This window comes from Amycolatopsis sp. NPDC104819 (assembly GCF_055583145.1).
On the sequence record NZ_JBVJON010000023.1, the window covers coordinates 1 to 49807 of the forward strand.

Annotated in this window: 43 protein-coding genes and 1 pseudogene; 21 read left to right on the forward strand and 23 right to left on the reverse strand. The window is 71.6% G+C overall.

Going from position 1 to position 49807, the window contains the following annotated elements:
- The first annotated feature begins 292 nt into the window (after window positions 1-292).
- Window positions 293-721 carry a hypothetical protein gene (locus ACZ63E_RS43690; protein WP_465342222.1) on the forward strand — a complete coding sequence of 143 codons (429 nt, stop codon included), beginning with the start codon at window positions 293-295 and terminating at the stop codon, window positions 719-721.
- Here the strand turns inward: ACZ63E_RS43690 and ACZ63E_RS43695 are convergent.
- From ACZ63E_RS43695 to ACZ63E_RS43705, 3 genes are all read right to left on the reverse strand, one after another.
- Window positions 718-1191 (reverse strand): Rv2732c family membrane protein, encoded by a 474-nt coding sequence (locus ACZ63E_RS43695; protein WP_465342223.1) that lies wholly within the window; start codon window positions 1189-1191, stop codon window positions 718-720. The two genes, ACZ63E_RS43690 and ACZ63E_RS43695, sit on opposite strands and share 4 nt — an antisense overlap.
- Window positions 1188-2681 (reverse strand): tRNA (N6-isopentenyl adenosine(37)-C2)-methylthiotransferase MiaB, encoded by a 1494-nt coding sequence (gene miaB, locus ACZ63E_RS43700; protein ID WP_465342224.1) that lies wholly within the window; start codon window positions 2679-2681, stop codon window positions 1188-1190. Before miaB ends, ACZ63E_RS43695 begins: the two co-directional genes overlap by 4 nt.
- Window positions 2682-2891: 210 nt before the next feature.
- Complete coding sequence (locus tag ACZ63E_RS43705) at window positions 2892-4196, reverse strand: helix-turn-helix domain-containing protein (RefSeq protein ID WP_465342225.1); 1305 nt, start codon at window positions 4194-4196, stop codon at window positions 2892-2894.
- A 334-nt stretch (window positions 4197-4530) separates the two neighbouring features.
- Here ACZ63E_RS43705 and ACZ63E_RS43710 point away from each other — a divergent pair, with 334 nt between their 5' ends.
- The gene (locus ACZ63E_RS43710) at window positions 4531-5214 is read left to right on the forward strand and encodes a DUF4097 family beta strand repeat-containing protein (RefSeq protein ID WP_465342226.1); all 684 of its coding nucleotides are present in this window, start codon (window positions 4531-4533) and stop codon (window positions 5212-5214) included.
- Here the strand turns inward: ACZ63E_RS43710 and ACZ63E_RS43715 are convergent.
- A complete protein-coding gene (locus ACZ63E_RS43715; RefSeq protein ID WP_465342227.1) occupies window positions 5192-7936 on the reverse strand; it encodes a transcriptional regulator in 2745 nt (914 codons plus the stop codon). The genes ACZ63E_RS43710 and ACZ63E_RS43715 overlap by 23 nt on opposite strands.
- A gap of 81 nt (window positions 7937-8017) precedes the next feature.
- On the opposite strand from ACZ63E_RS43715, the gene ACZ63E_RS43720 reads away from it, so the two are divergent.
- Complete coding sequence (locus ACZ63E_RS43720) at window positions 8018-8944, forward strand: TAXI family TRAP transporter solute-binding subunit (protein WP_465342228.1); 927 nt, start codon at window positions 8018-8020, stop codon at window positions 8942-8944.
- Here the strand turns inward: ACZ63E_RS43720 and ACZ63E_RS43725 are convergent.
- Together ACZ63E_RS43725 and ACZ63E_RS43730 are read right to left on the reverse strand one after the other, a co-directional pair.
- A complete protein-coding gene (locus ACZ63E_RS43725; RefSeq protein ID WP_465342229.1) occupies window positions 8941-10332 on the reverse strand; it encodes a sensor histidine kinase in 1392 nt (463 codons plus the stop codon). The genes ACZ63E_RS43720 and ACZ63E_RS43725 overlap by 4 nt on opposite strands.
- Window positions 10333-10336: 4 nt before the next feature.
- A complete protein-coding gene (locus tag ACZ63E_RS43730) occupies window positions 10337-11011 on the reverse strand; it encodes a response regulator transcription factor (RefSeq protein ID WP_465342230.1) in 675 nt (224 codons plus the stop codon).
- A gap of 228 nt (window positions 11012-11239) precedes the next feature.
- Here ACZ63E_RS43730 and ACZ63E_RS43735 point away from each other — a divergent pair, with 228 nt between their 5' ends.
- The 5 genes from ACZ63E_RS43735 to ACZ63E_RS43755 all read left to right on the forward strand — a co-directional run bounded on the left by ACZ63E_RS43735 (window position 11240) and on the right by ACZ63E_RS43755 (window position 15355).
- Window positions 11240-11968, forward strand: coding sequence for an amino acid ABC transporter ATP-binding protein (locus ACZ63E_RS43735; RefSeq protein WP_465308270.1), 729 nt, complete (start codon window positions 11240-11242; stop codon window positions 11966-11968).
- 56 nt (window positions 11969-12024) lie between these two features.
- Window positions 12025-12951, forward strand: coding sequence for a glutamate ABC transporter substrate-binding protein (locus tag ACZ63E_RS43740; protein WP_465342231.1), 927 nt, complete (start codon window positions 12025-12027; stop codon window positions 12949-12951).
- Window positions 12952-13034: 83 nt separating this feature from the next.
- On the forward strand, window positions 13035-13682 hold the full coding sequence (locus ACZ63E_RS43745; protein WP_465342232.1) for an amino acid ABC transporter permease: 648 nt from the start codon (window positions 13035-13037) through the stop codon (window positions 13680-13682).
- Window positions 13679-14542 carry an amino acid ABC transporter permease gene (locus ACZ63E_RS43750; RefSeq protein ID WP_465342233.1) on the forward strand — a complete coding sequence of 288 codons (864 nt, stop codon included), beginning with the start codon at window positions 13679-13681 and terminating at the stop codon, window positions 14540-14542. The genes ACZ63E_RS43745 and ACZ63E_RS43750 overlap by 4 nt, the downstream gene beginning before the upstream one ends.
- Window positions 14543-14617: 75 nt before the next feature.
- Window positions 14618-15355, forward strand: a complete 738-nt coding sequence (locus tag ACZ63E_RS43755; protein ID WP_465342234.1) for an SDR family NAD(P)-dependent oxidoreductase — start codon at window positions 14618-14620, stop codon at window positions 15353-15355.
- Here ACZ63E_RS43755 and ACZ63E_RS43760 read toward each other — a convergent pair.
- Complete coding sequence (locus ACZ63E_RS43760) at window positions 15309-15998, reverse strand: YoaK family protein (RefSeq protein ID WP_465342235.1); 690 nt, start codon at window positions 15996-15998, stop codon at window positions 15309-15311. The two genes, ACZ63E_RS43755 and ACZ63E_RS43760, sit on opposite strands and share 47 nt — an antisense overlap.
- A 303-nt stretch (window positions 15999-16301) precedes the next feature.
- Here ACZ63E_RS43760 and ACZ63E_RS43765 point away from each other — a divergent pair, with 303 nt between their 5' ends.
- Window positions 16302-17153, forward strand: a complete 852-nt coding sequence (locus ACZ63E_RS43765) for a helix-turn-helix domain-containing protein (RefSeq protein ID WP_465342236.1) — start codon at window positions 16302-16304, stop codon at window positions 17151-17153.
- Here the strand turns inward: ACZ63E_RS43765 and ACZ63E_RS43770 are convergent.
- The 7 genes from ACZ63E_RS43770 to ACZ63E_RS43800 form a co-directional block, all read right to left on the reverse strand.
- Window positions 17140-17967, reverse strand: a complete 828-nt coding sequence (locus ACZ63E_RS43770) for an amidohydrolase family protein (protein WP_465342290.1) — start codon at window positions 17965-17967, stop codon at window positions 17140-17142. The genes ACZ63E_RS43765 and ACZ63E_RS43770 overlap by 14 nt on opposite strands.
- Before the next feature lie 232 nt (window positions 17968-18199).
- Window positions 18200-18724, reverse strand: coding sequence for a GNAT family N-acetyltransferase (locus tag ACZ63E_RS43775; RefSeq protein ID WP_465342237.1), 525 nt, complete (start codon window positions 18722-18724; stop codon window positions 18200-18202).
- 12 nt (window positions 18725-18736) lie between these two features.
- Complete coding sequence (locus ACZ63E_RS43780; RefSeq protein WP_465342238.1) at window positions 18737-19327, reverse strand: hypothetical protein; 591 nt, start codon at window positions 19325-19327, stop codon at window positions 18737-18739.
- Window positions 19324-20076 (reverse strand): succinate dehydrogenase/fumarate reductase iron-sulfur subunit, encoded by a 753-nt coding sequence (locus ACZ63E_RS43785; RefSeq protein ID WP_465307861.1) that lies wholly within the window; start codon window positions 20074-20076, stop codon window positions 19324-19326. Before ACZ63E_RS43785 ends, ACZ63E_RS43780 begins: the two co-directional genes overlap by 4 nt.
- 73 nt (window positions 20077-20149) lie before the next feature.
- On the reverse strand, window positions 20150-22066 hold the full coding sequence (locus tag ACZ63E_RS43790) for a fumarate reductase/succinate dehydrogenase flavoprotein subunit (RefSeq protein ID WP_465342239.1): 1917 nt from the start codon (window positions 22064-22066) through the stop codon (window positions 20150-20152).
- Between the two features lie 52 nt (window positions 22067-22118).
- Window positions 22119-22943 (reverse strand): hypothetical protein, encoded by an 825-nt coding sequence (locus ACZ63E_RS43795; protein ID WP_465307865.1) that lies wholly within the window; start codon window positions 22941-22943, stop codon window positions 22119-22121.
- Window positions 22940-23227 carry a hypothetical protein gene (locus ACZ63E_RS43800; protein ID WP_465342240.1) on the reverse strand — a complete coding sequence of 96 codons (288 nt, stop codon included), beginning with the start codon at window positions 23225-23227 and terminating at the stop codon, window positions 22940-22942. Before ACZ63E_RS43800 ends, ACZ63E_RS43795 begins: the two co-directional genes overlap by 4 nt.
- Window positions 23228-23481: 254 nt before the next feature.
- Here ACZ63E_RS43800 and edd point away from each other — a divergent pair, with 254 nt between their 5' ends.
- The 4 genes from edd (at window position 23482) to ACZ63E_RS43820 (ending at window position 29439) form a co-directional block, all read left to right on the forward strand.
- Entirely contained in the window at window positions 23482-25362 is a 1881-nt protein-coding gene (gene edd / locus ACZ63E_RS43805; protein WP_465342241.1) for a phosphogluconate dehydratase, read from the forward strand.
- Window positions 25359-25964: a bifunctional 4-hydroxy-2-oxoglutarate aldolase/2-dehydro-3-deoxy-phosphogluconate aldolase gene (gene eda, locus ACZ63E_RS43810; RefSeq protein ID WP_465342242.1), complete on the forward strand. Its 606-nt coding sequence runs from the start codon at window positions 25359-25361 to the stop codon at window positions 25962-25964. The genes edd and eda overlap by 4 nt, the downstream gene beginning before the upstream one ends.
- A 213-nt stretch (window positions 25965-26177) precedes the next feature.
- Window positions 26178-28154 (forward strand): PEP/pyruvate-binding domain-containing protein, encoded by a 1977-nt coding sequence (locus ACZ63E_RS43815; protein ID WP_465342243.1) that lies wholly within the window; start codon window positions 26178-26180, stop codon window positions 28152-28154.
- Between the two features lie 22 nt (window positions 28155-28176).
- Window positions 28177-29439 (forward strand): MFS transporter, encoded by a 1263-nt coding sequence (locus ACZ63E_RS43820; protein WP_465342244.1) that lies wholly within the window; start codon window positions 28177-28179, stop codon window positions 29437-29439.
- Window positions 29440-29452: 13 nt separating this feature from the next.
- Here ACZ63E_RS43820 and ACZ63E_RS43825 read toward each other — a convergent pair whose 3' ends face one another.
- From ACZ63E_RS43825 to ACZ63E_RS43840, 4 genes are all read right to left on the reverse strand, one after another.
- Window positions 29453-29998 (reverse strand): regulatory protein RecX, encoded by a 546-nt coding sequence (locus ACZ63E_RS43825; protein WP_465342245.1) that lies wholly within the window; start codon window positions 29996-29998, stop codon window positions 29453-29455.
- Window positions 29999-30185: 187 nt separating this feature from the next.
- On the reverse strand, window positions 30186-31232 hold the full coding sequence (gene recA / locus ACZ63E_RS43830; protein WP_465342246.1) for a recombinase RecA: 1047 nt from the start codon (window positions 31230-31232) through the stop codon (window positions 30186-30188).
- Between the two features lie 239 nt (window positions 31233-31471).
- Complete coding sequence (locus tag ACZ63E_RS43835) at window positions 31472-31666, reverse strand: DUF3046 domain-containing protein (protein ID WP_465307881.1); 195 nt, start codon at window positions 31664-31666, stop codon at window positions 31472-31474.
- 49 nt (window positions 31667-31715) lie between these two features.
- The gene (locus tag ACZ63E_RS43840) at window positions 31716-33560 is read right to left on the reverse strand and encodes an Hsp70 family protein (RefSeq protein ID WP_465342247.1); all 1845 of its coding nucleotides are present in this window, start codon (window positions 33558-33560) and stop codon (window positions 31716-31718) included.
- A 183-nt stretch (window positions 33561-33743) separates the two neighbouring features.
- Between ACZ63E_RS43840 and ACZ63E_RS43845 the strand changes: the two genes are divergently transcribed.
- From ACZ63E_RS43845 to def, 6 genes are all read left to right on the forward strand, one after another.
- Window positions 33744-35021, forward strand: a complete 1278-nt coding sequence (locus ACZ63E_RS43845) for a four-carbon acid sugar kinase family protein (protein WP_465342248.1) — start codon at window positions 33744-33746, stop codon at window positions 35019-35021.
- Window positions 35022-35052: 31 nt separating this feature from the next.
- Window positions 35053-36081, forward strand: a complete 1029-nt coding sequence (gene pdxA / locus ACZ63E_RS43850; protein ID WP_465342249.1) for a 4-hydroxythreonine-4-phosphate dehydrogenase PdxA — start codon at window positions 35053-35055, stop codon at window positions 36079-36081.
- A complete protein-coding gene (locus ACZ63E_RS43855) occupies window positions 36078-37418 on the forward strand; it encodes an MFS transporter (RefSeq protein ID WP_465342250.1) in 1341 nt (446 codons plus the stop codon). Before pdxA ends, ACZ63E_RS43855 begins: the two co-directional genes overlap by 4 nt.
- On the forward strand, window positions 37390-38190 hold the full coding sequence (locus ACZ63E_RS43860) for a DeoR/GlpR family DNA-binding transcription regulator (protein ID WP_465342251.1): 801 nt from the start codon (window positions 37390-37392) through the stop codon (window positions 38188-38190). The genes ACZ63E_RS43855 and ACZ63E_RS43860 overlap by 29 nt, the downstream gene beginning before the upstream one ends.
- Window positions 38168-42832, forward strand: a complete 4665-nt coding sequence (locus ACZ63E_RS43865) for a DEAD/DEAH box helicase (protein WP_465342252.1) — start codon at window positions 38168-38170, stop codon at window positions 42830-42832. Before ACZ63E_RS43860 ends, ACZ63E_RS43865 begins: the two co-directional genes overlap by 23 nt.
- A gap of 436 nt (window positions 42833-43268) precedes the next feature.
- Window positions 43269-43769 (forward strand): peptide deformylase, encoded by a 501-nt coding sequence (gene def / locus ACZ63E_RS43870; protein ID WP_465307895.1) that lies wholly within the window; start codon window positions 43269-43271, stop codon window positions 43767-43769.
- Window positions 43770-43775: 6 nt separating this feature from the next.
- On the opposite strand, the gene ACZ63E_RS43875 is transcribed toward def, so the two are convergent.
- From ACZ63E_RS43875 to ACZ63E_RS43895, 5 genes are all read right to left on the reverse strand, one after another.
- The gene (locus ACZ63E_RS43875) at window positions 43776-44837 is read right to left on the reverse strand and encodes a GNAT family N-acetyltransferase (RefSeq protein ID WP_465342291.1); all 1062 of its coding nucleotides are present in this window, start codon (window positions 44835-44837) and stop codon (window positions 43776-43778) included.
- A gap of 74 nt (window positions 44838-44911) precedes the next feature.
- Window positions 44912-45748: an alpha/beta fold hydrolase gene (locus ACZ63E_RS43880; protein ID WP_465342253.1), complete on the reverse strand. Its 837-nt coding sequence runs from the start codon at window positions 45746-45748 to the stop codon at window positions 44912-44914.
- 14 nt (window positions 45749-45762) lie between these two features.
- Window positions 45763-46494, reverse strand: coding sequence for a VOC family protein (locus ACZ63E_RS43885; protein ID WP_465342254.1), 732 nt, complete (start codon window positions 46492-46494; stop codon window positions 45763-45765).
- Window positions 46495-46553: 59 nt separating this feature from the next.
- Window positions 46554-47321, reverse strand: a complete 768-nt coding sequence (locus ACZ63E_RS43890) for a maleylpyruvate isomerase family mycothiol-dependent enzyme (protein WP_465342255.1) — start codon at window positions 47319-47321, stop codon at window positions 46554-46556.
- Window positions 47311-47697, reverse strand: a complete 387-nt coding sequence (locus ACZ63E_RS43895) for an SAV_6107 family HEPN domain-containing protein (RefSeq protein WP_465342256.1) — start codon at window positions 47695-47697, stop codon at window positions 47311-47313. Before ACZ63E_RS43895 ends, ACZ63E_RS43890 begins: the two co-directional genes overlap by 11 nt.
- 928 nt (window positions 47698-48625) lie before the next feature.
- On the opposite strand from ACZ63E_RS43895, the gene ACZ63E_RS43900 reads away from it, so the two are divergent.
- Both ACZ63E_RS43900 and ACZ63E_RS43905 read left to right on the forward strand, forming a co-directional pair.
- Window positions 48626-49138, forward strand: coding sequence for a YbaK/EbsC family protein (locus ACZ63E_RS43900; protein WP_465307905.1), 513 nt, complete (start codon window positions 48626-48628; stop codon window positions 49136-49138).
- Window positions 49135-49683, forward strand: a pseudogene (locus tag ACZ63E_RS43905) (GNAT family N-acetyltransferase); the annotation flags it as partial. The gene ACZ63E_RS43900 and the pseudogene ACZ63E_RS43905, both read left to right, overlap by 4 nt.
- Between the last annotated feature and the right edge of the window lie 124 nt (window positions 49684-49807).

A 49807-nucleotide genomic window follows, 5' to 3' on the forward strand; every position in this document is an offset into this window, starting at 1 on the left:
AGACTGCGCGGACAACGGAGCTCCCGCCGAACGTTGATCTTGGTCGACGATGTTCTAGCGGAAGCTCCGTTGCCTTATGTCACCGGGTTGACATCGCACCCACAGCCTTAACTGCCCGGCCTTGCTCATTCATCTCGTCCGACGACAGGAGAGTGTCATTCACAACGAGTGACGCGCGGTCGCCACCTGTCGGGCAAGCGGACGGTTAACGCGTCACCCGAAGCGGTGTGACGCGCTGCACGGCCAGGTGGCTTCCGGCGCTTTCCCGCGCCTCCGGTGCTGCACTTCGATCATGAGCAAGCCATCGAACCTCGTGTCCGCGCTGGTCATCGCCTGCACCGTCGCGCTCGCCGCTCCCGCCGTCGCGCTGGCGGCCGCCGGGCCGGCTCCGGGCGTCGTCGACGGGAAGAAGCACAAGGCCAAGCTCGAAGCCAAGGCCGAGAAGAACCGCGTCAAGGTCGGCGAAGAGACGAAGATCAAGGGCTCGTTCGCCGACCTGGGCGGGCAGGAGAGCGTCTCCGGTGGTGAGCCGGTGGTCGTCCAGCAGCTCAAGGCCGGGGTCTGGGTCGACCTGACCACCGGCACCTGCAAGCCGAACGGCGTGTTCAAGTTCAGCGTGAGCTTCAAGGTCCGGGCGAACGTCACGCTCCGGGTCTTCCACCCGGAAACCGAGCTCTACGTCGGTGTCGTCTCGGGCCTGATCGGGATCGTCGTGATCTAGTCCCGCGAGAACGCGGTCCGCATCCACGACACCGCGAGGCAGATCATCGCGATCCAGGCGATGATCAGGCCGTACCCCGGTCCCCCGCCCGCGGCGCCGCTGGCGTGCGACGACTGCTGCGACCAGATCGCGAGCAGCCCGTCCACCGAGGCGAACCAGCCGCCGGCGGCGCAGACCCAGGCCAGCCACCAGCGCCGCGTCACCAGGGCCAGCGCCGAGGCGAGGATGCCGACACCGGTCGACGTCGCCGCGAACAGCTGCGGGATGCCGCCGCCTTCGCCGGCCAGCACCTGCCAGCCCGCGTGCTCGCCGACCCACGGCAGGAGCAGGCAGATCAGCAGCACGAACGAGAACACGGCGATGGTGAACCCGCGCCGGCCCAGCTCCACCGTGCGCGACGCCTGGTGGCCCACCTCGTCGATTTCGGCGGCCAGCTCGGCCAGGTCACCGTTGCCCTGGGGCTCGGTCACAGCGCACACCCACTCACCGGTTCGGGCTGGGCGGCCGGGGCACCGAAGCCCGGCAGTCCCAGCGTGACGCCGCTCGTCTTCGGCCGCAGGCCGGCCTCCGCGTTGTCGCCGGCCCGCGTCCGCCGGTGCGACAGCAGGTCGCCGTCGGCCACCAGGTGGTGCGGCGCGCCGTACGTCACGACCGTCTCGACGACGTCGCCGGGACGCACCGCGCGGTCGACCAGCGGGCCGGCCGGCGTGAAGTGCACCAGACGGCCGTCGCGGGCACGGCCGCTCATCCGGTGCGTCTCGGCGTCCTTGCGGCCCTCGCCCGCGGCGACGAGCAGCTCCACCCGGCGTCCGACGATCTTCTTGTTCTCTTCCCAGGAGATCGTGTTCTGCAGCTCGGCCAGCCGGTCGTAGCGCTCCTGCACGACCGCCTTGGGCACCTGGTCCGGCATCGTCGCGGCCGGCGTGCCGGGGCGGATCGAGTACTGGAAGGTGAACGCGCTGGCGAAGCGGGCCTGCTCGACGACGTCGAGGGTCGCCTGGAAGTCCTCCTCGGTCTCGCCGGGGAAGCCGACGATGATGTCGGTGGTGATCGCCGCGTCCGGCATCGCCGCGCGGACCTCGTCGAGGATCTTCAGGAAGCGCGCGGAGCGGTACGACCGCTTCATCTCGCGCAGGATCCGGTCGGACCCGGACTGCAGCGGCATGTGCAGCTGGTGGCAGACGTTCGGGGTCGCGGCCATGGCGTCGATGACGTCGGAGGTGAAGGCGGCCGGGTGCGGCGAGGTGAAGCGCACGCGCTCGAGGCCGTCGACGCCGCCGGTGGCGCGCAGCAGCTTCCCGAACGCCAGCCGGTCGCCGAACTCGACGCCGTAGGAGTTCACGTTCTGGCCGAGCAGCGTGACTTCGAGCACGCCCTCGGCGACGAGCGCTTCGACCTCGGCGAGGATCTCGCCCGGCCGCCGGTCGCGCTCCTTGCCGCGCAGGGCGGGCACGATGCAGAAGGTGCAGGTGTTGTTGCACCCGACCGAAACGGACACCCAGCTCGCATAGGACGACTCGCGGCGCGCGGGCAACGTCGAGGGGAAGGTCTCGAGCGACTCGAGGATCTCGACCTCGGCCTCGGAGTTGTGCCGCGCACGCTCCAGCAGCGCCGGCAGCGACCCGATGTTGTGCGTCCCGAAGACGACGTCCACCCAGGGAGCGCGCTTGACGATGTCCCCGCGGTCCTTCTGCGCCAGACACCCCCCGACGGCGATCTGCATCCCGGGGTTCGCGACCTTGTCCGGCCGCAGGTGCCCGAGGGTGCCGTAGAGCTTGTTGTCCGCGTTCTCCCGCACGGCGCAGGTGTTGAACACGATGAGGTCGGGCTTCCCGCCCTCGACGGCGGGCACGTACCCGGCCGCTTCGAGCTGCCCGGCGAGGCGCTCGGAGTCGTGCACGTTCATCTGGCAACCGAAGGTGCGGATCTGGTACGCCCTGGGTGCCTGTGTCTCGGTCATCGCTCTTCAGGGTAGCCCCGCGCCCACCAGCGGCTCCGCGTCCCTCCCGGTCCGGGCACCCGGCGGCGGGTGGCAACTCGGCTCCGTCCTCGACCGGGCCTCCTGATCGCCGGTGCAGATGTCGCCATCCAGACGGAACCCGAGGCGCCCTTTCACCAAGATCATCCGGCCGGAGATCGCCCTCGTATCCGACCACCGTGGCCAGAACACCTAGGCGTCCGGGACCCTCGCGACCGTCAACGCGGAGCCCAGCTCGGGCAGCAGTTCACGCGCCGCCGGGTGGTTGTGCCACCGGGCCAGTATCCGCGAGAGCTGGCGGAGGTCGATCCGCACAGTGGCGGAATCCACGTGCGCCGCGTCGGCGAGTACCCCGCGGGTGAGCGAGCAAGCGTGCTCGATTTCGCCGCTGCCGGCGTGCGCCAGCACGCGACGTGCCCCGAACCGCGCACGGGCTCTCCGCGCGTGCGCGGCGACCCTGGGCAACTCCCGGTCGAGGATCTCCGCGGCGTCGGCAGGACGACCGAGATCGTAGAGCGACCAGCCTTCGGCCAATGCGACTTCGTCGACGACGCTGGCGGAACCGAGCACCGGTCGCGACACCGTGGGCGTGCCTTCGGTCAACAGCGCCCTGGCGCGTTCCAGCGCGCGCAGGCAGTCGTCGGGGGCACCAGCCAATGCGTGACCCTGTGCTTCGCACCGGGCGGCGAGTCCGAGGATCCGGTGCCCCGCCGACGGATCGGCCTGCGCACGCACGGCCAGTTCGACCATGGTGAGGGGATCCTGTCGGTACAAGGCCAGTTCCGCCTGCCGCACCAGTGCGTAGCTGCCCAGGTGGCGATCTCCGCCGGACGCCGCGAAGTCGACGGCCGTCGCAGTCCACCACGCGGCGGCCCGGTCGTCGCCGGCCTCTTGGCTCATCCAGCCCGCGTACTCCGCAGCCCGCGAAGCGTGGACGCGCAACTCGTCGCGCACTTCCGGCGCCACCGCGCCGCTCGCGAGGGAACGCGCCGTGTGCACGTGGGCGACGACCTGCGGAAGCACGATGCCCGGGCGGCTCGTGGTGCCGAGCCTGCGGTACTGGTCGGACGCGGCCTGCAAGCCCGCGATCGTCATGGGATCGGCCACCGACCGGGCGTCACCGGTCAGCGCGTGCCCCACCGCGATACCGAGTCCGGTCAGGATCTGCCGGCGCGGGAGGCGGTGGAAGCCGGACACCCCGTCGGGATCCATCACCAGCACCCACACTTCGCCGTCGCCGTCTTCTTCCCCCGTTCGGGCTTCGGATCGGGGTTCCGGCACCTCCGGCTTCGCGGGCGCGACCATCGCGGCGAGGGTGTCTCCGGTCTCGAGCACGCTGTCACACCGCTTCGCGATGTCTGCTGTCGGCGCACTCAAGCCGTTTTCGATCTTGCTCAGGTAGCTCCTGCTGTAGTTGATCTTGAGGGCCAGATTCTCGAGCGAAAACCCGCGGCTCTGGCGCAGCTTCCGCACATTTTCGCCGAACGACCCCACCATGTCCGCCTCCCCGTTCCACGAGGTTCACCCCTGCGGGAAGTACAGCACCGGCGCACGGCGAAAGCAACGAACCGGACGTAGTCCGGATCTTCGCCGGAAACTCCCGAAAGAGTCGAATCGCCGGCCGTTCCGTCAAGCCGGGTGCCGGTCGGATTTCCCTTCCTCCGAACAGGAAGCCGCCGCCCTGCTGGTGTCCTGACGGGAGGCTCTTCTGTTGCTCGTCCGCCCCCTGTCAGCAGTCGTGTCAGGAGCGTGGCCGCCCGGTGTCAGCGGGCCCGGCGAATGTGGTCCTCACAGCCCCCACCGAGGGGGCCGGAAACCACAGGAGAACACGATGCAGAACTTCGCCACCCCCGCCCCGATCACCGCCTTCCTCACCATCCCCGCCGGGCGCGTGCGGCTCGTCGCCGGTGAGCGGGACGACACCAGCGTCGACGTTCGGCCCGCCGATGCCGGGAAGAGCCGGGATGTCAAGGCCGCCGAGCAGACCAGCGTCAGCTTTGCCGACGGTGTCCTGCGGATCGAGGCTCCGGAGGCCAAGCACCAGTACTTCGGTCCGTCCGGGGCCCTCGACGTCACCGTCGAACTGCCCGCCGGCTCGCGGGTCGAGGCCAAGGCCGGCAGCGCCGAGCTCGACGGCACCGGCCCGCTGGGGGACGTCGTCTTCGACGGCGCCTACCGCTGGATCAAGCTGGAGCAGGCCGCGAGTGTCCAGCTCACCGCCACCGACGGGGACGTCGAGGTCGGCCGGCTGGGCGGGTCCGCCCGGATCAGCACCGCCCGGGGCGACATCCGCGTCAGCGAGGCCGGGCCGGGCACCGTGGAGCTGAGCTCGCAGTCCGGGGACATCTCCGTCGGCGCCGCCGCCGGGGTGTCCGCCTCGCTGGACGCCGGCACCTCCTACGGCCGGATCAGCAACAGCCTGACCCGCACCGGCGCCGCCGAGCTGCGCATCCACGCCACCACCGCGCGCGGCGACATCGAGGCGCGCAGCCTCACCGCTCGGGCGGCGGGATGACCCGCAGGTCCCACACCGTCCGGAACGCGCTGATCGTCAGCCAGGCGAGCCGGGCGTTGACCGGGAACAGCTGGCGCGCCGACGCCAGCGCGTCGAACGACCCGTCGCCGGCCACCCCGCCGCGCTCGATGTCCGCCTCGTCGAGCGCGGGGCCGAACACCTCCAAGACGGTGCCCAGGTAGTAGAGGTACCCGAGCGTCTCGACCTGGAGCCGCCGGAGGGGTTCGTCCTCGCCTTCGACGGGTGGGGTGGCCGCCGCTTCGACCAGCGCGGCCGGGTCGGCGGCGGCGTGCGCGTCGACGTGCCGGACCAGGTCGCCGACCAGGACGTCGTCGTAGCCGCCGCGGGCGACGATCGTGCGCAGGCCGGCGCGTTTGTCCGCGAGGTCCTCGGCGACCACGCGGCGGGCGACGCCGGCCAGCGCGCCGCCGCCGGAGATCACCTGGCGGGCGACGCGGATCAGCTCGCGCGGCAGCCCGCCGGACAGGCAGTGGCACAGGCAGACGAACGGGTCGGGCAGGCCCAGGACCCGCCGGGACAGCACCTGCCGAGCATCGTCGAGCTTCAGGTACTCCACGCGGAAGATGACGTCGAAGGCGCTGTCGAAGGCGTCGCGCACCGGCAGCCCGCGCCGCTCGAACGCGGCCAGCGCGTCCTCCGAAACCGAGACGAGGAACAGGAAACCCGGCACGTCGAGGTTGAACAGCGCCTTGACCTCGTTGACGAAGTCCTGGGCCGCGTCCGGGGCGACGATCTTGTCCAGCTCGTCGAGGATGATCACCACCGACGGCGTCGCGATGCCCTCGAGCGGGGCGACCGCCCGGATCGTGGCGCGGAGGAACTCGCCGAAGCCGTGCACGATCTGCGGGTAGCTCCGCGGCTGCCGGGTCACCTCGTGCGTCCTGGTCACGCCGATGTCGGCGCCCGCCGGCACGCCGGCCTTCCCGGACCAGCCCGAGGTGTGCTTCTGCTGGAATTCGATGTCGCCGATCGCCCACTCGGCGCGGGCACGCAGGGCTTGCAGGTCTCCCGGTGGCACCACGGGCGCCGGCTCGACCCGGGTGGGCACCACCGCCGGACGCCGCCGCGCGGCGACGGCGAGCAGGCCGGCCGCGCCGAGCAGGCAGACCAGCGGCCACCAGATCGCCGCGAACCAGGTGGCCGGGTCGAACCGCGCGCCGCGCGTCGCGAGCGAACCGAGGACCCCGGCGGCCACCGCCACGACGACCACTGCGGCGAACGGCCACAGCCGCCGCCAGCGGGCCCGGCGCTCGGCCCACCGGCCGGGCCGCGGGTCCGCGTTGTCGCGCCGCTTCTTGCAGAACTCGATCACCGCCGCGCAGGTGCGGGCGTAGAGGTGCAGAACGAATTCGCGCGCGTCGTACCGGACCGGGACGCTTTCGAGGAGGGCGATGTGCGCGCGGCCGGCGGGGCTGAGCCGACCCGCCCGGTAGGCCTCGAGCAGGGTGGTCTTGCCCGCTCCGCGCGGCCCGGCCATCCCGACGGCGCCGCCGCCGATCCCCGCCATCAGCGCCATCAGCCGGTCTGCCGACGCCAGCGACGTCACCACCCGGTCGCCGGCGCGCATCTGCCCGAGCGCCCGGGGGTCGAGGGCGCCGAGCGTGGTGCTGAACGACGGCTGCACCAGCTCGTTGACGTGCAGCGTGACCTGCTGCTCGACCGTCGCCCGCGCGGCGGCTTCCCACTCGGCTTCGGCCGCGGCAACGCTTTTCCGCAGCTCCGCCTGCCGCTGCGTCCACCCCGAACTGCCCCGGCGTTCGGGATCGCCGGACATCGACGCCGGCAGCAGCGCGCCGGGACTGACCAGAACGGGCCCGGTCAGGAGCAGGACGAGCACCGCGAGCACGTCCGCGAGGACGAACACCGCCCACTCGGGCAGCGGCAGGGGGACGGTCATGACCGTGAACGCCACGCCCGCCGCCAGGAGGGCGCCGATCAGCGCGCGGTGCCCGGCGACCCGCGGCAGCCTCAGGCCCGGTTCCTCTTCCTTGGCGGCGTCCATGGCCGTCAGGTAGGAGCCCAAGGCGAAGATGAAGGCGACGCACCCCGCGACCACCCACACCACGACGGCCAGGAACGTCCCCATCGCCTCCCGAGCCGACGACCAATTGCGCCACAGCACCAGCAGGTACGTCGTGGCGAAGGCGGTGACGAGCGGCCACGGACCACCACCGAGCGCCGGCTTGCCGCCGAACCGGGTGCCGAGCCGGGCGACCAGCCGGCGAGTCAGCACCAGGGAGAGGGCCGAAGTCACGAAGAGCGCCAGGAGGATCCCGGCCCAGCCGCTCCTGGTCACGGGCAGCCGGCCGAGCTGCCAGAACAGCAGCGGGAAGAGCATGCCCAGCCAGAGGACGAACCCGAGCAGGGCGTGCCCGGCCCGGTCGTCCGGGTTCGGCAACCGGGTCGCGCGCGGCCGCGGCGCGTCGAACCCGGCGAGCTTTTCCTGAGCTTCGCGAAGCCCGGTGATCTGCGGGTTGGTCTCCTGGAGCACGAAGTCGCCGCCGGCCACCACGAGCTTGAGAACGTCTTCGCGCACCGTCTCGCGGTCCGGCTCGGGCACCCGCTCCAGGCGTTCGGCCTTGGGGTCGTCGAGCGCTTGCTCGGCCAACTGCGGAAGCTTCTTGCGCAGCTCGCCGAGCAGTGCGTCCTCCTCGCCGGACTCGGTGCGGACGTCGGTCGGCGATGCGGGCGGCGCGGTCACGGAGCGGGATCCTAGCGGCGACAGCCGGTGGCCGACCCGGCTTCGGCCCCGATCGGCGCGGGGATCTGGCACGATCAGGCGATGGTCAGGACCCGGCGGACCCGTGGACTCGTGCTGGCGGCCGCCCTGCTGCTGGTCCTCTCCGCCTGCACCGCCGGCTTCGGCGACCTCCGGCTGCGGATCGCCGCGGGCAACCCCGGCGGGGTCTACGACAAGCTCGCGCAGACGCTGGCCACCACCTGGCAGGCGGGCCTGGACATCGGGCGGCCGCAGGTGCTGCAGACCCAGGGCTCGCCCGACAACGTCGACAAGGTGCTGGCCGGGGCGGCCGAAGTCGCCTTCGTCGCCGCCGACGTCGCCTCCGACCGGTACAAGACCGATCCGCGGCTGGCCGCGCTGGCCCGGATCCACGACGACTACCTGCACATCGTCGTGCGGACCGACTCCCCCATCCGGACCGTCGAGCAGCTGAAGGGCAAGCGGATCGCGATCGGCTCGCCGTCCTCGGGTGTCGAGTACATCGCCGACCGGCTGCTGCGGGTCACCGGGCTCCAGGGATCGGTCACGACGTCGACGCGCGGCCTTCCCGACTCCGTCCGGGCGCTGCTGAACGGCGACGTCGACGCGTTCTTCTGGTCCGGGGGCCTGCCGACGCCGTTCCTGGCCGACTACAACGACTCGAAGTCGCTGCGCCTGCTCGACATCGCCGACGTGATGCCGAAGATGCAGGAGCTCAACCAGGTGTACGGCACCGCGTCCATCCCGGCCAGCACCTACAACCAGGCCGGCCCGGTGACCACGCTGCTGGTGCCGAACGTCCTGGTGGTGCCGAAGTCGATGTCCGACGACGTCGCCGAGGCGCTGGTCCGCGGCCTGTTCGACGCCCGCCAGCAGCTCGCCGCGGCCAACCCGGCGGCACTGTCGATCGACGTGCACCCCGGCATCGAGACCCAGCCGATCCCGCTGCACCCGGGCGCGCTGCGCTACTACCGCGGGCAGAAGACCTAGGCGGCCGGGAAGGTCATCGTGATCCGCAGGCCGCCGCCCTCGGGCAGGTCGAGCGCCAGCTCGCCGTCCGAATGCGCGGTCAGCTCGCTGACGATCGCCAGGCCCAGCCCCGAACCGGGCACGTTCTGGTGGGCCGGGCTGCGCCAGAAGCGGTCGAGCGCGCGGTCGAGCTCGTCGGGCGGCAGGCCGGGGCCGTGGTCGCGGACCGACAGCCGCACCTTCTCCGCTTCGTGCTCGACGGCGATCCGGATCTCGGTGCCGGCCGCGGTGAACTTCAGCGCGTTGTCGAGCAGCGCGTCCAGGATCGTCTCGGCCCCGCGCGGCGGCATCCGGACGCGGGCGCCGTCGCCGGCGGTGTCGACGACCAGCCGCACGTCACGGGCTTCGCCGACCACCGTCCAGTCGGCGACGCGCTCGGCGACGGCCTCGTCCAGCACCACCGGGTCCAGCTCGCCGCCGGACGCCTCGGCGCGGGCCATCGAGAGCAGGCCGTCGAGGATCTGGTGCAGCCTCCCGGCGTCGACGCGCGCGGCGTCGAGGTCGGCGGCGGACTGCTCGTCCACGACGTGGCCGTCGAGGTTGCCGAGCCGGATCTTCAACGCGGTCAGCGGGTTGCGCAGCTGGTGGGAGGCGTCGGCGACGAACGCGCGCTGCGCGGCCAGCGCGCCGGACACGCTCTCGGCCATCCGGTCGAAGGAGCGCCCCAGCTGCCGCAGCTCCGGCGGCCCGCCGCTCTCCCCCACCGGCTCGGCCTCCCGCCCGCTGACCACGGACGCCACGAGGGCGCCGGTCGCGTCGTCGAGCCGGTGCACCGGCCGCAGGATCCACCGGACCACCGGGATGGCCACGGCCAGCGCCAGCACGAACGCGAGGATCCCGCCCGCGGCGAGCAGCAGCCACCACCACAGCACGTCGGCGCGTTCGGTGCCGGTGTCCGACACGCTCAGCACGGCCCCGCGCACCTCGCCGTCGGCGAGCACCGGCTCGGCCAGCACCAGCGGCGTCGCGTCCCACGGCATCAGCACGCCGGCGGGCTGCGACCGGCGGCCGGCCAGCGCCTCGTGGACCGGGTCGCTGAACCGCTCCGCCTTGAGGTCGACGGCGTCCGCGCCCGCGGAGCCGGTGACCGGCTTGCCGTCCTGGTCGACGACGATCACCTCGACGCCGTAGACCTCGGTGTAGCGGGTCAGGTCGGGTTCGAGCAGCCACGGCTTGTTGTCCAGCAGCGGCCGCTGCGCCAGCGACGCGAACCGGGCGGTGTCGGTCAGCCGGTCGAGGAACAGGTCCTGCTGCGCGCCGGCCGCGATCGAGATGGCCAGCGGGATGCCGAGGCCGAACACGAGCAACGCGACCAGCGTCAGCACGATGCCCTGCAGGCGGACGCGCACGCCGTCAGCTCCGGGCGGCCTGGCCGCCGAGCCGGTAGCCGACCCCGCGGACCGTCTCGATCAGCGCCGGGCGGCCCAGCTTCGTCCGCAGCGTCGCGACGTGAACGTCCAGCGAGCGGCTCTCCGCCGGGCCGCGGTGGCCCCACACCTCGGTGAGCACGTGCTCGCGCGAGCACACCGCGCCGCGCGCGCCCGCGACCAGCGCGAGCACCTGGAACTCCTTGCGGGACAACGCGACCGCCTGGCCGTCGACGAGCACCTCGTGCCGGGAGAGGTCGACGCTGACGTCGCCCGCCCGGATCACCACCGGCTCGGCCGTGGGGTGCTCGCCGCGGCGGCGGCGGACCGCTTCGACCCGCGCGAGCAGCTCCTCGACGTCATAAGGCTTGACGAGGTAGTCGTCGGCGCCCGCGCGCAGGCCCTGGATCCGGTCGTCGACCTCGCCGCGCGCCGACACGACGATGATCGCGACGTCGCTGACCGCGCGGATCTGGCGGCAGAGCGTGACGCCGTCGATGTCCGGCAGGCCGAGGTCGAGCAGGATGACGTCGACCTCGTGGACCCGGTCGAGCACGCCGGCGCCGGTGGCCAGCCGCGCGATCGCCAGGCCGCGGCGGGTCAGGGCCGGGATCAGCGCGCCCGCGACCCGGTCGTCGTCCTCCACCAGCAGCACCCGCACCGTGCACCCTCCCTGGTGACCTGGTTCACCCCCGGCCGGTATCGACGAACTCTAGGACCTCACCGCGGCGGCCGCCGAATCGGACATCGATACTCAGTTGAAACCCTAAGTATTGGTCAAGCCGCCTTGCGAGCCGGTAAAGCAACGGTAGGTTCTCGCCATCGCGGGTGACCCACGCCGCATTCGAACGACCCTGGAGGCCAGATGACCGCGGAGGTGGCGGCGCCGATGATCAAGGCGGCCGCCGTGAACAAGTACTTCGGCGACCTGCACGTGCTCAGGGAGATCACGCTCGAGGTGCCCCGCGGCCAGGTCGTGGTGGTGCTGGGCCCGTCCGGGTCGGGCAAGTCGACCCTCTGCCGCGCGATCAACCGGCTCGAGCCGATCAACTCCGGCGAGATCGCGGTCGACGGCGTCCCGCTGCCCGCCGAGGGCAAGGCCCTCGCGGCCCTGCGCGCCGACGTCGGCATGGTGTTCCAGTCGTTCAACCTGTTCGCGCACAAGACGATCGTCGAGAACGTCATGCTCGCGCCGGTGAAGGTCCGCAAGACCGCGCAGGCCGAGGCCCGTAAGACCGCGATGGAGCTGCTGGAGCGCGTCGGCATCGCCAACCAGGCCGACAAGTACCCGGCGCAGCTCTCGGGCGGCCAGCAGCAGCGCGTCGCCATCGCGCGGGCGCTGGCGATGCGGCCCAAGGTGATGCTGTTCGACGAGCCGACCTCGGCCCTGGACCCGGAGATGGTCCAGGAGGTCCTCGACGTCATGACCGGCCTGGCCAAGGACGGCATGACGATGCTCGTCGTCACGCACGAGATGGGCTTCGCCCGCCGGGCCGCCGATCGGGTGATCTTCATGGCCGACGGCGAGATCGTCGAGGACACGACGCCCGAAGAGTTCTTCACCGCGCCGAAGAGCGAGCGCGCGAAGGACTTCCTCGGCAAGATCTTGACCCACTGAGAAACGTTCCGCGACGCCGTTCGCGTCGCGGGTGACGACACACAGGAGAGATTCACATGAGGATCCGCACCCTCGCGGTGGGACTGCTCGTAGGTGGTCTGACGCTGACCACCATGACCGCCTGCGGCAAGGAAGGCACCCCGGCCTCGCCGGGCGCGGGTGACCAGAGCGGCTCGAACGCCGCCGCGCTGCCGACCTACCCGGTCGCGACCGGCGTCGACCTGGCCGGCTCCCCGGTGTTCGCGAAGATGAAGTCGGCCGGCGCGCTGACCGTCGGCGCGAAGGACGACCAGCCGGGCCTGGGCCAGAAGGACCCGACGACCGGCAAGTTCGGCGGCTTCGACATCGAGATCGCGAAGCTCGTCTCGGCCGGCCTCGGCTTCGACCCGGAGAAGATCACCTTCCGCACGGTCGACTCGGGCGCCCGCGAGCAGACGATCGCGAACGGCGACGTGAACTACTACGTCGGCACCTACTCGATCACCGACAAGCGCAAGGCGCTCGTCTCCTTCGCCGGGCCGTACTTCGTCGCCGGCCAGGACCTCCTGGTGCGCGCGGACGACAGCTCGATCACCGGCAAGGACACCCTCAAGGGCAAGAAGGTCTGCTCGGTGACCGGCTCGACGCCGATCCAGAAGGTCCGCTCGGAGAACCTGACCGAGCCGGGCAACATCGTCGAGTTCCAGAAGTACTCGCAGTGCGTCGAGAAGCTGCTGTCGAAGGACGTCGACGCCGTCACGACCGACGACGCGATCCTCAAGGGCTACGCGGCCCAGGACAAGGACAACCTGAAGGTCGTCGGCCAGACGTTCTCGACCGAGAAGTACGGCATCGGCCTCAACAAGGACGACAAGGTCCTGCGCGACAAGGTCAACGAGATCCTGCAGAAGGCGCTGGACGACGGCACCTGGCAGAAGATCTACGACGCGACGCTCGGCAAGTCCGGTTCGCCGGCGAAGAAGCCGACCCTCGAGAAGTACTGACGTGACACGAGGCCGGTGGATCGGGTGCGCCCGGTCCACCGGCCTCATCACATCCACCTGACCACGGACGCGGGGAAGGCTCCATGGACGTCCTCTTCACCAACCTGGACCTGTTCGGTCCGTTCTTCCTCCGCACGATCGAACTGTTCGTGCTCTCCGCCATCGGCAGCCTGATCCTGGGCACCATCCTCGCGATGCTGCGGGTGAGCCCGGTGCCCGTCTTCCGCGCCGTCGGCACGGCGTACGTGACGATCGCCCGGAACACGCCGCTCACGCTGGTCTTCGCGTTCTTCGTGTTCGCGTACCCGCTGCTCGACATCGTCAAGCTCGACTACTTCCCGGCCGCGGTGACGGCGCTGACCGTGTACACCTCGGCGTTCATCTGCGAGGTCGTGCGCTCGGGCATCAACACGGTGCCGGTCGGGCAGGCCGAGGCGGGCCGGGCGCTGGGGCTGAACTTCGGCCAGATCCTCGGCCAGGTCGTGCTGCCGCAGGCGCTTCGTTCGGTCGTGCCGCCGCTGATCAGCACCCTGATCGCGCTGCTGAAGAACACCACGATCGCCGCCGGTTTCTCCGTCGCGGAGGCCGGCGCGATCCGCTCGTACCTGTCCGAACGCGGTGAGAACCAGCTGGTCGGCCTGCTGTGGGTGGCCCTCGGCTTCATCATCCTGGTCGCCGTGCTGTCGTTCGTCCAACGCAGCCTGGAGAAGCGCTGGAGCGTGGCCCGATGAGCAACGTACTGTTCGACGTCCCCGGTCCGAAGGCGCGGCTGCGCTACCGGACCTACGCGGTCGTCGGCGTCATCGTGGTCGTCGCGTTCGTCGGCTACATCGGGTGGCGCTTCTACGACAGCGGCCAGTTCACGGCCCGCAAGTGGGAGTGGCTGCAGTACGCGCAGGTCCAGAGCGACCTGGCCAACGCGGTGCTCGCGACGGTGGAGGCGTTCGCCGCCGCGACGGTGCTGGCGCTGATCTTCGGCGCGGTCTTCGCGGCCGGACGGCTGTCGGACCACGCCTGGATCCGGGGGATCTGCGGGTTCGTCGTGGAGTTCTTCCGCGCCATCCCGGCGCTGATCCTGATGTTCTTCTTCTACTTCGGATTGCCGACGCTCGGCGTGCCGATCACGCCGTTCCTCGGTGTGGTGTTCGGCCTGACGCTGTACAACGGCTCGGTGCTCGCGGAGGTCTTCCGCGCGGGCATCCAGTCGCTGCCGAAGGGCCAGAGCGAGGCCGCGTACGCGCTGGGCATGCGCAAGACGCAGGTCATGTTCCTGGTGCTGCTGCCGCAGGCGATCCGGGCGATGCTGCCGACGATCATCAGCCAGCTCGTCGTGCTGCTGAAGGACACCGCGCTCGGGTTCATCATCACGTACCAGGAGCTGCTGTACTACGCGCGCTACATCGGCTCGCAGGGCGCGTTCGGCCGGCCGATCGTGCCGTCGACGATCGTGGCCACCGGTATCTACATCGTGATGTGCCTGCTGCTGACGGCGCTGGCGACGTACCTGGAGCGGCGCAACCGCCGCAACAAGAAGGTCGTGGGCGCCGCACCCCCGGCCACGGGCGAGGCGGCTCTCGTCTCCGCCGCCTGAGTCACCCGTTCGAGGCCCCCGGGATCCGTCCCGGGGGCCTTGTCCTGTCCCGGGGTCTCCCCTAGCGTCGGGCGCATGGGTGTCGCACTGGTGACCGGAAGCTCACGAGGGCTGGGCCGCACGATCGCCCGGCGGCTGGCCCGCGACGGGTTCGCGGTGGCGGTGAACGCGCTGCACGACGACCCCGACCTCGAGACCGCCGCCCAGGAGGTCCTCGCCGAGGGCGGCAAGGCCGCGGCGTTCGCCGCCGACGTCACCGACCGGCACCAGGTGGGCGAGCTGGTCGACGGGGTGACGGCGCTGCTGGGCCCGATCAGCGTCCTGGTCGTCAACGCGACGGGCCCGCAGCCGGACGTCTTCCTGTCCGAAGTGGACTGGCCGGACCACCTGGGGCACCTGGACTTCTTCGTGCGGTCCCCGGTGCTGCTGGGCCACGCGGTGCTCCCGGGCATGCGCGCCCGCGGCTACGGCCGGATCGTCCACATCGACTCGGAGGTGGCGGACCGCCCGCCGGTCGGCCGCTCGGCCTACGCGACGGCGAAGGCGGCCCAGGTCGGCCTGGCCCGCTCGTGGGCCCGCGAACTGGCCCCGGACGGCATCACGGTCAACTCGGTGGCGCCGGGGTTCGTCCCGGTGGAGCGCCACGCGGAGGTCCCGGAAGCCGAGCGCGAGGCCTACCGCGCGGGCGTGCCGGTGGGCCGCCTGGGCACCCCGGAGGACGTGGCGGCGGCGGTGAGCTTCTTCGTGTCGCAGGAGGCGGGCTTCATCACGGGCCAGCGTCTGCTGGTGGACGGCGGGCGCGCCCTCGGCTGAGCTGCAGCACCACCAGCACACCGAGGATGAGCACCAAGGCCAGCGTCAAGGCCGTCCACATCGCGACGTGCAGCTGCAGCAACCCACCGGCGAAGGCGCCGGCCAGCATCGCGCCCACGGCGGCGACCTTCCGCACCGGATGCGCCCCCTGACCACCCGCCGCCTTCGAGTCGGCCGCGAAGCCGGTCAACGTCATCGTCAGCACCGTCGTCGTCAGGTCAGGCGCGCCGATCCGGCGGACCGCGGCGTTCTGCAGGCCCATCGCGACGCCCAGCACGACGATCAGCAGCTCGCTGCCCAACCGGGTGCCGCTGCCGAGTGTCGCCGACAGCACGACGGCCACCGCCACCAGCGCCGCTTGGACCGCCGTCGCCTGGCGAAGCGTGTCGTACTCGTCTTCGGTGCGGGCCAGGCGCCCGCCCGCGAGCGCGCCGGCGAGGAAGGCCAGCACCGCCGTCAGCGACGCGAGCACCGACAACGTCGTCTCGCCCGCCGCCGCGAACCCGAGGAACACGACGTTGCCGGTCATGTTCGCGACGAACACCCGCCCCAGCCCGAGGAAGCTGACGGCGTCGACCACCCCGGTCACCACGGTCAGCGTCAGCAGCAGCGCGGCGAGGTTCCGCGCCTTCGTCTCAGCCATGGACGAAGTCAACCACCCGGCGGGCCGGTTCGCGTCCCGTCTTCGAGGGTCGCGACGACCGGCGGCTCAGTTCCATTCCGGAGACGAACTTCACCGAACGATTCATTTCCTTACCCGCCACCGCCAAAGAAACTCGCCTATCAACCACTCTCTCACGCGCGAAGCGCGCTTCACCATGCGAAGCTGCTTCGCAGCGCTTCGCGAGCGGAATCCGTTGTCACACAGGCGGAACACTGACCTCCTTGCGGTGAATCCCTGCGCGGCACGGGGCGTTTTGTCGGGGGTCCCCTCTAGCGTGCGGGCATGACCGAAAAGAGCACCGTGCGGACCCGGGAAATGGCCGTCGAACTCAAGGGGCAGCGGGAACTGAAGCGGATGAGCCTGCGCGAGGTGGCCCGGCGCGCGGACTGGTCCGCGTCGAAGGTGTCGGCCTGGGAGAACGGCCGGCGCATCTCCCCGGTCGACGCCGCGATCTACCTCGCCCACTGCGGCACGAAGGCCGCCGAGCGCGCGCGGCTCCTCGAACTGACCAAACCCCCGGGTGACCTGTACTGGGTACGGCCGTACTTCGACCCGCTCGTCGACCCGGCGAAGTCCCTGATCGTCCAGGAAAACCTCGCCACCAAGGTGATTTCGAACAGTCCCGCGGCCCTGCCCGGCATGCTCCAGACCGAGGACTACGTCCGCTCGCTCCACGAGCTGTCCGGGCAGTACCCGACCGACCGGCTGAAGCTGCTGGCCCAGGAGCGGATCGACCGCCAACGGCTGCTGCAGCGCCGAAACCCGCCCCAGTGCGTCTACTTCCTCTACGAACACACGTTGAGATCGATCCTGCGCGACCCGGCGCTGATGCACGAACAGCTCCAGTATCTGGTGCTGGCGACCAACCTGCCCCACTGCACGATCCGGGTCGTCCCCGCGTCGGCGCCGCCGTACCACCTCATCGGCAGCCGCTTCACGATCCTGGAGTTCGCCGAACACCCGTCGGTGGCCTACGAGGAAACCTTCTCCGCCGGGCTGTTCATCGACGAGCGGGCGGCGGTCGAAGCGTTCTACGGGTTCGGCACCCGGCTGGAGCAGGCCGCGCTGTCCGAACGGGAGTCGCGGGAGTTCCTCGTCCGTCTGACCGAGGAGTTCGACCTCATGAAGACGTGACAACCCGGATCCCGTCGTGCCAGACCGCCCGGATCCGGCCGGGCAGGTCCGACACGTCCAGGTCGGTGCCGTCGAGCAGCACGAGATCCGCGCGCAGGCCCGGCTCGACGCGGCCGCGGTCGTCGTCGAGGCGAAGCAGGCGCGCCGCTTCGGAGGTGGCTGCCTTCAGGGCGGCCGCGTCGCCGAGCACCGCGGCCAGCAGCCGCAGCTCGGTCGTCAAGTCGACATGGGGACGCGGGGCCAGGTCCGAGCCCGCGGCGATCCGGACCCCCGCCTCCACCGCGAGCCGGAGCGAGCGCTGGTGTGTGTCGGCGAACTCGCTGTCGTGCAGGGGCGACAGTGTCGGCACGTACCCGGCGTCGGCCAGCGCGGCGACAGCTGTGTCGTCGAGGAACGTGCCGTGCTCGACGCTGCGCCCCCCGGCGCGGGCGGCCGACACCACCGCCTCCGCCGTGTGCGCGTGCGCGTCACGGCCGCAGCGGCGGGCTTCGTCGACCAACGCCGTGACCTCGTCGTCGGTCGGGCGGACGTCCACGCCCTCGCGGATCGCCCGCATCGCGCCGCTCGCGCCGACCTTGATCCAGTCGGCGCCCGCGCGCACCATCCGGCGGACGGCCGCGCGGGCGGCGCCCGGCCCGTCGAACAGCGGGTCCGGCAGCGACGGGTCGCCGTAGTTGTCGACGGCGCCCGCGGTCGCGTCCCAGGTGTCACCGAGCCCGCCGGTCGGTCCGAGCTGACGCAGGCTGACCAGCAGGTCCGGCCCGGTGATCCAGCCTTCGTGCAGCGCGTGCTTACTCTGCCAATCTTCGCCAATCCGGCCACGGTCACGGCCGAATGGCTTTTGTAGCTATGGTCACCTCTCGCTCGAGGGTCGGCCTACCTCTGGCCGGATTGGCAAAGCAGGCGTCGGCGCCCCAGGCGTCCCGGACGGTGGTGATCCCGCGGGCCAGCAGCCCCGCCGGAACAGTCGACCCGTCCGTCCCCGCCGAGGCCCGGCCCGACCTCGGCGATCCGCGAGCCGTCGACAGGCGCGCCGGCCAGCAGCGTCACGCGAGATCCTTGCGGTAGATGAGGAAGTCGCACGGCGTGGCCAGCGACGGCGCGAGGTGCGGGTAGTCCTCGGCGAGGTCGGCGCGATGGGTCACGCGGTAGCCGAGCCGGTCGTACCACCCGGCGAGGAACTGCTTCGACGGATGGGTCCATTCGCGCGGCACCAGCAGTTCCAGCTGCATCTCACGACAGCCCGCGTCCCGGCTGACCCGCTCGGCGAAGGCCACCAGCTCCCGCCCGATGCCGAGCCCGCGCCGCGCAGGATCGGCGGCGAGCATGCCGAACTCACCGGTGCTGCTGTCGAGCCGCCGGACCCGCACCGACCCGGCGAAGTCCCCGTCCACGAAGGCGACGGCGATCTCCCCCGCCCGCACGAACCCGGCCACCTCGTCGGCCGAGGTCCGGTCGGTGCTGCCGAGCCAGAGCCCCTTCTCGGACTCGGCGTAGACCTGGTTGACAAGAGCGGTGATCCGCGCGACCAGCGCGGGCCCGGCGGACGGCGGCAGCAGCTCGATCTCCATGCTGCCACCTTGTCACGCGAGCCCGACGATCTCCGCCGCGAACCCGCCCAGCTCCGCTTCCCGGCGCGAGCACGCGTCCGCGAGCCGCGCGATGTCGGCCGCCCATTCGCCGGTGGCCCGGTCGGCCGAGCCGATCCGCTCGAAACCCCGGTCGAGCAGCCCCCGCGCATCGTCGAACCGGCCGCGCGCGACGGCCTTCACCGCGCCGAGCGCATTGGCCAGCGCACTGGCGGGACGCGACCACTCGCCGTCAGCGGCGGGCACGGGAACGTCGTCGGCGGCTTCGGTGCGCACGTCCAGGTCGAGCCGCCAGAACAGCGGAACTCCTTGGAAGCGCACAAAAACCAGTCGCTGGACCGGCGAGTGCAGGAAGTCCGGCGAGAACCGCACCGAGGCGACCGGCTGGACCGCGGCCAGCACCGACGCGAGATCGAGACAGGAAGGGAACGCGGCCGAGGGCACCTGCCACTCGACGTCGATGTCGCTGTAGGCGTCCTCGGTCCCCAACGCGAGCGAACCCCGTAACGACGCTCGCGAACCGGCGACCGCCGCCTCGAGAGCGGCGAGCACACGGTTCGCGAGCGTCGAACGGGACAGCGTCACTGATCGCGGCGGAAGAGCTTGTTGCCCAGCCACACGATCGGGTCGTACTTGCGGTCGGCGACGCGCTCCTTCATCGGGATGAGCGCGTTGTCGGTGATGTGGATGCCTTCCGGGCAGACCTCGCTGCAGCACTTGGTGATGTTGCAGTACCCGAGGCCGTGCTCCTCCTGCGCGGCGTCACGGCGGTCCGCGACGTCGAGCGGGTGCATCTCCAGCTCGGCGATGCGCATCAGGTACCGCGGGCCGGCGAAGGCTTCCTTGTTCTCCTCGTGGTCACGCACCACGTGGCAGGTGTTCTGGCACAGGAAGCACTCGATGCACTTGCGGAACTCCTGCGACCGCTCGACGTCCACCTGCTGCATCCGGTATTCACCGGGCTTGAGGTCCGCGGGCGGGGTGAACGACGGGATCTCCCGCGCCTTCGTGTAGTTGAACGACACGTCGGTGACGAGGTCGCGGATCACCGGGAACGTCCGCATCGGCGTCACCGTGATCACCTCTTCCTCGGTGAACGTCGACATCCGCGTCATGCACAGCAGGCGCGGCTTGCCGTTGATCTCCGCCGAGCACGAGCCACACTTGCCCGCCTTGCAGTTCCAGCGCACCGCGAGGTCCGACGCCTGGGTGGCCTGCAGCCGGTGGATGATGTCGAGGACGACCTCGCCCTCGTTCACCTCCACCGTGAAGTCCTGCAGCTCGCCGCCCGTGTCGTCGCCGCGCCAGACCCGGAAACTCGCTTTGTAGCTCATGCGCACACCTCGCTGTCGCTCGGTGCCGCCTGAGCCGGAAGCGCTGTGTTGAATGATTCGCTCGCAAGCTCGCTCATGCCTTGCTCCCCGGGTGCGTCTCGAGCTCTCCGCCGGTGTAGTACTTCCCGAGCTCGCCGAACTCGAACAGCTCCAGCAGGTCCTGCCGCAACGGCACCTGCTCCTCGACCACCACGCCAATGTCCGGGACGACCGGGTTGTCCCCCTCGGACGCCGAGCACACCAGCAGCTTGTGCCGCCACTCGGCGTCCATGCCCGGGAAGTCGTCGCGGGTGTGCCCGCCGCGGCTCTCGGTCCGCGTCAGGGCCGCCTTCGCGACGCACTCGCTGACCATCAGCATGTTGCGCAGGTCGATCGCGAGGTGCCAGCCGGGGTTGAACTGCCGGTGCCCTTCCACCGTGACGCGCAGGATCCGCTGCCGCAGCTCGGCGAGCTTCGTCAGGGCCTGCTCGATCTCGCCGGCCTTGCGGATGATGCCGACCAGGTCGTTCATCGACTGCTGCAGCTCGGTGTGCAGGGTGTACGGGTTCTCCGCCGTGGCACCGGAAGGCGGGTCGAACGGCGCGAGCGCCATCTTCGCCGCGGCGTCCACATCGGACTGGGCGACCGCGGGCCGGTCGGCGAGGCCGTCCACGTACTCGGCCGCGCCGAGGCCCGCGCGGCGGCCGAACACCAGCAGGTCGGACAGCGAGTTGCCGCCGAGCCGGTTGGAGCCGTGCATGCCGCCCGAGCACTCGCCGGCCGCGAACAGGCCGGGCACGCTCGCCGCCGCCGTGTCCGGGTCGACCTCGATGCCGCCCATGACGTAGTGGCAGGTCGGGCCGACCTCCATCGGCTCGGCCGTGATGTCGACGTCCGCCAGCTCCTTGAACTGGTGGTACATCGACGGCAGCCGCTTCTTGATCTCCTCGGTCGGCAGCCGGCTGGCGATGTCGAGGAAGACGCCGCCGTGCGGGGAGCCGCGGCCTTCCTTGACCTCGGAGTTGATCGCGCGGGCCACTTCGTCGCGGGGCAGCAGGTCCGGCGTGCGCCGGTTGTTGTCCGCGTCGGCGTACCAGCGGTCGGCTTCCTCTTCGCTTTCCGCGTACTGGCCCTTGAACACCTCGGGCACGTACTCGAACATGAACCGCTTGCCGTCGGAGTTCTTGAGCACCCCGCCGTCACCGCGGACACCCTCGGTCACGAGGATGCCCTTGACGCTCGGCGGCCAGACCATGCCGGTCGGGTGGAACTGGACGAACTCCATGTTGATCAGCTTCGCGCCCGCCCGCAGGGCCAGCGCGTGGCCGTCCCCGGTGTACTCCCACGAGTTCGACGTCACCTTGAACGACTTGCCGATGCCGCCGGTCGCGAGCACGACCGCGGGCGCGTCGAACAGGATGAACCGGCCGCTCTCACGCCAGTAGCCGAACGCGCCGGCGATCTTCCCGTCGGTGGTGAGCAGCTCGGTGACCGTGCACTCGGCGAAGACCTTGATCTTCGCCTCGTAGTCCCCGGTCTCGGCGAAGTCCTCCTGCTGCAGCGACACGATCTTCTGCTGCATCGTGCGGATGAGCTCGAGGCCGGTGCGGTCACCGACGTGCGCCAGCCGCGGGTAGGTGTGCCCGCCGAAGTTGCGCTGGCTGATCCGGCCGTCGGCGGTGCGGTCGAACAGGGCGCCGTAGGTCTCCAGCTCCCAGACGCGGTCCGGCGCCTCCTTGGCGTGCAGCTCGGCCATCCGCCAGTTGTTGAGGAACTTGCCGCCGCGCATGGTGTCGCGGAAGTGGACCTGCCAGTTGTCGTTCGAGTTCGCGTTGCCCATCGAGGCGGCGCACCCGCCCTCGGCCATCACCGTGTGCGCCTTGCCGAACAGGGACTTGCACACGACGGCCACGCGGAAACCGCGCTCGCGAGCTTCGATCACGGCGCGCAGACCGGCGCCGCCGGCCCCGATCACCACCACGTCGTAGCTGTGGCGTTCGACCTCGGTCATAAAAGAATTCCACCTCGGAACTGGGGACGTCGCTTGTCGGGAGAGGGAAGCGCTAGTTGACGAATCTCAGGTCCGAGATCGCGCCGCTGGCCACGAGCATGACGTAGAAGTCGGTCAGCACCAGCGTGCCGAGCGTCGTCCAGGCCAGCGCCATGTGGCGGGTGTTGAGCTTGGTCACCTGGGTCCAGATCCAGTACCGCACCGGGTGCTTGGAGAAGTGCTTCAGCCTGCCCCCGGTGACGTGCCGGCACGAGTGGCAGGAAAGCGTGTAGGCCCAGAGCAGGACGACGTTCGCGAGCAGGATGAGGTTGCCCAGCCCGAAGCCGAAGCCGCCGGTCTTGCCGTGGAACGCGGTGATCGCGTCGTAGGTGTTGACCAGCGAGACGACCAGCGCGACGTAGAAGAAGTAGCGGTGGACGTTCTGGATGATCAGCGGCAGCCGCGTCTCGCCGGTGTACTTCGCCTTCGGTTCGGCGACCGCGCACGCGGGCGGCGAGAACCACACGGCCCGGTAGTAGGCCTTGCGGTAGTAGTAGCAGGTCAGGCGGAACCCGAGCAGGAACGGCAACACGACGAACCCGAGCGGGATGAACCCAGGCAGGTCGCCGAACCAGTGTCCGAAGTGGCTCGAGCCCTCGACGCACGAGGTGGACAGGCACGGGGAGTAGAACGGCGTCAGGTAGTGGTAGTCCGGCACCCAGTAAGCGGTGCGCACGAACGACCGGACCGTCGCGTAGATGATGAAGGCGCCCAACCCGAGCACGGTGAGCAGGGGCTGGAGCCACCATCGGTCGGTCCGCAGGGTGCGTTCGGCGATCCGGGCCCGCTTCGGGGACCGGACGCCGGTGCCGACGCCGTTGTCAGCCGGAGCGCTCACCGCTGGTCGCGCTTGTAGCCGCCGACGCCTTCGTCGTCCGCGCCGTGCCACAGCGACGGGTCGTAGGGGGTGTCGGGTACCGGGACGCGCTCGGCGGGTTTCGCCTGGGCGGGCACGGCCGGCGGCGTGCCGTCGAGGTCCGCGGTGTCGATGTCGAGGCGCTCCACGTCGTTGGCGAGCCGGCGCACCGCCGACGCGTCGCCGTAACGAGAGCGCAGTGCGCCGACGCACTGCCTGAGCTGGCCGATGGTTCGCCGCAGCTCGGCGATCTCGGAGGTGGACATCATTCCTCCCGGTGGTGGTGGGGCTGGCAGGGAGCCGGCCGGGCGATCGCTCGCCGTAGGGCTTTGCCACGCGTCGTGCAGATGTGACAACTAGCACACTAACGGTTCCCGGGGTGATCGGGGTCACGCGGGTGGATCTTCTGAATCGATTTTGATTCGGCGTTTTCCCGAGGTACTGTGGCCAGTGTCACGACCCAGAGGCGTCAGCGCTGCCGTCCCGCGGACCACCACACACCAGTGATCCGGAGCCGGACATGAGCCCCACCGCCCTGAACGCGACCGTCGCCGAAGTCACCGCCCGCATCACCGCGCGCAGTGCCGCGACCCGCACCGCCTACCTCGGCCGCACGGCCGAAGCGCACGAAGAAGGCCCGGTCCGCCGCGGCCTCGCGTGCAGCAACCTCGCCCACGGCTTCGCCGCCATGGAAGGCGGCGACAAGGCAGCCCTGCGGGCCGCGCGCGCCCCGGGCGTCGCGATCGTCTCGTCCTACAACGACATGCTCTCGGCGCACCAGCCGATGCAGGAGTACCCGGCCTGGCTGAAGAAGTCGGTGCGCTCAGCGGGCGGGGTCGCCCAGTTCGCCGGCGGGGTCCCCGCGATGTGCGACGGCATCACCCAGGGCCGCGCGGGCATGGAGCTGTCCCTCTTCAGCCGCGAGGTCATCGCGATGTCGACGGCGATCGCCCTCTCGCACGACATGTTCGACGCGGCCCTGCTGCTGGGCGTCTGCGACAAGATCGTGCCCGGCCTGCTGATCGGCGCCCTGTCGTTCGGGCACCTGCCGGCCGTGCTGGTCCCGGCCGGGCCGATGAACTCCGGCCTGCCGAACAAGGAGAAGGCGCGCGTCCGGCAGCTCTACGCCGAGGGTCTCGCGACGCGCGAAGACCTCCTCGACGCCGAAGCGGCGTCGTACCACTCCGCCGGCACTTGCACCTTCTACGGCACGGCCAACTCGAACCAGATGGTCGTCGAGGTGATGGGCCTGCACCTGCCCGGCGCCAGCTTCGTCCAGCCGGGTTCGGCCCTGCGCCAGGCGCTGACCGAGGAGGCCGGACGGCGGATCGTCGCGATTTCGCGCGGCGAGGAGTACACGCCGGTCTCGCGGATCCTCGACGAGAAGGCGTTCGTGAACGGCGTCATCGCGCTGCTCGCGACCGGCGGCTCGACCAACCACACGATGCACCTGGTCGCCGTCGCCGCGGCGGCGGGCATCCAGCTGACCTGGGACGACTTCTCCGACCTCTCGGCCGTCGTGCCGCTGCTGGCGCGGGTCTACCCCAACGGCAGCGCCGACATCAACCACTTCCACGCCGCCGGCGGCATCCAGTTCCTGGTCGGCACGCTGCTCGACGCCGGGCTGCTGCACGAGGACGTGCACACGGTCGCCGGGTTCGGGCTGCACCGCTACCGCGCCGAGCCGATCCTGTCCGACGGCGAGCTCGTCTGGCGCGACGTCCCCACCCGCAGCCTCGACGAAGAGGTGCTGCGCCCGGCGTGGCGGCCCTTCGCCGCGGACGGCGGGCTGCGAATGGTCGAGGGCAACCTCGGCCGTGCGGTGGTCAAGGTGTCCGCGGTGGCTCCGGAGCACCGGGTCGTCCAGGCGCCGGCGCGGGTGTTCACCTCCCAGGAGGCGTTCAAGACGGCGTTCGAGGCCGGCGAGCTGGACCGCGACGTGGTGGTGGTGCTCCGGCAGCAGGGCCCGCGGGCGAACGGCATGCCGGAGCTGCACGGCCTCACCCCCGCGCTGGGCGTGCTGATGGACCGCGGGCACGCCGTGGCGCTGCTCACGGACGGGCGTATGTCGGGCGCGTCGGGCAAGATCCCGGCCGCGATCCAGGTGACGCCGGAAGCCGCGGCGGGCGGCCCGATCGCCCGCATCGCCGACGGCGACGTCATCCGGCTCGACGCGTCTTCGGGCTCGCTGGACGTGCTGGTCGGTGACGAAGAACTCGCCCGGCGTGAGCTTGTGGACGCACCGCCGTCCGAAGCATCCTGGACCGGCACCGGCCGAGAGCTGTTCGCCGCGTTGCGCCGTGCCGTCGGCCCCGCCGACCAGGGCGCTTCGGTGTTCGGCGGCCTGACGCCGGAGCACTTCGGAACGCCCGCTTTCGCAACCCAGGAGGTCGGTCAGTGACCACCGGTCAGGACCTGCTCGAGCTGTCCCCCGTGATGCCCGTCGTGGTGATCGACGACGCCGACGACGCGGTGCCCACGGCGCGGGCGCTGCTCGCCGGCGGGATCGGGGTCATCGAGCTGACCCTGCGCACCCCGGCGGCGTTGTCGGCGATCGAGCGCGTCGCGGCCGAGGTGCCGGACATCGTCCTCGGCGCCGGCACGGTCACGTCGCCGGACCAGGCGAAGCAGGCGGCCGACGCGGGTGCGAAGTTCCTCGTGACGCCCGGCTGCACCGACGCCGTCGTCGACGCGTGCTTCGAGACCGGGCTGCCGTTCCTGCCCGGCGCGAGCACGGTGTCGGAGGCGATGAAGCTGGCCGAACGCGGGCTCACGGCGCTGAAGTTCTTCCCGGCGGAGGCGTCCGGCGGCGTCGCGTACCTGAAGTCGATCGCGGGCCCGTTGCCCGGCTTGAAGTTCTGCCCGACGGGCGGGATCACGGTCGCGTCGGCGCCTTCGTACCTGGCGCTGCCGAACGTCGGCTGCATCGGCGGTTCGTGGCTGACGGCCTCGCTCGATTCCGCGACGATCGAGAAACTGGCCGCGGAAGCCGCGAAGCTGTAGCCGAGATCACCCCGGGGAATTACGGACCCGAACGGCGGAATCGACGTCCGGATTCCGGGAGCACCGTTCCCACGCGCTGGAACGGTGCTCCCAACGGGTGTGGCGGCGGTCATGCGTTCGCCCGTTTGTGCCAGTGAGCGGGCCATTTGCGCCACGGTCGGTGATTCACCCCTTGTTATCGTTCCTCCTCGCTGTTTCGAGCGAGGAGATCCGGTGTCCCTGACCGATGTGGTCGCCCCCAGTCCCGCCCCCGAGAACGTCGCCGCACTCATCGGCGAACGTCTTTCGCTGTCCGCCCTGCACCAGCTGGGTGGCGCCCTCGGCGGTTATTCCTTTGTCAAGGTCGTGGTGGACCGCGAAAACGCGGTGATCCACTTCCTGAACGACGCGCGCCATTCCTTTCACGCGATCTATATCGGCGAAGAGATCCTCGGGATCCCCGAAGAACGCGTGCGCGCGGAGATCGACGTGTACAACCAGGCGTTCTACCACGCGCCGGACCGCCGGTTCCTGCTCGGCATCCTCGCCCAGCACCCGCGGATGCTTTCGCTGGAGACGGTCGAGGTCGACACGATGCCGGCCGAGCTGATCCGCGAGTTCCACGCCTTTGTCGCGCGGTACGTCGACCCGGCGCTGCCGCTGCTGTTCAAGCCGGCCAACCAGCGGCAGGAACGGCTCGTCCGGGAGATCCCGGCTGCCGAGCTGCCGCGGGTGTTCGCGCACGAGCTGTTCTCGACGGCGCCGTTCGTCGCGCTGAACCCGGGCACGGCCACGGGCCGGCTGCGCGCCTTCCGCAGCGAGGCCGAGTACCGGGCCGCGACGCTGGACTGGTCGGACATCATCGTGATGGACCGCGTGCCCGACGACATCCCACGGCTGGCCGGCATCGTCAACGCCCGGCACACCACGCCGTTGTCGCACACCAACGTCCTGGCCACCGGCTGGCAGATCCCGAACGCCGTCCAGCTCGGCGCGCTGGCCGAGATCGAGCGCCGCGGCCTCGACGGCAAGTGGGTCGAGTACACGGTGGACGCCCAGGCGCTCACGCTGCGGGAGGTTCCCGAGCCGGCCGCGGCGACGCCGCCGGGCTGGTACGCCCAGCGCGTCACGCTGGAGGAACCGGAGTCCGCGCACAGCCCGATCGTGAACCTCGCGCGGCTGCGCGCGGCCGACCGGTACCGCTACGGCACGAAGGCGGCGAACCTCGGCGAGCTGCACCACGTGCTGGCCCACGGCTCGCAGCGGCTGCTCGGCTTCTACCAGGTGCCGCGGCCGCCGCGGGACAACCTCCTCCCCCACCTGGCGCGGCTGCTGGACGTCCCCGCCTGCGCCTCGGCGACCGACCTGGCCGCCGCGGCCCACCGGCTGCTCGACGACCACATCCGCGTGCCCCGCGGCATCGCGCTGCCGTTCTCGCTGCAGCGGCGGTTCCTGGAGTCGTCACCGCGGATCCAGCAGGCCATCGGCAAGCTGAAGATGGCCCTGGAGCTGGACGCACGGGAGATCGAGCCGCTGTGCGTCGAGCTGCAGGCGCTGATCCGGTCGGCCCGGATGCCGGGCGCGCTCGCCGGGGAGATCGACTCGGCACTGGTGTCGCAGCTCGCGGGCGTGCGGACGTTCGTCGTGCGCAGCTCGTCGAACGCCGAAGACCTCGCCGGGTTCTCGGCCGCCGGGATCTACGAGTCGCTCAACCACGTCACGACGGCCGAGCGGATCTTCGCCAGTGTCAAGGAAGTCTGGGCCTCACTGGTGTCGGTGCGCAGCGTCCGGCTGCGGCGGCAGGCCGGGATCTCCCTCGACGAGTGCTATATGGGCGTGGTGATCCAGGAGCAGGTCTCGGCCGGCTTCGGCGGTGTGCTCGTGACGACGAACCCGATGAACCGCGCGGACTTCCGCACGGTGTACGTCAACGTGTCGCCTCGCGTGACCGACGTCGTCGACGGTTCGGCGTTGCCCATGCAGTACCTGTACTCGACGGTCGAGGGCGGTGGCCGCACGGTGTCGCTCGGCGACGCGGCGGCGGATCTCGACGCGCGGGCCCACGACCAGCTGCAGCGCCTGGCGATCGCCGGCCGGCTGCTGCAGGGCCACTTCTCGCCGGACTACACGTTCGGCTCGCCGGTGGACATCGAGTGGCTCGCCGACGGCGACCACGTCCACATCGTGCAGCTGCGCCCCTATTCGGCCTGACCTTCTTCCGGGAGACCTCACCATGCTGGGCCTTCGCCTGCCCGCACCACCGGCCGTGCAGCGCACCGTCCGGCTGACCTACGGGTTCCAGTTCTTCTTCGGCCTGCTGCTGTGGGTGCCGATCTTCTACCAGTACCAGAAGCTCGTCGGCCTGTCCGACGGCGAGATCTTCGGCATCCAGAGCATCTACTACCTCGTGTTCTGCCTGCTGGAGATCCCGACCGGGATGATCGCCGACCGGTTCGACTACCGCACGTCCCTGGCCGCGGGCGCGGGCGTGCTCGTGATGGCGAACCTGGTGCCGGTGCTTTCCGGCTCGTACACCGGGTTCCTGGTGCACTTCATCCTGATCGCCTTGGCACGCTCACTGGTTTCCGGCGCCCAGAGCGCGTACCTGTACGAGTACCTGCACGCTCACGGCTCCGGGGAACACTATTTGCGTGTGGAAGGGGTCGGCCGCGCGTACAGCCTGGTCGGCAAGATCGTGTACTGGCCGGTGATCGGCCTGCTGATGACGTGGAACCTCCCTTCCCCGTACTGGCTGACGGCGATCAACGCCGCCGTGGCCCTGCTGTTCGCACTGAAGCTCCCGGCGATCCCGGGCGGCCGCCGCACCGCGGGTAAGACGGCGTCGCTGCTGGCGGGAGTCGGCGGCGCGCTGTCAGCGCTGCGTTCGTCGCGGTGGCTGGTGTTGCTGATGGTGCAGGGCATCGCGATGTTCACGCTCGTGCGGATCTGCCAGGTGAACCTGTTCCAGCCGATCCTGGAGTCGAAGTCCCTGTCGGTGAACTGGTACGGCGCGGTCCTGGCCGCGATGACGGTGTTCGAAGCCCTGGGCGCGGCCCGCCCGCACCGCCTCCGCCGGGCGATCGGCCCGGTGGGCACGGTGTTCACGCTGACGGTCGTGATGGCGCTGTGCCTGGGTTTTGTGGTCCCGCTGGGCTCCTTCCCGACGGTGGTGCTGCTGTGCGTCTTCGCGGTGGCGACCGGGATCTCGTTCCCGGTCCAGAAGCAGCTGCTGAACGACTCCATCCCGGACTCCCGCTACCGCGCGACGCTGCTCTCGATGGAGTCCATTGTGGACCGAGCGGTGTGCGCGCTGGTCGCCGTGGCGCTGGGCGCGTACCTGGCGGCGGGTGAGCTGGACGAGTTCCTGGTGCTTTCGGCCGTGGTCACGTGTGTGGTGATGGCGCTGCTCGCGGTGCTGCTGCTGGTGGTCCGCAAGCACCGCTCGGACCGGCGCCGGCCGGCCGAGCGGGAGGCGGTGCCGGTCACCACGGCGTAAGACGGTCGCGAGGTCAGTCGATGTAGGCGTCGTCAAGAAGGGTGGACTCCGCGCCGTACTCGTGGAGCTCCTCCTTGATCACCGTGTACGCCAGCCCTTGGGGATAACCCTTGCGGGCCAGGAAGCCGAGCAGCCGGCGCAGCGCCGTCTGCTCGTCGACGTTGCCCAGCGATCCGAGGCGCTTGCGGACCAGCTCCCTGGCCATCTGCTCCTCGGACTCGCGGTCGACCTCACCCGCCGCCTGCGCCGCGACTTCGTCGTCGACGCCTTTGCGCCGCAGCTCGGCCATCAGCGCGGTGCGGGAGAGCCCCTGGGTCTCGTGCCGGGACTTCACCCACAGCTCGGCGAACTCGGCGTCGTTCACCAACCCGGCCCGGTCGAGCTTGCCGAGCAGGGTTTCGCTGGTCTCCTCGTCGAACCCCTTGCGGCGCAACGCCTGCCGGAGCTCCTCCTGAGTACGCGCACGCACGGCCAGGAGGTCGTAACAGACCTCCTTGGCCTTCTTGTACCGCTCCTCGGGAGGCAACTCGGCCGGCGGGACCTTGGGCGCCCTCGCCACCTCGATCACTCCTCGTCGTTCACAGAGCCTTCAAAGCCGCGCTCACCACACAGCGCGACCACACCGGGGGTCCAGGGGGCTTGCCCCCTGACGGGGGTCCGGGGGTTCGACCCCCGGAAAACACGGCGGCGGGTACCAAGGCGAGCGCACTCCGCGAGCTCACTTCCCCCATCCCCGACGACCTCGATCAGAAGTCGACCGGCGCCGGAACAGCCTCGACGGCCTCGGCGTCGACCTGCGCGCCGATGCCCAGCTTCTCCTTGATGCGCTTCTCGATCTCGTTAGCGATGTCCGGGTTGTCGCGCAGGAACTTCCGCGCGTTCTCCTTGCCCTGGCCGAGCTGGTCGCCCTCGTAGGTGTACCAGGCGCCGGACTTGCGCAGGATCGCCTGGTCGACACCCATGTCGATGAGCGAACCCTCGCGGGAGACGCCGTGGCCGTAGAGGATGTCGAACTCGGCCTGCTTGAAGGGCGGGGCCATCTTGTTCTTCACGACCTTGACGCGGGTGCGGTTGCCGACCGGCTCGCCGCCGTCCTTGAGCGTCTCGATGCGGCGCACGTCGAGCCGGACCGACGCGTAGAACTTCAGCGCCTTACCACCGGTCGTCGTCTCCGGGGAGCCGAACATGACGCCGATCTTCTCGCGCAGCTGGTTGATGAAGATCGCGGTGGTGCCGGAGTTGTTCATCGCACCGGTCATCTTCCGCAGCGCCTGGCTCATCAGGCGGGCCTGGAGGCCGACGTGCGAGTCGCCCATCTCGCCCTCGATCTCGGCGCGCGGCACGAGCGCGGCCACCGAGTCGATGACCAGGATGTCGAGCGCGCCGGAGCGGATCAGCATGTCCGCGATCTCCAGCGCCTGCTCACCGGTGTCCGGCTGGGAGACGAGCAGCGCGTCGGTGTCGACGCCGAGCTTCTTGGCGTACTCCGGGTCGAGCGCGTGCTCCGCGTCGATGAACGCCGCGATACCACCGGCGCGCTGGGCGTTCGCCACCGCGTGCAGGGCGACCGTGGTCTTACCGGAGGACTCCGGGCCGTAGACCTCGATCACGCGGCCGCGGGGCAGCCCGCCGATGCCGAGCGCGACGTCGAGGGCGATCGCGCCGGTCGGGATCACGGAGACGGGCGCGCGGCCGTCCTGGCCGAGCCGCATGACCGAGCCCTTGCCGTACTGCTTGTCGATCTGCGCGAGCGCGAGCTCGAGCGCCTTGTCCTTGTCGGGTGCTGCAGGCATGGAAGTCCACCTCGCTGGTCCGAGCCCCCGTCGAGGGCTCTTGTGTGTCTGTTCTTCAGCTGTCCGGTCCGACGCTAGCGGCGGGGACCGACAATTCCAGGCGCGGCGCCCAATCTGTGGATCGCTGGACCCGATGTGGACAACACCATAGACGAACACCTGTTCGAGGTCGGCAGCGACACACCCTTGCGCTAGGATTTTCGCCCGCCCGGGTCAGGACCCGGGCGGATCCGCCCAGGTCAGCGCCGTTCGGGTGGGATGTCGAAGGCGGCGCAGACCTCCCGCCAGACCTCTTTCGCCGAAACTCCCGCGGTCAGCGCCTGGTCGACGGTGCGCCCGCCGAGCGCGCTGAGCACGTGGTCCCTGGCCAGCACCTGGGCCCGGCCGGGGCCGAACTCCTCGGCCATCAGGCGCCGGAAAACCGTGATCCGCATCGGCCCCATGGTATCCGGGCGGCGCGAACGGCCCGTTCGCGCCCGGTGGCTACTCGCCGGGCTGGACGCTCGCCTCGAAGTAGTCGGCGAGGGTGCCCGGTGTGGTCGCCGCGGCCTGGTCGCTCGAGTTCAGCTGGTAGATGAATCCCACCAGGGGCCGGTCGGACACCGTGAACACGAGCACCGCCGACGTCTTGCCGGCGGCCGACGAGTAGTGGCCCTTGAGCCCGTTGCCGCCCCAGTCGGCCTCGGTGCGGTCGCCGCCCGCCGAGCTGAGCAGGCCGTCGGTGTACTGCTTGAGCGCGTCGGCGCTGTCACCCTGGACGTAGGTGACCTGCGTGCCCGCGCGGCCCGGCGCCGAGCAGGTCGAGGCCGCGCCGAGGTTCTCCGCCGGCGCCGCCGGGCCGTTGCCCATGCCCGGCTTGCAGTCGCCGGTGTCGGCGATCTTCCCGGCGAGCTGGCGCAGGCAGCCGGTGAGGCCCTTGTCGTCGGCCTGGCCGGGTGTCTTGCACTGGTCGGCGGTGTAGGTGGTCGTGGCGGACGACGACGTCAGGAAGAAGGTCAGCCCCGCGGCGAGCACCACGACGACCGCGACCGCGATGCCGATGACCAGCTTCTTCTTCCCGCCGGGCTTCGGCTCGGCCGGCTCGGGCGAGGGCGAGTACGAGGGGAAGTTCGACATCTGCTGCGGCCCGCTGGACGGGAAGTTCGCCGGCGCGTAGCCCGGGTACTGCGGCGGGGGCGAGGGCGGCGCGTACTGCGGGCGCTGCGGCGGCGCGCCGGCGGCCACCGCCCCTTCGACGTTCTGGGTGCGCGTCCCCAGCCCGTCGCGGGCGACGTGCTGGGCGCCGAGCGCGACCGCGGTCTCCGGCTGGTCGAGGCTGCCCGGCACGACCCCGAGCTTCTCCGCGATCATCGTGCCGACCAGCGGCAGCCGGCTCGACCCGCCGACGAGGTAGATGCCGGCCAGCCGGTCCGGGGCCAGCCCGGACGAGCGCAGCGTCCGCGAAAGCAGTTCGACGCTGCGCAGCATCGCCGGGCGGACCAGGCCTTCCAGCTCACCGCGCGTGACGAGGACGTCCTTGAACGGCTCGGGCATCGGCACCTCGGTCTGCGGGTGCCGCGACAGCGCCTCCTTGGCCGCCTTGACGTCCTCCTGCAGCGCGCGTCGCGTGCGCCGGTCCGCGGTCGACTCCGGCCGCAGCAGCCGCTGCCAGCGCTGCGGGTCGGAGTGCGAGACCTCGCGCCCGACGTGCACCATCAGCGCCTGGTCGACGTCGAGGCCGCCGAGGTCGGGCAGGCCGTCCTCGGCGAGCACGGTGAAGCCGTTCTGCGTGGCGCCGACGACGGCGACGTCGAAGGTGCCCGCGCCGAGGTCGTAGACCGCGAGCGCCTGGCCGGGGGCCAGCGCCTTGCCCGGGAACGACGCGAAGTGCGCCGCCGCGGCGACCGGTTCGGGCACCAGCAGGATGTTCGGGCCCATCCCGGCGAGCCGGGCGGCGGACATCAGCACGTTGCGGCGGGTCTGGCCCCACTGCGCGGGGTGGGTCAGCCGGACTTCGTCGGGCTGTTCGCCGCCGAGCTGGCGGGAGGTTTCTTCGAGCACGCGGCGCAGGATGGCGGCCAGCGCGTCGGTCACCGGGACGACGTCGGTGCCCAGCAGCAGGGTCTGCTCGTCGATGCGGCGCTTGGGGTTCGGCTCGAAGCGCGTCGGGTCGAGGCGGGCGCGCCGCTCGGCGTCGCGGCCGACCATGATCGTGCCCTCTTCGGTGGCGAACACCGCCGAGGGCATGTTGGCCGAGCCGTCCACCTCGACGACCCGGGGCGGCATACCGTGCGCCGAAAGCACGGCGACGGTGTTGGACGTCCCGAGGTCCACCGACAGGATCCGCACAGCACTCCCCTTCACGAAAAACACGCCTTGACGGCGTTCGCCGTGATGCTGCCATGCGCGCGGTGACCGTGCGTGCGGACCCGCGAAAGTCGCCGCTCCTTGACTCGGGGCGTGATCTCGGTGCACGATAGTTGCGCAGTTCGATCATCGAAGTTGCACAGACCGCGCAGAAGGGAGGGTTCGGTGCCGAAGCTGCTCGTCCTCGGGGACGACCTGACCGGCAGCAACGCGACCGGAGCGCTGTATGCGCGGTTCGGGCTGCGCGCGGTTTCTGTCAACGCGCCGCTCGAACCGGACGCGCCCTGCTTCCGCGCGGAGAGCGGGATCGACGCCCTCGTGGTGAACCTGGGTACCCGCCACGCCTCGCCACCACACGCCGCGCAGGCGGTGCGGACCGCGATCGAGCTGGCCGGGCCGGTGGAGCTGACGGTGAAGCGCGTGGACACGACACTGCGCGGCAACGTCGGTGTGGAGACCGAAGCCGTCCTGGCCTCGGCGCCGGACGCCCGCGCTCTCGTCGTGCCCGCGTTCCCGGACGCCGGGCGGGTCACCCTCGGCGGGCTGCACCTGGTCGACGGCGTGCCGCTGGCCGAAAGCCCTGCGTCACGCGACCCGCTGGCCCCGGTGAAAACGTCGCGGATCCGCGCACTCCTGCAGCCCACCGACCGGGAGATCGCCGAGCTGCCGCTGGACATCGTCGAAGAGGGGGTGGACGCGGTCGAGGCGGCCTTGCGTCGCCCGGCCGCGATCGTCGTCTGCGACGCCACCACGAACCGGCACCTGACCACTCTTGCCCGCGCCGCCGCCCGGCTGGCCGCGGAGGGCACCCGGTGGATCTCGGTGGACTCGGGCCCGTTCGGCATCCGGCTGGCCGCGGCGCTCGGCCTCGCGCCCGGCCACGGCACCGTCCCGCCGGTGCTCGCGGTGGTCGGCAGCATCACCGGGCAGACGCACGACCAGCTGCTGGAAACCGAGCTGGTGCTGGACGCCCGATACGTCGACGTCGATCCGGAGAAGCTCGATCCGCCGTCGATCGCCGCGGCCGCGGGCGAACTCCTCGCCGCCGGGCACCGTGTGGTGGGTATCCGGACCCGGGCGCCCGCCCCGGGCGCGCCGGTGGATCCGGAGGTGGCCGCGAAGATCCCCCCGGCGCTGGGGGAAGCCGCCCGGCTGGTCCTCGGCGCGCACCGGATCGGCGGGCTCTACGCCACCGGCGGCGACATCGCCGTCGAGATCACGAAGGCGCTCGGAGCCGACGGCTTCGAGATCGACACTGAAGTCCTGCCGCTCGCGGTCGCCGGGCGGCTCTCCGGCGGCCCGCACACCGGGCTGCCCTTCGCCACCAAGGGTGGGCTGATCGGCGGGCGCGACGCCTCGGCCGCTTTTCGGGGGTCCGGGTGGCGAAGCCCCCGGCCCGAGGCGAAGCCTCGGTTGTCACAGTCGCCTGTCTGGAACACCTGAACCACGTGCTGGCCACCGGAAGGAAGAACCCGTGAGCGACCTCCCCATCCTCGCCGTCACCCTCGGCGACCCCGTGGGCATCGGCCCCGAGATCACCCTCAAGACCCTCGCCGAGCCCGAGTCCCTGCAGCTGGCACGCGGGGTCGCGGTCGGTGACGCGATCGTGCTGGAACGCCTGGTCCGCCACCTCGGCCTGAACCTGGAGATCAACCCGATCGCCACGGTCGCCGACGCGCGCTTCACCCCGGGGGTGATCGACATCCTCAACCTCGGTGTCGTCCGGGAGGACCTGCCGTGGGGCGAGGTGAACGCGACCGCGGGCGCCGCCGCCGTGGGCGCGATCGAGGTGGCCACCCGGCTCGCGCTGGCGGGTGAAGTCGACGCGGTCGTCACCGCGCCGATCAACAAGGAGGCGATCTGGGCGGCCGGCTCACAGCACCTCGGGCACACCGAGATGCTCGGCGAGCTCACCGGGTCGACCCGGTTCAACACGATGTTCTGGGTGTCCGGGCTGAAGATCTTCTTCGCCACCCGGCACCTTTCGCTGCGCCAGGCGATCGACCAGATCACCCGGGAGAACATCGAGCACGCGATCCGCGAGGCCTACACGGCGCTCGAAGTGTTCGGCACCGAGAAACCGCGACTCGCCGTGGCGGCGCTGAACCCGCACGGCGGGGAGAACGGCAAGTTCGGCGACGAGGAGATCATCGCGATCGCCCCCGCGGTGGCCGCCGCGCGGGTCGCCGGGCTCGACGTCGTCGGCCCGATCCCCGCGGACTCCGTTTTCCACCAAGGGATCCAGGGCCGGTTCGACGGTGTGCTGTCGCTGTACCACGACCAGGGGCACATCGCGTCGAAGACGTACGACTTCGACGGCACGGTCTCGGTGACGGTCGGCCTGCCGATCCTCCGCACGTCGGTCGACCACGGCACGGCGTTCGACATCGCCGGCACCGGCCGGGCGTCCCACGGCACGATGGTCGCGGCGTTCAAGGCGGCGGCGACACTGGCGCCGTACGCGCGGAAGCTGCCCGCCATCTACCCACCGGGCGTCCGATGATCCCCCGCAAGCGCTGGGCGTACGTGATCCCGGTCGCGGTGGTCATGTACATGCTGGCCTACCTCGACCGCACGAACGTCGCGGTGATCCTGCCCTACATCGGCGACGACTTCCCGTTGTCCGCCAGCGCGAAGGGGCTGGCGAGCGGCATCTTCTTCCTCGGCTACCTGGTGCTGCAGATCCCGGCGGCCGTGCTGGCGGTGAAGTGGAGCGCCCGCAAGACGGTGCTGGTGCTGATGGTCGCGTGGGCGGTCGCGGCGGTGCTGTGCGGCCTGGTGCAGAACGAGACCCAGCTGCACCTCGCGCGGCTGCTGCTGGGGTTGTTCGAAGGCGGCGTCTGGCCCGCGGTGCTGATTCTCCTGGCGTCGTGGTTCCCGCAGGCGGAACGCGCGCGGGCGAACGCGTTGTGGATGACGTGCCTGCCGATCTCGGCGATCGTCATGTCGCCGTTGTCGGGCCTGATGCTCGACCACATGTCGTGGCGCTGGGTGTTCGTGATCCAAGGGCTGCCGCCGTTGCTGTGGGCCGTCGTCTGGTGGTTCGCGGTGGCCGACCGGCCGGCGAAGGCGCGGTGGATCTCGGCCGAGGAACGCGACTACCTCGAAACCACGCTGAAGGCCGAAGAAGACGCGAAGCCGGCGTTCGCGAAGCAGGGCTGTGACAACCGAGGCTTCGCCTCGGGCCGGGGGCTTCGCCACCCGTACCCCCGAAAAGCGGGCTATCGGCAGGCGCTCGCGAACCGGCAGGTCCTGCTGCTGATCGGCGTCTACTTCTTCTGGATCACCGGCTTCTACGGGTTCTCGTTGTGGCTGCCGTCGGTGGTTAAGACGATGACCGGCGGGTCGGCCACCGCCGTCGGGTTCCTGTCCGCGGTGCCGTACGTCCTGGCGCTGGCCGGGATGGTCGCGTGCGCGCACTGGTCGGACAAGACCGGCAACCGGCGGCTCGCGGTCACCGTGCCGCTGCTCGTCGCGATCGCCGGGCTGCTGCTCGGCAACCTCGTCCACTGGCCGGCGGCGGTGCAGCTGGTGCTGCTCTGCGTGGTCGCGACCGGCGTCTACATGCCGTACGGGCCGTTCTGGGCCATCCCCAGCCGGATCCTCGGCATCGAGGTCGTCGCCGTGGCGATGGGCCTGATCAACGCGCTGGGCAACCTCGGCGGCTTCGCCGGGCCCTACCTGGTCGGCTGGCTCACCGACGCCACCGGCAGCGCGACCACCGGGTTCGTCGTCCTGGCCGCGTTCCTCGCCGTGGCCGCGGCCCTGGCGTTCTTCGGACTCAAGCCCGCTCCCGTGGAAGACTTGGCACATGTCCCAGCCGCGACCAGGAACCCGTGACCGGCGCGCGATGCTGCTCGAAGCCGTCCGCGACGGCTCGGGTGGCATCACGGAGCTGGCCGAAGAGTTCGGCGTCTCGGAGTCGACGATCCGGCGCGACCTCGCCTCACTCGCCGGGGCCGGGCACGTCGTGCGCACGTACGGCGGCGCGCTCGACACCGAACGCAGTCCTCGCGAGAAGGACCACGAGCACGCGGCGGCGAAGGACGCCATCGCCCGGGAAGCCGCCGCGCTGGTGCGAGACGGCGAGGTCGTGCTGCTCGACGCCGGCACGACCACCGGGCGGCTCGCCCGCCACCTCGCCCACCGCGAGGGACTGACCGTGGTCACGAACGGTGTCAACGCCATCCGCGAGCTGGCCGGCTTCGCGGGGATCGACCTGATCGTCCTCGGCGGCCGGCTGCGGCATCCCAACGAAGCGATCCTCGGGGAGAGCGTGCTGGCGCAGCTGCGGCACATCTCACCCGACCGGGTGTTCCTGGGCGCGGACGGCCTGGTGGCCGAGCGGGGCCTGTGCTGCCCCTCACTCGAGCAGTCGGTGGTCAAGCACGCGATGCTCCACGCGGGTGGCGAGGCGTACGTGCTGGCCGACCACTCCAAGCTGGGCCAGGCACCTTTTTCGTACTGGGCGCCGCTCGACCGCGAGTACCGGTTGATCACCGACGAGCCGAAGGTCGACGTCACTTATCCGCAGTTCGCCGAGAGCGTGATCCTGGCCGGCTCGCCGGAAACTGTCGGTGGTGCCGCGCATGATGGACAACGTGGCAGGTGACGTGCTCGACCTCTTCTCCCCCGCGACCCGGGACTGGTTCGCGGGGGCCTTCGCCGCGCCCACCGCGGCGCAGGAAGGCGCCTGGCGGGCGGCGCACGCGGGCGAGCACGCCCTCGTCGTCGCGCCGACCGGGTCCGGCAAGACGCTGTCCGCGTTCCTCTGGGCGCTGGACCGGCTGTCGGTGGAGCCGCCGCCGGCGGAGGCCACCAAACGCTGCCGGATCCTCTACGTCTCGCCGCTGAAGGCGCTCGCCGTCGACGTCCAGCGGAACCTGCGCGCGCCGCTCGCCGGCATCTCGCAGGCCTCACGGCGGCTCGGGCGCCCGGTGCCGGAGATCGAGGTCGGCATGCGCACCGGCGACACCACCGCGGCCGAGCGCCGCTCGTTCGGCAAGACCCCGCCGGACGTGCTGGTGACCACGCCGGAGTCGCTCTTCCTGATCCTCACGTCGTCGGCGCGGGAGTCGCTGCGCGGCGTCGAGACCGTGATCGTCGACGAAGTGCACGCGGTGGCCGGCGGCAAGCGCGGCGCGCACCTCGCGCTTTCGCTGGAGCGGCTCGACTCCTTGCTCCCGAAGCCGGCGCAGCGGATCGGCCTCTCGGCGACGGTCCGCCCGGTCGACGAGGTGAGCGCGTTCCTGGCCGGCGGCCGTCCGGTGCGCGTCGTCCAGCCGAAGCTGGCGAAGACCATCGAGGTGCGGGTCGAGGTCCCGGTCGACGACATGAGCAACCTCGACGCGCCCCGCGGCGGGCCGGCGCCGAGCCCGCTCGACGAGCTGGAGTCGCTGACCACGGTGTTCCCGCCGGGCGAAATCGCGCCAGGCGGCCTGGGCACGCTGGAGGAGATCGAGGGCAACCCGGTGCAGCGGCCGTCGATCTGGCCCGCGGTGGAGGAACGGGTGCTGGCCCTCATCCGGGCCCACCGCTCGACCATCGTGTTCGCCAACTCGCGGCGGCTCACCGAGCGGATGACCGCGCGGCTCAACGAGCTCGCCGCCGAGCAGACCGAGCTCACGCCGAGCGACACGTTCCCGGCCGAAGCCGTCGGGCAGTCCGGGGTGAGCACCGGCGCGGCGCCGGTGATCGCGCGGGCGCACCACGGCTCGATGTCACGGGAGCAGCGCACCCACGTCGAGGAGGACCTCAAGTCCGGGCGGCTGCCGTGCGTGGTGGCGACGTCGTCGCTGGAGTTGGGCATCGACATGGGCGCGGTCGACCTGGTGGTGCAGATCGAGGCGCCGCCGACGGTCGCGTCCGGGCTGCAGCGCGTCGGCCGGGCCGGGCACCAGGTCGGCGCGGTGTCCTCCGGGGTGATGTTCCCCAAGTTCCGCGGTGACCTCGTCTCCTGCGCGGTGGTCGCCGAGCGGATGGCGAGCGGCGCGATCGAGGCGGTCCGCTACCCGCGCAACCCCCTGGACGTGCTGGCCCAGCACGTCGTCGCGATGGTGGCGCTCGAACCGTGGGCCGTGCCGGACCTGGCTTCGCTGGTGCGGCGGGCGGCGCCGTTCGCCTCCCTGCCGGACGACGCGCTGCACGCGGTGCTCGACATGCTCGCGGGCCGCTACCCGAGCGAGGAGTTCGGCGAGCTGCGAGCGCGGATCACCTGGGACCGGATCAGCGGCGAGCTGCGCGGACGGCCGGGTTCCCAGCGGCTGGCCGTCACCTCCGGCGGCACCATCCCGGACCGCGGGCTGTTCACCGTGATGACCCCGGGCGGAGACGACAAGCCCGGTTCGCGCGTCGGCGAGTTCGACGAGGAGATGGTGTACGAGTCGCGGGTCGGCGACACCATCCTGCTCGGCACGTCGTCGTGGCGGATCACCGACATCACACACGACCGGGTCATCGTGGTGCCCGCGCCGGGCGAGCCGGCGCGGATGCCGTTCTGGAAGGGCGACGCGCCGGGCCGTCCGCTGGAACTCGGCCGGGCGCTGGGGAAGTTCGTCCGCGAACTGTCCACATCGGACGACGTGAAGGCGCGGGAGCGGGCCACCGCGGCGGGTCTGGACGAGCGGGCGTGTGACAACCTGCTCGCCTACCTGGCAGAGCAGAAGTCCGCGACCCGCCACGTGCCGAACGACCGGACGATCCTGCTGGAGCGCTACCGCGACGAGCTGGGCGACTGGCGGATCGTCGTGCACTCGCCGTTCGGCGCGCAGGTGAACGCGCCGTGGGCGCTGGCGATCGCCGCGCGGCTGCGGGAAAACCGCGGGGTCGACGCGCAGATCGCGCACTCCGACGACGGCATCGTGCTGCGGCTCCCGGACGCGCTGGACGCCGAGGGCGCCGACGTCACCATCAGCGCCGACGACATCCTGCTCGACCCCGAAGAGGTCGAGCAGCTGATCGTCGCCGAGGTCGGCGGCTCCGCCGTGTTCGCTGCGCGGTTCCGGGAGTGCGCGGCGCGGTCGCTGCTGCTGCCGCGCCGGGACCCGCGGCGCCGCACTCCCCTGTGGCAGCAACGCCAACGCGCGTCGCAGCTGCTGTCGGTCGCGGCGAAGTACGAGCGGTTCCCGGTTGTCCTGGAGGCGATGCGCGAAGTCCTGCAGGACGTCTACGACGTGGGCGGGCTGCGGGAACTGATGGCCGACGTCCGGGCGCGCAAGGTCCGGCTGGTGGAGGTCGAGACGCCGGCCGCGTCGCCGTTCGCGCGCAGCCTGCTCTTCGGTTACGTCGGGATGTTCCTGTACGAGACGGACGCGCCGCTGGCCGAGCGGCGGGCGGCGGCGCTGTCGCTGGACTCGGCGTTGCTGGCCGAGCTTCTGGGCACCGAGGCGATCCGGGAGCTGCTGGATCCCGAAGCGGTCACCGAGGTGGAGCGGTCACTGCAGCGGCTCGACCCCGACCGCCACGCGCGCTCGGCCGAAGACGCCGCCGACCTGTTGCGGTTCCTCGGCGACCTGACCGTCGAAGAGGCGGCCGAGCGCGGGATTCAGGCCGAGTGGCTCACCGAGCTGGAAGCGGCGCGTCGCGCGATCCGGGTGCGGATCGGCGGCACGGAACGGTTCCTGGCGATCGAGGACTCCGGCAAGGTGCGGGACGCGCTGGGCACCGCGCTGCCGGTGGGCGTGCCCGAGGCGTTCACCGAACCGGTCGCGGACCCGCTCGGTGACCTGCTGTCGCGTTACGCCCGGAGCCGGGGCCCGTTCGCGGCCGCGACGGTGGCCGAGCGGTTCGGGCTCGGCATGGCGGTCGTCACCGGTGTCCTCGACCGGATGACCGGGGAAGGGCGTCTCGTCCGAGGCGAGCTGAGCCCGGTCGGACATCCGGACACCCATGGTGTCGGCATCGAATACTGCGATTCGGCGGTGTTGCGGCGGCTGCGGCGGGCGTCGCTGGCGAAGCTGCGGGCCGAGGTGGAGCCGGTCGAACCGGCGGCGCTGGGCCGGTTCCTGCCGTCGTGGCACGGGTTCGGCGGCCGCGTCCGGGCGGCGCCGACGGCGGACGACGTGCTGTCGGTGGTCGAGCAGCTCGCCGGGGCGCCGCTGCCGGCGAGCGCGGTGGAGTCGCTCATCCTGCCCGGGAGGCTGCCGGGCTACTCCCCCGCGTTGCTGGACGAGCTGACGACGGCGGGCGAGGTCACGTGGGCGGGCTGCGGCGCGCTGTCCGGCGGCGACGGCTGGATCGCCCTCGCCCCCACCGACGTCGCCGACCTGCTGCTGCCCGAGGTGGTCGAGGACATCCCGACCGGCCCGCTGCACGACGCGATCGTGTCCACTTTGGAGGGTGGAGCGCTGTTCTTCCGCCAGCTGGTGGACCGCGCGACCGTGCTGGTGGAGAAGGCGCCGAGTGACGCCGAAGTCGTGGCCGCGCTGTGGGACCTGGTGTGGGCCGGGCTGGTCACGGGCGACACACTGGGGCCGTTGCGGGCCCAGGTCGCCGGGCACGGAGCCCACAAACCCCGGCGGCAAGCACCCCGCGGCCGGTACGCGCGGCTGCGCGCGGGGCGGCCGCAGATGCCTTCACGGTCCGGGCCGCCGACGGTCGCCGGCCGCTGGGCGCTGACCCCGGTCCGCGAAACCGACGCGACCCGGCGAGCCCACGCGCGGACCGAGGCGTTCCTGGAGCGCCACGGCGTCCTGACCCGGGGCGCGCTGGACACCGAACGGGTCACCGGCGGGTTCTCCGGGATCTACAAGGTGCTCCGCGGCATGGAAGACACCGGCCAGGTGATCCGCGGTTACGTGGTGGAGGGCCTGGGCGCGGCCCAGTTCGCGGCCAAGGGAGCGGTCGACCGCCTCCGCGCCCTCTCCGGCCCCGGCCGCCCGGCACCCGGACGAGCGGTGGTGCTGGCGGCAGCCGACCCGGCCCAACCGTACGGGGCGGCACTCCCCTGGCCGGCCGCAACGGGCGACACGAAGCACCGCCCGGCCCGCAAGGCCGGAGCTTTGGCGGTACTGGTCGACGGAGTCCCGGCGCTGTACGTAGAGCGAGGAGGACGATCACTGCTGAGCTTCACGGAGGAACGCCAACCCTTGTCGGACGCGGCCCAGGCCCTGTCGGCAGCGGTCCGCGAAGGCTGGCTGGGCCAGCTGTCAGTCCAACGCGCGGACGGCGAGCAAGCGCTGACCTCGGAGCTGGCAGAGGTACTGAGGGAGGCAGGATTCCGAGCAACACCCTCCGGCCTACGACTACGAGCTTGAGCGATGGCCCCGGCTGCGCCGACTCCAGCCGAGCGGCAGCTCGGGTTGGCGGCTGGCCCGACCTCGCCGCAGGTCCGGCTTCGCGGTTGGCCTGGCGAGCGCGGGGAACCCAGCCTCGCGGCCATCTCGGCACCACGGCCGGCTTGGCGCGGCGACCGGTTCAGCTTCGCGGCCGACTTCAGCTGCGCGCGGCCAATTCAGCTTCGCGGCACGCATGACCTCGCTGGCCCGGCTTCGCGGCTGGCCGGCCTCGCGCGGCCAAATCGGCCTCACCGCAGGCCTGGCCTCGTGGCCAACTCAGCTTCGCAACCAACCTCGCTTCGCCCGCCGCGCACCGCGAGCCCGGCCCCGTGGCCGCCGGTTTCCGATTGCCCGGCGGGCCGGTTCCGGGCTGGCCTAAGCTGCCAGTCCGACTCGCACGAAGGATGTTCTGCTCATGGCCATGCGCGAACTGCGCTATTTCGGGGACCCGATCCTCAAGTCCGTCTGTGATCCGGTCACCGTCTTCGACAAGAAGCTCGAGGCTCTCGTGCGGGACCTGGTCGACTCCGTCAAGCCGGACGGGCGGGCCGGGCTGGCCGCGCCGCAGATCGGGGTCGGGCTGCGGATCTTCAGCTATGACGTCGCCGGGCTGAGCGGGTACGTCGTCAACCCCGAGGTCGTCGAGCTGTCCGAAGAGACGCACGAGATCAACGAGGGCTGCCTGTCCGTTCCGGAGCTGTGGTTCCCCACCAAGCGGGCAGTGCACGCCAAGGTCCGGGGGGTCGACATCCACAACCAGCCCATCGAGGTCGAGGGCGAAGACGTGCTGGCGCAGTGCCTGCAGCACGAAACCGACCACCTCGACGGCGTCCTCTACCTCGACCGGCTCACCGCCGAGCGCAAGAAGACCGCTCTGCGCGAAGCGCGCGACAAGGACTGGTTCTGGAAGCGCTGACCCGCCTCAAGCGGGCAGGAACAGCCTGAGCTTCGCCTCGTCCTCGGGGCCGCGTTCCGTGCGCAGGCCCGCGCGGGCCGCGGTGCGGGGCAGGACGTCGTCGCCCGGTAGGCAGTCCGCCTTCAGCTCGGTGATGCCCTGGGCCTCGGCGAGCACCGCGAGCCGGGACAGCAGCGCCGTGCCGATGCCCTGACGCTGCCAGTCGTCCTCCACCAGCAGGGAGATCTCGGCCTCGCCGGTGGCCGCCGGGATGAGCTGGGCCAGGCCGATCACCTCGCGGCCGAACACGGCGAGCACGCTCGTGCCGCGCGGCGGCACCAGCAGCCGGTGCAGCCAGCGGCGCGGGACCGTTCGCACTCCCGTGTGGTAGCGGCGGAAGAGCGTGGCCATCGAACAGCGGCGATGCAGCTCGGACACCGCGTCGGCGTCACCGGGCAGTCCCTTGCGCAGGACGATCGCGGCGCCGTCCAGGCGGTCGAGCACCACCGGGCCTGCGACGTTCCGGGCCGTCGCGGCGAGCAGCGTCACCAGCGCTTCGGCGCGGGTCAGCTCCAGCTGCACGAACGGCGCCCACTGGCGGCGCGCCACCAGCGCCTGGCCCGCGCCCACCTCGAACACTGCCCGGTGCCCGCTCTCGGTGCGGGCCGGGTTGGCTTCCGCGGCGGGAACCAGCGTGACGACGTCGGCGGCCAGCACCTCCTTCAGCACCTCGGTGAGCCGGGCCGGGTCGTCGATCGCGCGGCGGGCCGCCAGCAGTGTCGACGACGACGGGTCGACCAGCTCGTGGACGTCGGCGTCGATGATCGCCGTGCACTCACAGCCCTCGGCGCGGAGGGCCTCGATCAGGCGGCGCCGGGGCAGGCCGATCGCGGGTCGCAGCACGATCTCGTCGAGCACACCGCCGGGTACCGGCAGCACGGACAGGCCGAGGATGTTGCACTCGAGGTCGGCGAGCCGGATCGCGAGGCGGGCCAGCGTGCCCGGGTGATCGTGCATCCGGACCCGCACCCGCCACGCGGACCGGGTGGCGGGCTCCTCGACGACGGCCGTCCGGCCCGGCTGGGGCAACGCTCGAGAGGTCTCCATGCCACCACGGTCCCGCGGGGTTGTTGCCGCGCCAGGACGCCGGTGTTTCGCGCAGGTCAGCGTTCGGCGCGACCCGGCAACCCGGGCGAAACACGCGTCAGCCAGGACCGCAGCTCGGTCGCCAGCGCGACCGGGGCGTCCAGCTGGACGAGGTGGCCGGCGCCGGCGAGCGGGGTGAACGTCGCGCCGGGGATGCCGGCGGCGAGCCGTTCGCCGGTCTTGGTCGGGATCCACGTGTCCTCGACGCCCCAGAGCACCCGCACCGGGAGGTCCATGCCGCCGAGCCGCTCCTCGTTTTCGACCAGGTAGCGCTCGTCGTACGCGGCGATCTGGCGGTAGAACGCCGGCTGGCCCTCGTCGCCCAGCCACGGGGCGGTGAGCTCCGCGAGGTCGGCTTCCCGCAGCTCGCGGAAGCTCGCGTTGCCGATGTAGGCCCGGACCAGCGCCTCGTGGATGTACGGCGGCACCTGCGCGAGCACGTCCGGATGCTCCTTGACCAGCCGGAAGAACGGCGAGCCCGACGGCGGGATCGCCACGACGTCGGCCATCAGCAGCGACGCGTACGGCACCCCGTGGACCAGGTGGGCGCGCAGCGACACGGCACCGCCGTAGTCGTGGGCGACGACGTGCGGCCGGTCGAGACCCCAGTGCGTGAGCAGCGCCTGGAACGCCTCGGCCTGGACGCCGAAGTCGACCGCGTGACCGGAGTCCTTGGACGACCGGCCGTAGCCGGGCATGTCCCAGAGGTAGACGGTGAAGTCGTCGCTCAGCGCTTCGGCAAAAGGGCGCCACAGCCACGACGACCACGGCGTGCCGTGGCAGAACACCACCGCGGGCCCGGCTCCGGCGCGGTCCCAGGCGATCCGGCGCCCCTGCCACTCGAAGGTCTCCATGATCCCAAGCTAGGTCAGCGTGGGGTCAGCACGCAGAACTCGTTGTCCTCCGGATCCGCCAGCACCCGCCACGGCAGCGAGGGACCGCCCAGGTCCGCGGGCGCCGCGCCGAGCGCGACGATCTCCGCCACCGCCGCCGCGTGATCCGCGCTGGCCGGCGGCGCGATGTCCAGGTGGATCCGGTTCTTCACGCTCTTCACGTCGGTGGTGCGAAGGAACTCCAGCCACGGCCCGCGACCCGACGGCGCGCGCAGGCCGACCAGGACGTCACCCTCCCTGTCCTGGATCGGCCAGCCGGTGAGCCGTGCCCAGAACGCGGCCTGCGGCTCCGGATGGTGGGTGTCGACCAGGATCGCCGCCACCGCGCCGGACTCCGCGTACTTCTCGCGCGGCTCCAGGACGCAGAACTCGTTGCCTTCGGGGTCCGCCAGCACCACCCACGGCACGTCACCCTGCCCGACGTCGACGTGGCGCCCGCCCAGCTCCAGGGCGCGCTCCACCAACTCGGCCTGGTGCGCGGCGGTCCTGCTCGCCAGGTCGAGGTGGGTCCGGTTCTTCACCTCCTTGGGCTCGGGCACCGGGACGAAGACGAGGTCCAGGTCCCAGCCGTCGGTCGCCGGAGCCCGGACGTCGACCTCGCCGTCGGGCTCCGCGGCGACGCGCCAGCCGAGCAGCGCGGCCCAGAAGCCCGCCAGGGCCTCCGGCCGCGCCGCGTCGATCACCAGGTTCACCAGGCGCGTGCTCATGCGCCGCAGGCTAGCCGCCACCTCCGACAGTTCCGGTTCGGCTTCCCCACCGGCCGGGTTCATCGGGTCGCGAGCCGCAGCAGCGCCCAGAGCTGGGCCGCCTGGTCGTGCACTCCGCGCACGGTCACCGAGGTCAGGGACGCCCGGCCCCAGAGCCACAGGTAGAGCCGCCCGGGTTCGGCCGTGACGACGTCGTCCGCGGCCTCGGCCTCCTCGGCCGAACAGCGCCAGGCCTCCGTCACTTCCGGGCCGGCTCGCGCGATCCAGCTGTGGGCGCCGGTCCGGACGCCGACCGAGCCCGCCTTGGTGCCGGTGAGCCCGAGCATCGGCAGTTTCTGGCCGAACCACAGGGTGAGCGCTTCGTCGATGCCGTCGACCGCGAGGTCTTCGTCGATGCCGCGCTCCGGCGTGCCCGCCGCTTGCTCGACGTCGACGCGGTGGACCAGCGTCTCGTGGAGCATCCGGCGCCGCCAGAACCCGAACGTCGGGTCGGCGGGCCACCACGTGTCGGCGGGCTCTTCGGGGTCGTGGGCGGCAAGCTCGTCGAGGAGCTCGGTGAGGCCCGTCTCGAGGTATTCGGCCAGGCCCTGGCCGGGTTCGGGATCGCGCTGCCACTCTTCCGGGACGCGGCCCTCGACGAGCCGGCGGCGGACCATCCGGTAGAGGCTGCCGACGTGCCGGGGGACCTCGCCGAGCGTCCAGCCGGGGCAGGCCGGCACCGGCGCCTCGGCCGGGGCCGCGTCGACGGCTTCGACCAGCACCCGGCCTTCGATCCCCAACGCGGTGAGCAGCCGCCCCTGGTCGACCGGGCCGTGCTCACGCGACATGGGCTTCCCCGGTGATCGGCAGGCCGTGCACGAGCCGGCGCACGAGCTCGAGGAACGGCGTGGCGGCACGCACCAGCTGCGCGGCCGACTCGGCGGTGACCTTCCCGGTGATCCCGGCCTGTGCGGCGGCGCGCGCGGCCGAGTTGCCCGCGAAGAAGGCGGACCATTCCCGCAGCTCGGGCGCGACGGAGTCGAGCAGCACCCAGGTGCTGGCCGGCCGCACCCGCCCCCGATGCGGCCGCCCCCGCGCGGCCAGCACGGCGGCGGCACCGCGCAGGGCGGCGAGGTAGGCGCCGATGAACTGCTCGGAGGGGTCCGTCTCCCGCTCGGCCTCGGCCAGGATCCGACGCGCTTGGCCGAGCAAACCGGCGGCCACGGGCGGGGCGGGAGGGCGGAGGGACATGGGGAGCTGTGACTGCCCGGGATCGGCGGGCGGCTGCGCGGGATCCGCGGGGTGCTCGCGAACCGCTGCCGGGCGCGGCGGCAGAGGCAGCTGAGGCTGGGCGAGGTCCGAGGTCGGTGCTGTCGACCGCGACGGCGCGGGCAGCGGCGGCTGCGGCTGGTCCACTACCGGGGCAGCCGACTCGGCAGCCGGGCGCGACGGCAGCGGCGAGTCCACAGCCAGAGCCGCCGGGCGCGACGAAAGAGGCAACTGGGCCTGCGCCGGGTCCACAGCCGAAGCCGACGGCGGCTGACGGGGCTCATCGGCAGCCGAGGGCGACGGCATCGGCAGGCGCGGCGAGTCCACCGCCGCGACCGCCGGGCGCGGCGACAAAGGCAGCTGCGGCTGGTCAGCCTCCACCGCCGAAGCCGGCGGACGTCGGCGGCCTGGCTGCACCGCCGTCGAACACGACCGCGCAGGCAGCGCAGGCAACAACGGCTGCGGCGAGTCCACCACCGGTGCCGACAAGCGTCGCCGGGTCTGGGGTGGGGTCGCCGGCGCCGGGGCTGACAGGGGCAGCTGCGCCTGAGCAGGCTCCGTCGGGTGGCGGCGGGTGACCGCCGGCACCGTGGCCGGGTGCGGGGACAGGGGCAGCTGGGGCTGCCCGGGATCCGTGGGGGACACGACCTTGACGGACATGACGACCCTCCTCCTGCGCGGGGTGAGCCCGATCTGGGCCCGCCGCCGAGACGCTTCCCCCGTCCCGGCGGCGGACGCCTGACCGGTGCGCGCTCACCGGATGTCGAACGCCTGTTCGAACGATTTCCAGAGTAACCCCCGACCCGGCGTCCGCTCAACCCCACGGGTGGAATCCCCGGACGTGGTGCGGGACACCTGGTCGGTGGCGTGATCTCATAGGCTCATGAGTTCGCTGGACCACCCCGCCGTCGCCAAGGTGGCGGCCGCGCTCGCCGAAGCCGGGCAGCAGGCCGCCGCCGAGGGCATCCGGGTCCTGCCCGCCGAGGTGCGGACCGCTGCGCAGGCGGCCGAAGCGCTCGGCGTGCCGGTCGGGGCCATCGCCAACAGCCTCATCTTCCGCCTGGGGTCCGACAAAAAAGCGCTCCTCGCGCTGACCTCGGGCGCGCACCGGGCGGATCCGGCCACGCTCGCCCGGCTGGCCGGGGCCGAAACCGGCAAGGCCGACGCCGATTTCGTGCGCGAGGTCACCGGGCAGCCGATCGGCGGGGTCGCCCCGGTCGGGCACCCGGCGCCGCTGCCGACGCTCGTCGACACCGCGCTGCGCGCCCACGACGTCGTGTGGGCCGCGGCCGGGCACCCCAAGACCGTCTTCCCCACCACCTTCGCCGGGCTGGTGGCCTTGACCGGGGGCACCCCGGGCGCGCTCTCCGGCGCGGAGGAAGATGGGCACCCGTGACCGCGATGCCCGCCGGCTGCTCCCGCTACGTCCAGCTCTCCGCGGACGAGTTCCGCGCGCGCCTGCCCGAGGCGCTCGCCATCTACGTCCGGGCGATGCGCTACCCCGCGGGCACCGCCGAGCAGCGCGCGCCGATGTGGCTCACCCACGCGCTGCGTGAGGGCTGGCGCTGCATGGCCGCGCTCGACGCCGACGACGTCCTGCTCGGGGTCGCCTACGGCTACCGCGGCCGCGCCGGGCAGTGGTGGCACGAGCAGGTGCGGCACGGGCTCAGCCGCCGCTCCGGGCCCGAAGAGGCCGAGCGCTGGCTGGCGGACTACTTCGAGCTGACCGAGATCCACGTCCGGCCGGAGAACCAGGGCCACCAGATCGGCGAGGACCTGCTGCGCGCCCTCCTCGACGGTGTGCCGAGCGCGAACGTGCTGCTTTCGACGCCGGAAGGCACCAGCCGGGCGTGGAAGCTCTACCGCCGCACGGGCTTCGTCGACGTCCTGCGCGACTACCACTTCGCCGGCGACCCGCGGCCGTTCGCGATCCTCGGGCGGGGGGGGGGGGGGGGGGGGGGGGGGGGGGGGGGGGGGGGGGGGGGGGGGGGGGGGGGGGGGGGGGGGGGGGGGGGGGGGGGGGAGGGGGAGCAGCGGACAAAAAAAAGGAGAGGGAACACACAGA

Coding starts and splice junctions, on each gene's coding strand:
- ACZ63E_RS43690 (WP_465342222.1), top strand. CDS start 293: ATGAGCAAGCCATCGAACCTCGTGTCCGCGCTGGTCATCGCCTGCACC.
- miaB (WP_465342224.1), bottom strand. CDS start 2,681: ATGACCGAGACACAGGCACCCAGGGCGTACCAGATCCGCACCTTCGGT.
- ACZ63E_RS43705 (WP_465342225.1), bottom strand. CDS start 4,196: ATGGTGGGGTCGTTCGGCGAAAATGTGCGGAAGCTGCGCCAGAGCCGC.
- ACZ63E_RS43710 (WP_465342226.1), top strand. CDS start 4,531: ATGCAGAACTTCGCCACCCCCGCCCCGATCACCGCCTTCCTCACCATC.
- ACZ63E_RS43720 (WP_465342228.1), top strand. CDS start 8,018: ATGGTCAGGACCCGGCGGACCCGTGGACTCGTGCTGGCGGCCGCCCTG.
- ACZ63E_RS43735 (WP_465308270.1), top strand. CDS start 11,240: ATGATCAAGGCGGCCGCCGTGAACAAGTACTTCGGCGACCTGCACGTG.
- ACZ63E_RS43740 (WP_465342231.1), top strand. CDS start 12,025: ATGAGGATCCGCACCCTCGCGGTGGGACTGCTCGTAGGTGGTCTGACG.
- ACZ63E_RS43745 (WP_465342232.1), top strand. CDS start 13,035: ATGGACGTCCTCTTCACCAACCTGGACCTGTTCGGTCCGTTCTTCCTC.
- ACZ63E_RS43750 (WP_465342233.1), top strand. CDS start 13,679: ATGAGCAACGTACTGTTCGACGTCCCCGGTCCGAAGGCGCGGCTGCGC.
- ACZ63E_RS43755 (WP_465342234.1), top strand. CDS start 14,618: ATGGGTGTCGCACTGGTGACCGGAAGCTCACGAGGGCTGGGCCGCACG.
- ACZ63E_RS43760 (WP_465342235.1), bottom strand. CDS start 15,998: ATGGCTGAGACGAAGGCGCGGAACCTCGCCGCGCTGCTGCTGACGCTG.
- ACZ63E_RS43765 (WP_465342236.1), top strand. CDS start 16,302: ATGACCGAAAAGAGCACCGTGCGGACCCGGGAAATGGCCGTCGAACTC.
- ACZ63E_RS43775 (WP_465342237.1), bottom strand. CDS start 18,724: ATGGAGATCGAGCTGCTGCCGCCGTCCGCCGGGCCCGCGCTGGTCGCG.
- ACZ63E_RS43785 (WP_465307861.1), bottom strand. CDS start 20,076: ATGAGCTACAAAGCGAGTTTCCGGGTCTGGCGCGGCGACGACACGGGC.
- ACZ63E_RS43790 (WP_465342239.1), bottom strand. CDS start 22,066: ATGACCGAGGTCGAACGCCACAGCTACGACGTGGTGGTGATCGGGGCC.
- ACZ63E_RS43800 (WP_465342240.1), bottom strand. CDS start 23,227: ATGTCCACCTCCGAGATCGCCGAGCTGCGGCGAACCATCGGCCAGCTC.
- edd (WP_465342241.1), top strand. CDS start 23,482: ATGAGCCCCACCGCCCTGAACGCGACCGTCGCCGAAGTCACCGCCCGC.
- ACZ63E_RS43820 (WP_465342244.1), top strand. CDS start 28,177: ATGCTGGGCCTTCGCCTGCCCGCACCACCGGCCGTGCAGCGCACCGTC.
- recA (WP_465342246.1), bottom strand. CDS start 31,232: ATGCCTGCAGCACCCGACAAGGACAAGGCGCTCGAGCTCGCGCTCGCG.
- ACZ63E_RS43835 (WP_465307881.1), bottom strand. CDS start 31,666: ATGCGGATCACGGTTTTCCGGCGCCTGATGGCCGAGGAGTTCGGCCCC.
- ACZ63E_RS43855 (WP_465342250.1), top strand. CDS start 36,078: ATGATCCCCCGCAAGCGCTGGGCGTACGTGATCCCGGTCGCGGTGGTC.
- ACZ63E_RS43860 (WP_465342251.1), top strand. CDS start 37,390: ATGTCCCAGCCGCGACCAGGAACCCGTGACCGGCGCGCGATGCTGCTC.
- ACZ63E_RS43865 (WP_465342252.1), top strand. CDS start 38,168: ATGATGGACAACGTGGCAGGTGACGTGCTCGACCTCTTCTCCCCCGCG.
- def (WP_465307895.1), top strand. CDS start 43,269: ATGGCCATGCGCGAACTGCGCTATTTCGGGGACCCGATCCTCAAGTCC.
- ACZ63E_RS43880 (WP_465342253.1), bottom strand. CDS start 45,748: ATGGAGACCTTCGAGTGGCAGGGGCGCCGGATCGCCTGGGACCGCGCC.
- ACZ63E_RS43885 (WP_465342254.1), bottom strand. CDS start 46,494: ATGAGCACGCGCCTGGTGAACCTGGTGATCGACGCGGCGCGGCCGGAG.
- ACZ63E_RS43890 (WP_465342255.1), bottom strand. CDS start 47,321: ATGTCGCGTGAGCACGGCCCGGTCGACCAGGGGCGGCTGCTCACCGCG.
- ACZ63E_RS43900 (WP_465307905.1), top strand. CDS start 48,626: ATGAGTTCGCTGGACCACCCCGCCGTCGCCAAGGTGGCGGCCGCGCTC.